The organism is Microbispora bryophytorum (assembly GCF_006874465.1).
In the GTDB taxonomy this organism is placed as follows: Bacteria; Actinomycetota; Actinomycetes; order Streptosporangiales; family Streptosporangiaceae; genus Microbispora; species Microbispora bryophytorum.
This window is the reverse complement of record NZ_VIRL01000028.1, coordinates 1-55,859: the sequence shown is the minus strand read 5'-3', so window position 1 is coordinate 55,859 and position 55,859 is coordinate 1. Positions and strand designations below refer to the sequence as shown.

At 71.2% G+C, this 55,859-nt stretch carries 52 protein-coding genes and 2 riboswitches (1 of these 54 running past the window's edge); of the genes, 35 read left to right on the top strand and 17 right to left on the bottom strand.

The features are described 5' to 3' along the window. Nucleotides 1-209: the start of an iron chaperone gene (locus tag FLX07_RS33100; protein ID WP_142575620.1), read on the bottom strand. Its footprint begins 253 nt before the window's first position; 209 of the gene's 462 nt are visible here — the first part of the coding sequence; the start codon lies at nucleotides 207-209; its stop codon lies beyond the left edge, outside the window. A gap of 101 nt (nucleotides 210-310) precedes the next feature. Next, nucleotides 311-766: a carboxymuconolactone decarboxylase family protein gene (locus FLX07_RS33095; RefSeq protein WP_142575619.1), complete on the bottom strand. Its 456-nt coding sequence runs from the start codon at nucleotides 764-766 to the stop codon at nucleotides 311-313. A gap of 164 nt (nucleotides 767-930) precedes the next feature. Here FLX07_RS33095 and FLX07_RS33090 point away from each other — a divergent pair, with 164 nt between their 5' ends. The 4 genes from FLX07_RS33090 (at nucleotide 931) to FLX07_RS33075 (ending at nucleotide 6,060) form a co-directional block, all read left to right on the top strand. Beyond that, nucleotides 931-3,204 (top strand): ATP-binding protein, encoded by a 2,274-nt coding sequence (locus FLX07_RS33090; RefSeq protein ID WP_208762521.1) that lies wholly within the window; start codon nucleotides 931-933, stop codon nucleotides 3,202-3,204. After that, on the top strand, nucleotides 3,185-3,583 hold the full coding sequence (locus tag FLX07_RS33085; RefSeq protein WP_142575617.1) for a hypothetical protein: 399 nt from the start codon (nucleotides 3,185-3,187) through the stop codon (nucleotides 3,581-3,583). Before FLX07_RS33090 ends, FLX07_RS33085 begins: the two co-directional genes overlap by 20 nt. 163 nt (nucleotides 3,584-3,746) lie before the next feature. Beyond that, the gene (locus FLX07_RS33080; protein WP_208762520.1) at nucleotides 3,747-5,318 is read left to right on the top strand and encodes a DUF7507 domain-containing protein; all 1,572 of its coding nucleotides are present in this window, start codon (nucleotides 3,747-3,749) and stop codon (nucleotides 5,316-5,318) included. 166 nt (nucleotides 5,319-5,484) lie between these two features. Continuing rightward, nucleotides 5,485-6,060 carry a permease-like cell division protein FtsX gene (locus FLX07_RS33075; RefSeq protein ID WP_142575616.1) on the top strand — a complete coding sequence of 192 codons (576 nt, stop codon included), beginning with the start codon at nucleotides 5,485-5,487 and terminating at the stop codon, nucleotides 6,058-6,060. A gap of 88 nt (nucleotides 6,061-6,148) precedes the next feature. Here the strand turns inward: FLX07_RS33075 and FLX07_RS33070 are convergent, their stop codons facing one another. Together FLX07_RS33070 and FLX07_RS33065 are read right to left on the bottom strand one after the other, a co-directional pair. Next, nucleotides 6,149-7,213, bottom strand: coding sequence for a hypothetical protein (locus FLX07_RS33070; protein ID WP_142575615.1), 1,065 nt, complete (start codon nucleotides 7,211-7,213; stop codon nucleotides 6,149-6,151). A gap of 256 nt (nucleotides 7,214-7,469) precedes the next feature. Next, the gene (locus FLX07_RS33065; protein WP_208762519.1) at nucleotides 7,470-8,126 is read right to left on the bottom strand and encodes a class I SAM-dependent methyltransferase; all 657 of its coding nucleotides are present in this window, start codon (nucleotides 8,124-8,126) and stop codon (nucleotides 7,470-7,472) included. A 499-nt stretch (nucleotides 8,127-8,625) separates the two neighbouring features. On the opposite strand from FLX07_RS33065, the gene FLX07_RS33060 reads away from it, so the two are divergent. Then, a complete protein-coding gene (locus FLX07_RS33060) occupies nucleotides 8,626-9,420 on the top strand; it encodes a GNAT family N-acetyltransferase (protein ID WP_208762518.1) in 795 nt (264 codons plus the stop codon). On the opposite strand, the gene FLX07_RS33055 is transcribed toward FLX07_RS33060, so the two are convergent. The 3 genes from FLX07_RS33055 to FLX07_RS33045 are packed head-to-tail and all read right to left on the bottom strand — an operon-like array spanning nucleotide 9,398 to nucleotide 13,037. Then, a complete protein-coding gene (locus FLX07_RS33055; RefSeq protein WP_142575614.1) occupies nucleotides 9,398-10,522 on the bottom strand; it encodes an alpha/beta hydrolase family protein in 1,125 nt (374 codons plus the stop codon). The two genes, FLX07_RS33060 and FLX07_RS33055, sit on opposite strands and share 23 nt — an antisense overlap. A gap of 50 nt (nucleotides 10,523-10,572) precedes the next feature. Beyond that, the gene (locus FLX07_RS33050) at nucleotides 10,573-11,943 is read right to left on the bottom strand and encodes an aldehyde dehydrogenase family protein (RefSeq protein ID WP_142575613.1); all 1,371 of its coding nucleotides are present in this window, start codon (nucleotides 11,941-11,943) and stop codon (nucleotides 10,573-10,575) included. Further along, nucleotides 11,943-13,037 carry a phenylacetate--CoA ligase family protein gene (locus FLX07_RS33045; protein WP_142575612.1) on the bottom strand — a complete coding sequence of 365 codons (1,095 nt, stop codon included), beginning with the start codon at nucleotides 13,035-13,037 and terminating at the stop codon, nucleotides 11,943-11,945. Before FLX07_RS33045 ends, FLX07_RS33050 begins: the two co-directional genes overlap by 1 nt. A 302-nt stretch (nucleotides 13,038-13,339) precedes the next feature. Between FLX07_RS33045 and FLX07_RS33040 the strand changes: the two genes are divergently transcribed. Then, nucleotides 13,340-14,950, top strand: coding sequence for an ABC-F family ATP-binding cassette domain-containing protein (locus tag FLX07_RS33040; RefSeq protein ID WP_142575611.1), 1,611 nt, complete (start codon nucleotides 13,340-13,342; stop codon nucleotides 14,948-14,950). Between the two features lie 30 nt (nucleotides 14,951-14,980). On the opposite strand, the gene FLX07_RS33035 is transcribed toward FLX07_RS33040, so the two are convergent. The 3 genes from FLX07_RS33035 to FLX07_RS33025 form a co-directional block, all read right to left on the bottom strand. Then, nucleotides 14,981-15,877 carry an SDR family NAD(P)-dependent oxidoreductase gene (locus FLX07_RS33035; RefSeq protein WP_142575610.1) on the bottom strand — a complete coding sequence of 299 codons (897 nt, stop codon included), beginning with the start codon at nucleotides 15,875-15,877 and terminating at the stop codon, nucleotides 14,981-14,983. Between the two features lie 44 nt (nucleotides 15,878-15,921). After that, nucleotides 15,922-16,932 (bottom strand): alcohol dehydrogenase catalytic domain-containing protein, encoded by a 1,011-nt coding sequence (locus tag FLX07_RS33030; protein ID WP_142575609.1) that lies wholly within the window; start codon nucleotides 16,930-16,932, stop codon nucleotides 15,922-15,924. An 83-nt stretch (nucleotides 16,933-17,015) separates the two neighbouring features. Continuing rightward, on the bottom strand, nucleotides 17,016-17,885 hold the full coding sequence (locus FLX07_RS33025; RefSeq protein WP_208762517.1) for a helix-turn-helix transcriptional regulator: 870 nt from the start codon (nucleotides 17,883-17,885) through the stop codon (nucleotides 17,016-17,018). A 233-nt stretch (nucleotides 17,886-18,118) separates the two neighbouring features. Here FLX07_RS33025 and FLX07_RS33020 point away from each other — a divergent pair, with 233 nt between their 5' ends. The 4 genes from FLX07_RS33020 (at nucleotide 18,119) to FLX07_RS33005 (ending at nucleotide 23,548) form a co-directional block, all read left to right on the top strand. Further along, on the top strand, nucleotides 18,119-18,892 hold the full coding sequence (locus FLX07_RS33020) for an FxLYD domain-containing protein (RefSeq protein WP_223854264.1): 774 nt from the start codon (nucleotides 18,119-18,121) through the stop codon (nucleotides 18,890-18,892). 47 nt (nucleotides 18,893-18,939) lie between these two features. Next, nucleotides 18,940-20,037, top strand: coding sequence for an NAD(P)H-binding protein (locus FLX07_RS33015; RefSeq protein ID WP_208762516.1), 1,098 nt, complete (start codon nucleotides 18,940-18,942; stop codon nucleotides 20,035-20,037). A 201-nt stretch (nucleotides 20,038-20,238) separates the two neighbouring features. Further along, a complete protein-coding gene (locus FLX07_RS33010; protein ID WP_142575607.1) occupies nucleotides 20,239-22,311 on the top strand; it encodes an RNA polymerase sigma factor in 2,073 nt (690 codons plus the stop codon). A gap of 82 nt (nucleotides 22,312-22,393) precedes the next feature. Continuing rightward, complete coding sequence (locus FLX07_RS33005; protein ID WP_142575606.1) at nucleotides 22,394-23,548, top strand: C40 family peptidase; 1,155 nt, start codon at nucleotides 22,394-22,396, stop codon at nucleotides 23,546-23,548. Between the two features lies 1 nt (nucleotide 23,549). Here FLX07_RS33005 and FLX07_RS33000 read toward each other — a convergent pair whose 3' ends face one another. Then, nucleotides 23,550-24,053 (bottom strand): inorganic diphosphatase, encoded by a 504-nt coding sequence (locus tag FLX07_RS33000; protein ID WP_142575605.1) that lies wholly within the window; start codon nucleotides 24,051-24,053, stop codon nucleotides 23,550-23,552. An 86-nt stretch (nucleotides 24,054-24,139) separates the two neighbouring features. On the opposite strand from FLX07_RS33000, the gene dacB reads away from it, so the two are divergent. The 11 genes from dacB (at nucleotide 24,140) to FLX07_RS32945 (ending at nucleotide 34,095) form a co-directional block, all read left to right on the top strand. Then, nucleotides 24,140-25,525, top strand: coding sequence for a D-alanyl-D-alanine carboxypeptidase/D-alanyl-D-alanine endopeptidase (gene dacB / locus FLX07_RS32995; protein WP_229689967.1), 1,386 nt, complete (start codon nucleotides 24,140-24,142; stop codon nucleotides 25,523-25,525). A 131-nt stretch (nucleotides 25,526-25,656) separates the two neighbouring features. Continuing rightward, nucleotides 25,657-26,706: a zinc-dependent metalloprotease gene (locus FLX07_RS32990; RefSeq protein WP_189105095.1), complete on the top strand. Its 1,050-nt coding sequence runs from the start codon at nucleotides 25,657-25,659 to the stop codon at nucleotides 26,704-26,706. Nucleotides 26,707-26,894: 188 nt separating this feature from the next. After that, nucleotides 26,895-27,905 (top strand): tRNA lysidine(34) synthetase TilS, encoded by a 1,011-nt coding sequence (gene tilS / locus FLX07_RS37265; protein ID WP_142575604.1) that lies wholly within the window; start codon nucleotides 26,895-26,897, stop codon nucleotides 27,903-27,905. A 12-nt stretch (nucleotides 27,906-27,917) separates the two neighbouring features. Next, nucleotides 27,918-28,475 carry a hypoxanthine phosphoribosyltransferase gene (gene hpt, locus FLX07_RS37260; RefSeq protein ID WP_229689968.1) on the top strand — a complete coding sequence of 186 codons (558 nt, stop codon included), beginning with the start codon at nucleotides 27,918-27,920 and terminating at the stop codon, nucleotides 28,473-28,475. Between the two features lie 269 nt (nucleotides 28,476-28,744). Next, nucleotides 28,745-30,751, top strand: a complete 2,007-nt coding sequence (ftsH, locus tag FLX07_RS32975; RefSeq protein ID WP_142575603.1) for an ATP-dependent zinc metalloprotease FtsH — start codon at nucleotides 28,745-28,747, stop codon at nucleotides 30,749-30,751. After that, nucleotides 30,748-31,350, top strand: coding sequence for a GTP cyclohydrolase I FolE (gene folE / locus FLX07_RS32970; RefSeq protein ID WP_263407710.1), 603 nt, complete (start codon nucleotides 30,748-30,750; stop codon nucleotides 31,348-31,350). Before ftsH ends, folE begins: the two co-directional genes overlap by 4 nt. 74 nt (nucleotides 31,351-31,424) lie before the next feature. Next, nucleotides 31,425-32,297 (top strand): dihydropteroate synthase, encoded by an 873-nt coding sequence (gene folP, locus FLX07_RS32965; protein WP_142575602.1) that lies wholly within the window; start codon nucleotides 31,425-31,427, stop codon nucleotides 32,295-32,297. A gap of 4 nt (nucleotides 32,298-32,301) precedes the next feature. After that, nucleotides 32,302-32,751, top strand: coding sequence for a nuclear transport factor 2 family protein (locus FLX07_RS32960; protein ID WP_223854263.1), 450 nt, complete (start codon nucleotides 32,302-32,304; stop codon nucleotides 32,749-32,751). Further along, nucleotides 32,748-33,131, top strand: coding sequence for a dihydroneopterin aldolase (gene folB / locus FLX07_RS32955; protein WP_142575601.1), 384 nt, complete (start codon nucleotides 32,748-32,750; stop codon nucleotides 33,129-33,131). The genes FLX07_RS32960 and folB overlap by 4 nt, the downstream gene beginning before the upstream one ends. Further along, complete coding sequence (gene folK / locus FLX07_RS32950; RefSeq protein WP_142575600.1) at nucleotides 33,128-33,628, top strand: 2-amino-4-hydroxy-6-hydroxymethyldihydropteridine diphosphokinase; 501 nt, start codon at nucleotides 33,128-33,130, stop codon at nucleotides 33,626-33,628. The genes folB and folK overlap by 4 nt, the downstream gene beginning before the upstream one ends. Before the next feature lie 17 nt (nucleotides 33,629-33,645). After that, a complete protein-coding gene (locus FLX07_RS32945; RefSeq protein WP_142575599.1) occupies nucleotides 33,646-34,095 on the top strand; it encodes a DUF3180 domain-containing protein in 450 nt (149 codons plus the stop codon). A gap of 15 nt (nucleotides 34,096-34,110) precedes the next feature. Here FLX07_RS32945 and FLX07_RS32940 read toward each other — a convergent pair whose 3' ends face one another. After that, the gene (locus FLX07_RS32940) at nucleotides 34,111-35,295 is read right to left on the bottom strand and encodes an NADH-quinone oxidoreductase subunit D (RefSeq protein ID WP_142575598.1); all 1,185 of its coding nucleotides are present in this window, start codon (nucleotides 35,293-35,295) and stop codon (nucleotides 34,111-34,113) included. 135 nt (nucleotides 35,296-35,430) lie between these two features. Here FLX07_RS32940 and FLX07_RS32935 point away from each other — a divergent pair, with 135 nt between their 5' ends. Together FLX07_RS32935 and FLX07_RS32930 are read left to right on the top strand one after the other, a co-directional pair. Continuing rightward, the gene (locus FLX07_RS32935; protein WP_142575597.1) at nucleotides 35,431-35,793 is read left to right on the top strand and encodes a type II toxin-antitoxin system RelE/ParE family toxin; all 363 of its coding nucleotides are present in this window, start codon (nucleotides 35,431-35,433) and stop codon (nucleotides 35,791-35,793) included. 2 nt (nucleotides 35,794-35,795) lie between these two features. Next, nucleotides 35,796-36,143: a helix-turn-helix domain-containing protein gene (locus FLX07_RS32930; RefSeq protein WP_142575596.1), complete on the top strand. Its 348-nt coding sequence runs from the start codon at nucleotides 35,796-35,798 to the stop codon at nucleotides 36,141-36,143. A gap of 43 nt (nucleotides 36,144-36,186) precedes the next feature. Here FLX07_RS32930 and FLX07_RS32925 read toward each other — a convergent pair whose 3' ends face one another. After that, nucleotides 36,187-37,431 carry an aminotransferase class V-fold PLP-dependent enzyme gene (locus tag FLX07_RS32925; RefSeq protein WP_229689971.1) on the bottom strand — a complete coding sequence of 415 codons (1,245 nt, stop codon included), beginning with the start codon at nucleotides 37,429-37,431 and terminating at the stop codon, nucleotides 36,187-36,189. A gap of 88 nt (nucleotides 37,432-37,519) precedes the next feature. After that, nucleotides 37,520-37,635, bottom strand: a riboswitch (SAM riboswitch). Nucleotides 37,636-37,695: 60 nt separating this feature from the next. Next, on the bottom strand, nucleotides 37,696-38,373 hold the full coding sequence (locus FLX07_RS32920; protein WP_142575594.1) for a pentapeptide repeat-containing protein: 678 nt from the start codon (nucleotides 38,371-38,373) through the stop codon (nucleotides 37,696-37,698). 76 nt (nucleotides 38,374-38,449) lie between these two features. On the opposite strand from FLX07_RS32920, the gene FLX07_RS32915 reads away from it, so the two are divergent. Continuing rightward, complete coding sequence (locus FLX07_RS32915) at nucleotides 38,450-39,649, top strand: cytochrome P450 (protein ID WP_229689970.1); 1,200 nt, start codon at nucleotides 38,450-38,452, stop codon at nucleotides 39,647-39,649. On the opposite strand, the gene FLX07_RS32910 is transcribed toward FLX07_RS32915, so the two are convergent. Then, complete coding sequence (locus FLX07_RS32910; protein ID WP_142575592.1) at nucleotides 39,639-40,607, bottom strand: SAM-dependent methyltransferase; 969 nt, start codon at nucleotides 40,605-40,607, stop codon at nucleotides 39,639-39,641. The genes FLX07_RS32915 and FLX07_RS32910 overlap by 11 nt on opposite strands. Before the next feature lie 160 nt (nucleotides 40,608-40,767). On the opposite strand from FLX07_RS32910, the gene FLX07_RS32905 reads away from it, so the two are divergent. After that, nucleotides 40,768-41,658: a Rossmann-like and DUF2520 domain-containing protein gene (locus FLX07_RS32905; protein WP_142575591.1), complete on the top strand. Its 891-nt coding sequence runs from the start codon at nucleotides 40,768-40,770 to the stop codon at nucleotides 41,656-41,658. Further along, entirely contained in the window at nucleotides 41,649-42,503 is an 855-nt protein-coding gene (gene panC, locus FLX07_RS32900; protein WP_142575590.1) for a pantoate--beta-alanine ligase, read from the top strand. The genes FLX07_RS32905 and panC overlap by 10 nt, the downstream gene beginning before the upstream one ends. A 13-nt stretch (nucleotides 42,504-42,516) precedes the next feature. On the opposite strand, the gene FLX07_RS32895 is transcribed toward panC, so the two are convergent. Further along, nucleotides 42,517-43,188: a class I SAM-dependent methyltransferase gene (locus FLX07_RS32895; protein ID WP_142575589.1), complete on the bottom strand. Its 672-nt coding sequence runs from the start codon at nucleotides 43,186-43,188 to the stop codon at nucleotides 42,517-42,519. Between the two features lie 62 nt (nucleotides 43,189-43,250). On the opposite strand from FLX07_RS32895, the gene FLX07_RS32890 reads away from it, so the two are divergent. The 5 genes from FLX07_RS32890 (at nucleotide 43,251) to FLX07_RS32870 (ending at nucleotide 49,701) form a co-directional block, all read left to right on the top strand. Further along, nucleotides 43,251-43,970: a TetR/AcrR family transcriptional regulator gene (locus tag FLX07_RS32890; RefSeq protein ID WP_142575588.1), complete on the top strand. Its 720-nt coding sequence runs from the start codon at nucleotides 43,251-43,253 to the stop codon at nucleotides 43,968-43,970. 69 nt (nucleotides 43,971-44,039) lie between these two features. After that, a complete protein-coding gene (locus tag FLX07_RS32885; RefSeq protein WP_142575587.1) occupies nucleotides 44,040-46,556 on the top strand; it encodes an L-aspartate oxidase in 2,517 nt (838 codons plus the stop codon). Between the two features lie 7 nt (nucleotides 46,557-46,563). Further along, on the top strand, nucleotides 46,564-47,346 hold the full coding sequence (locus tag FLX07_RS32880; protein ID WP_142575586.1) for a type III pantothenate kinase: 783 nt from the start codon (nucleotides 46,564-46,566) through the stop codon (nucleotides 47,344-47,346). Nucleotides 47,347-47,405: 59 nt separating this feature from the next. Continuing rightward, nucleotides 47,406-49,091, top strand: coding sequence for a lysine--tRNA ligase (lysS, locus tag FLX07_RS32875; RefSeq protein ID WP_142575585.1), 1,686 nt, complete (start codon nucleotides 47,406-47,408; stop codon nucleotides 49,089-49,091). A gap of 361 nt (nucleotides 49,092-49,452) precedes the next feature. Continuing rightward, complete coding sequence (locus tag FLX07_RS32870) at nucleotides 49,453-49,701, top strand: helix-turn-helix domain-containing protein (protein WP_142575584.1); 249 nt, start codon at nucleotides 49,453-49,455, stop codon at nucleotides 49,699-49,701. Nucleotides 49,702-49,733: 32 nt separating this feature from the next. Here FLX07_RS32870 and FLX07_RS32865 read toward each other — a convergent pair whose 3' ends face one another. Further along, nucleotides 49,734-50,783, bottom strand: a complete 1,050-nt coding sequence (locus FLX07_RS32865; protein WP_223854261.1) for a C40 family peptidase — start codon at nucleotides 50,781-50,783, stop codon at nucleotides 49,734-49,736. Between the two features lie 59 nt (nucleotides 50,784-50,842). After that, nucleotides 50,843-51,011, bottom strand: a riboswitch (cyclic di-AMP (ydaO/yuaA leader). A 376-nt stretch (nucleotides 51,012-51,387) separates the two neighbouring features. On the opposite strand from FLX07_RS32865, the gene FLX07_RS32860 reads away from it, so the two are divergent. The 4 genes from FLX07_RS32860 to FLX07_RS38955 form a co-directional block, all read left to right on the top strand. Beyond that, nucleotides 51,388-51,939 carry an amino-acid N-acetyltransferase gene (locus tag FLX07_RS32860; protein WP_142575583.1) on the top strand — a complete coding sequence of 184 codons (552 nt, stop codon included), beginning with the start codon at nucleotides 51,388-51,390 and terminating at the stop codon, nucleotides 51,937-51,939. A 146-nt stretch (nucleotides 51,940-52,085) separates the two neighbouring features. Continuing rightward, nucleotides 52,086-53,615 (top strand): RDD family protein, encoded by a 1,530-nt coding sequence (locus FLX07_RS32855; RefSeq protein WP_142575582.1) that lies wholly within the window; start codon nucleotides 52,086-52,088, stop codon nucleotides 53,613-53,615. Nucleotides 53,616-54,908: 1,293 nt separating this feature from the next. Then, complete coding sequence (locus FLX07_RS32850) at nucleotides 54,909-55,256, top strand: histone-like nucleoid-structuring protein Lsr2 (RefSeq protein WP_142575581.1); 348 nt, start codon at nucleotides 54,909-54,911, stop codon at nucleotides 55,254-55,256. Nucleotides 55,257-55,734: 478 nt separating this feature from the next. After that, nucleotides 55,735-55,859 (top strand): Clp protease N-terminal domain-containing protein (locus tag FLX07_RS38955; protein ID WP_139578418.1); only part of this gene is annotated, 125 nt, incomplete at its 3' end.

Sequence of the window (55,859 nt, the reverse complement as noted above, 5' to 3'; positions counted from 1 at the left end):
GCGTGCAACCGCTCGGCGATCACCCGGTCGGGCTCAGCCATTTCGGCGATCTTCGCGAGGACCTCGCTCTCCGTGTCGCCCTTGGCGGCGCCGCGCCGAGTGCTCGCCTTCAGCTCCTTGGCGCGCTCCTTCATCGCGTCGCGCTCTTCCCCGGTGAACCCGTCGTACTTCTGGCCCTTGGCGGTGGTGGGCTTCGTGGTGGTCGACATGACGACTTCCTCTCTCTGTGACGTGCGGCTCTGGGACGTGCGGCCCTGTGACGTGGGGTTCTGGGATGTGAGGCTTGGACTGGTGCCGGGCGGGAGCAGCGTCACCACTGGCCCGCCTGCCGGCGGGTCGCCACGTTGAGCCGGTTGAAGGCGTTGGCGATCGCGATGTTGAGCAGCAGCGCGGCCAGCTCCTTGTGGTCGAAGTGCGTGGCGGCCATGTCCCACACCTGGTCCGGCACCGGGTCCGGCCGGTCGGCGAGCCGGGTCACGGCCTCGGTCAGGGCCAGCGCCGCGCGCTCCTCGTCGCTGAACCAGGGCGTCTCCCGCCACGCGACGACGGCGTGCACCTGGTCCGCGGTCACGCCGTGCCGCTGTGCCTGGTGGACGCCACCGGCCACACACGGAGCGCAGCCGTTGATCTGGCCGGCCCGCAGGTGGCTCAGCGCCAGCAGCCTGCCGTCCACTCCGGCCCCCGCGATGGCGCTGGTGACCGCCGTCAGGGCCTCCATCGCCCCGGGGATCAGAGCCGCCGGGTTCGGCATGCGCTCGGTCGACATCGCTTCTCCTTCGCCGCGGGTGTTTCCGACAGGAACCATGTGACCAGCGGCGTGCCGGTGCCCGCATGGTCCGTGGGACACCGTGGGACACGTAGAACCCGGCTGAGCAGCGCGAACGCGTCGCCGATCCGTCCGCGCGGGCCGGGACGGGTACGGTGTTGCACGTGTCCAGCCCCCAGGAGCGACTGGTGGCTCAGCTCGCCCGGATCAAGGAGCTGAGCGGGCTCAGCCTGCGCGCCCTCGCCCGCCAGACGGGTCTGAGCAGCTCGTCGTTGTCGCGGTATCTGACCGGCCGGCTGGTGCCGCCGTGGGAGGCCGTCGTGGCGCTGTGCCGCGCGGTGGGACGCGATCCCCGGCCACTGCGCGCGCTGTGGGCCGAGGCGGCCGAAGCCGGCGCGGCGCCCGCCCGGCGCCGCAACGATCTGCCGGCCGACCTGTTCGACTTCACCGGCAGGAAAGCGGAGTCTGCGCTGGTCGAAGAGCTGCTGCGCGCCACCGGCGCGGCCGCGATCGACGGCATGGCGGGCGTGGGCAAGACCAGCCTGGCCGTGCATGTGGCCCATCGGCTCGTCCCCGCCTATCCGGACGGCGGGCTCTACCTCGACCTGCAGGGCTTCACCCCTGGTCAGGAGCCGCTGGAGCCGCACGCCGCGCTGGGCCGGCTGCTGGGCGCGCTGGACGTCACGCACCCCCCGGCCGGCACCGTCGAACGCGCGGCGCTGTGGCGGTCGGAGCTGTCCCGCCTGCGGATTCTCGTCGTGCTCGACAACGCGGTCGACGCGGAGCAGGTGCGTCCGCTGCTCCCCGGCGCGGGGAAGTCCGGGGTCCTGGTCACCAGCCGGCACCGGCTGGTCAGCCTGGACGCGGTGCCGCCGGTGTCCCTGGAGCCGCTGGCCGACGACGACGCGGCGCACCTGTTCGGCCGGGCGGCCGGGCTCTCGCTCACCGAGGAGGAATCGGTCGGCCAGGTGCTGCGGCAGTGCGGCGGGCTTCCGCTGGCGCTGCGGATGGCGGGCGCGCGGCTTCGCCACCGCCCGGGCTGGACGGTGGCCGTGCTGGCCGAGCGGCTGCGCGCCACCCCCAGCCGATTCGACGCCGCCTTCGGCATGTCGCTGCAGCAGCTCGACGCGGTCCAGCGCCGCATGTTCCGGCTGCTTGGCCTGCTGCCGGGCGCCGACTTCGACGCGGCGGTGGCGGGCGCGCTCACCGGCATGCCGCCCGACCGGGCCGGTGCGGCGCTGGAGGAGCTGGTCGACGCCCACCTGATCCAGGAGCCCTCGCCCGGGCGATACCGGATGCACGATCTGATCCGGCAGTACGCGGCGGACCTCGCCGCCGACGAGGAGCCGCGGGCCGAGGCCGCCCTGCGCCGGGTTTTGACCCACTACCTGACGCAGGCCGTCGCCCACGAGCGGACCCTGCCCTCGCCGCACCGCAAGGACCCCTCCCCGGGAGATCCGGCGAAGGCCATGGCCTGGTTCGACCTCGAGTACGTCAACCTGGTGGCCTGCTTCGACGCCGCCGTACGGCTCGGCGTGGACGAGGTGGTGGCCGAGCTGCCGCAGGCCATGCGGGTCTGGTTCTTCCGGCACCGCGGCACCGACGACCAGGCACGCCTGCTCGAAGCCGCCGCGGCCGCCGCGGCGCGTCTCGGCCGCGACCGGCAGCGGGCTTCGCTGCTCGCGGACCTCGGCTTCGCCCGTGCCGCCGCCGGACGCCTCACCGAGGCGCTCTCCGCGTACGAACTGGCCGAGCAGTCGGGGCCGGACGACGACACCGCGGCCGCCCTCGCGCTACGCATCGGCTTCGTACGCCGTGATCTCGGTGACCTCGAAGCGGCGCAGGCGCACTTTCGGCGGGCACGCGAGCTGTTCGAGAAGCTCGGGCGTCACGCGGGACAGTCGCAGGCGCTGGCCTTCGACGGATGGGTGACCCTTCACCTCGGGCGGCGCGGCGAAGCCGTCGAACTCGCGCGGGCGTCCGTCGCCCTGGCGGACGGGCCCGCGCGGATCACCGGGCTGGTCACCCTCGGTCTCGCACTGGCACCGGACGACCCGGCGGAGTCGTTGCGCACGCTGCACGACGCGTTGGAGCTGTCCGAGCAGCACAATCTCCAGCACAACCAGGCGTGGTGCCACAACCATCTCGGTGTCGCGCTGCGGATCACGGGTTCACCCGAGAAGGCCCTCGAACACCACCGGCGGGCCTTCGAACTGCTGGAACCGCTGGCCGAGGTGCAGTTGGAGATGGACTTCCTGCACGCCTACGCCGAGACGTGCCGCGTGGCGGGCCGCTACGAAGAGGCGCTGGCGCTGCTCGACCGGACCATCGAGCTCGCGCGTGAGCTGGACCGGCCGTACGACGAGAAGCTCGCCCGCGCGGCGGTCGTGCGCATCCGTCGCACCACCGGCGATCCTCATGCGCCTGATCTCCCGTAGCGACTGCGAGGTCGACGTCCACGACGGGGTGTTCTTCATCGTCGATGTGTCGTTGTCCTGGGACCCCTTCGAGCCGTCCGACCACGGCGGCCTCAGCCTCTCGGCCGAGGACGACCTCGTGAGTCTCGCGCTCGAAGTGTGGGACGACGAGCCGGAGGATCAGCGCGAGACGTGGGCGGATGTGGTCACCCGCGTCCTCCACTCGGAGACCGGGGAGATCTGCGCGGCGGAGCTGTACACGGGCGTGCAGGACGGTTTCCTGCTCCTGGGCGGGCCGGAGCGGCTGTGGAACGTACGGGTGTGCACGCGGGCCGATGACGAAGTGGATCCGCGGGAGCGGTTCTTGGTTCAGTTCTGGCCGCGGGGGTCCTCGACCTAGATCTGGATCTTCTTTGCGCAGGGTCGGGAGAGAACAAGATCCGGCCAACTGTTGGCACGGCCGCACGTGTCGTGCCGCTCTTGCCGTCCCCGTCGGCGAATCTTCCCTGCGGTGCCAGCGCCGCCCGTACGGCCTGGTGAATCGCCACGACGAGAGGACGTTCATGATGAGGCACATCCCCAGGATGTGTTATCCCGTCGCCGCCCTGTTGGCGGCGGCTGTCCCCCTGACGCTGTCCGGAGCGGTCCCCGCCGACGCCGCGCCCGCCCGCAGCGAGGTCGCGGCCACGGCGGCCACGGTGTCCACGGCGGCGCAGCGGCTCGCGGCGCCGGACCCCGCGTCATGTCCTGAGCAGGTGGCGCTGGTCAACGGCGGTTTCGAGAAGCCCCTCGTCACCGGGACGTGGGCTTCGCTCCCCGACGCCTCGCAGAGCAACCCGAACGCGATGCCGGGCTGGCGGACGACGGCCACCGATCACATGATCGAGGTCTGGAGCCCCCGGATGAACGTTCCGGCGGTCGAGGGCGCGCAGTTCGCGGAGCTGAACGCCAACCAGGTCTCGACCCTCTACCAGGACCGTCCGACCACACCGGGCCAGAAGCTGTACTGGCGGCTGTCCCACCGCGGGCGTCTCGGCACCGACCAGATGGCGCTGGACATCGGCGCTCCCTCGGGCCCCGCCCAGCAGGGGACCATGTCCGACGGCGCCGGTAAGTGGGGCGCCTACCACGGCAGCTACACCGTGCCCGCCGGGCAGACGACCACCAGGTTCGCCTTCCGTTCCATTTCCGCCGCCGGGGGCAACGCGTCGGTCGGCAACTTCCTCGACGACGTCTTCTTCGGCACCCCGCCGTGCGTCGTCGTCACCAAGTCCGCGAGCCCGCAGGGGCCGGTGGACGTCGGCGCCGAGATCACCTACCGGCTGACCGCCGTCAACAAGGGCGGCGACGTCGCGCAGAACGTCCGGCTCACCGACAAGGTCCCGACGGGGACCACCTACGTGCCCGGCTCGCTCCGCGTCGTGGGCGGCCCGGGCAGCGGCGCCCTGACCGACCAGGCCGGCGACGACCAGGCCGAGTTCGACGCGGCCACCGGCGCGATCTCCTTCAGGCTGGGAGACGGCGCCACGGACACGGCGGGGGGCCGGCTGGCCAACGACACCACTCTGCCGGACGGCACCACCGTGGAGTTCCGCGTCAAGGCCGGCCGGTCGGTCGCGGGCAAGCAGGTCGTCAACAGCGGCGCGGTCGCCTACGAGAACCGGCTCGGCCCCGAGCCCGAGCCGTTGGCCTCCACCAGCGGTGACGCCGTCACCAAGGTCAACCCGGCGGTCGACCTGAGCGTGGTCAAGTCCGCGGACAAGACCGAGGTCACCGTGGGGGAGACCGTCACCTACCGCGTCACGATCGCCAACGCCGGGCCCAACGACGCCACCGGCGTCACCGTCAAGGACGTCCTGCCGTCCAACCTCGCCTTCCTGTCGTCCACAGGCTCGGCCGGCACGTACGCCGGTGGAACCTGGACCGTGGGAACGGTGGCCGGCGGCGCGACGGCCACGCTGGTCGTCCGGGCCAAGGCCACCGCGATCGGGGAGACGGTCAACACCGCCACCGTCGGCGGCAAGGAGCTCGACCTCGACCCGGCCAACGACAGCGACGCGGTCAAGGTCTGCGTCCAGCGCGAGCCGTTCTGCCCGTACTGCACGCCCGGGAGCAAGCAGGACACCGGAAAGTGACCCGCTTCGCCCACGCCGGTGAGGCGTGACGCGAAATTTCGATGTCGCGAGGCCCCTCCGGACCGACCCGGAGGGGCCTTCGCACGTGCCGGGCCGGAAACACCCGAGCGGCGGATCGCCGCAAAGACGCGAGCAGCGGATCGGCGGCGGTGCGCGTTCACACTGCATGGATCGTGAATCCCTACGGCTGACGGCGCTCGCGCCGCCCGCACCGCCTCCCCGGGCCGATCTGGCGGAGCTGTACCGCGAGCACCGGGTCGGCCTGGTGCGGCTCGCGGAGCCGTCGGAGAACCGCCAGGACGTCGGCGTCGCCGCGGCGTCGCCGAGCGGCGACGCGGCCTCATCCGGCATGGTCGGCGTCTCGGTGTTCCTCTGCACAGATGTCTCTCCCCTCAAGAGCTGCAGGGGCGGCGAGGTCACCGCCTGGGAGAAGGAGAACATCAGCCGAGCGCTCCGGGCCCGCCGCGACGTGAGGACCGTGACGTTCGAGGACCGGCGGACGGCGTTCGAGAACTTCCGCAGAAGCGAGACGAACCCCAGGGGGCTGAAGGAGGCGACCAGGGCGGAGGACATGGCGGAGTCCTTCCGCCTGAAGCTCGTCCCCGGCGCCGACCCCCTGGCCGTGGCCAGGGCGGCGAGCGACCTGCCCGGAGTGTCCAACGTCGTCGACGAAGGGTGCCTCAGGGACAACCAGGACCGGCCGGAGGAGGTCCAGCGACAGTGCGACTTCCTCGACAGGTGACCCTGAGCGCGCCTGACACGCGGAAGGGGCACGGGCGGCGCCCGTGCCCCTCATGGCCCTACTGGCTGTCAGGACCTCGTTTTCCGGCTCACTGGTCGCAGTCCTCGCTGCTGGAGGAGTGCATCATGGGCCGGCTGTAGCTGCTGATCTGTCGTGACTCGGTGACGTACCGCGTCTCGGTGACGGGACGCTGGTAGGTCATCATGCGCGTGTAGCTGACCGGACGGCTCTCGGAGACGAAGCGCGTGGACTGCACCTCCTGAGACTCCGGCACCATCCGCGTGTAGCTGACCGGACGGCTTTCCGTGACGAAGCGTGTCTCGGTGACCGGACGCTTGAAGGTCTCCTGGCGGGTCACCGGACGTGACTCGGTGACGTACCGCGTCTCGGTGATGGGCCGCTGGAAGGTCTCCTGGTGGGTGACCGGACGGCTCTCGGTGACGTAGCGCACCACGGGACGCCTGTAGGTGACGTACTGCGTCACCGGACGCGACTCGGTGACGTACCGGGTCTGGGTGACCGGGCGCTGGAAGGTCTCCTGGTGGGTGACCGGACGGCTCTCGGTGACCATGCGCGTGTAGGTCACGGGGCGCTGGTAGGACACCTGGCGCGTTTCGGTCACCGGACGCATCCGGGTGACCATCCGCGTCTCGGTGACCGGGCGCTGGTAGGTGACCTGCCGGGTGAACGTGACCGGACGGCTCTCGGTCACCATGCGCGTCTGCGTGACCGGGCGCTGATAGGTGATCGTCCGCGTGTAGCTCATCGGACGGCTGTACGACGACTCCTGGCGGAGCTGCGGACTGCTGCTCTGCAGCGACGACTCGCGCAGCGATGCCCGCGAGCGCTGGTAGGCGAGGTTGCTTCCGGACTGGCCGCTCGACTCCTCGCTCGACTCTTCGCTCGACGAACCTTCCTGGGCGCTCTCCCGCCCGTACCCGCTCTCCTCCTGGTACGCGCGTCCGCTCTGCTGGGCCGCCTCCTCCGACTGTTCGCCGAGGCTGGTGCCCGGCTCTTCGGCCTGCGGCGCGCTGAGCGCGGCGGCGAGGCCGGACGGGTGGGCGGCGGTGGAGGCCGATGCGATGGCGGGCCAGAGCGTAACCGCGGACAGGACTGCCGGACCCAGCAGTAATGAGAATCGAGTGCCGTGCATAGAGATACTCCTCTCCGATCAGCGATCGGGTCGTATCTCAATCGTTGACACACGCCGCTGCGGCCCGTCCAGGCGAGTTGACTCCTCCCGGGCCGTTCGCTGTGGCATTCCATGTCTGCCCATGGGCGTGACCTTCGACGACGACACGGTCGACCGGCCTCCGCTTTGCCTCCGCATTTCGCCGGGAATGCGCTTCGACTAATTGCCGAGACGTTTACGGATTCGCCATTGTGCGTTTTCCGCGAAACAACACAGCTCAGCGGTGGGCGATGACGGCGTACCGTTCGTCGTGGATGGGCTTGCCCCACAGCACGGGGTCGGTCAGCGGCTCCACCCGAACGTTCGCGGCGTACGGTCGCAGCACCTCGACGAGGGGCTCGGCGCTCACCCCGCCGAGCCAGGGCAGGCAGCCCGCGCCCGGCACGTACGGCGGGCCGTCCCCGGAGGCCTGCCAGTTGCCCTCGATGAGGATCAGCCGGCCGTGCGGGCGCAGCAGACTCATCCAGGTGCGCAACGCGCGCTCCGGTGCGGGCAGGGTCCACAGCAGATGCCGGGCCAGGACGACGTCGAAGGAGGTTCCGGCGGCGGCTGGCGGGTCGCTCGCGTCGCCGGTGAGGACGGGCGCGGTGAAGCCCGCCGCGGCGAGCTTGTCCCGGGCCGTCTCGGCCATCCTGGGGGACAGGTCCACGCCCACCGGCCGGTGTCCCTGCTCGGCCAGCAGCAGCGTCAGCGACCCGGTGCCGCACCCCAGGTCGAGGACGTCGGTGGGAGGCCCCGGCATCCAGGACCGCAGCCGTCCCGCCCAGGCCGCGTGCACCCGGAGGTCGCGAAGCCCGTGGTCGGCTTCGTCGTCGAAGGTCTCCGCCTCCGCGTCCCAGTAGGAGGCGATCGACTGGGGATCCAGATCAGGCACGGACGCATCTTGTCACCCGTCTCCGACAAAAGTGGACGCAAAGGGTAAGACAGGTGATGTCCGCAGGGGTGGGCCGGCCTGCGGGGTGAACGGTTCACCCAGGAAAGACGCCGAGACCCCGGCAGGAGGATCTCCTGCCGGGGTCTCGCACGTGTGGTGCCGGTGCCGGGTCGCCTCTCGGCGAAAGGCACAACGCGGCTCCAGCCGAACGGTAGTCCGCGAAGGCAAATTAGGTGAGGCCCGGGGACACCTGCACACCGGCCACGCTTCATCCAACCACGTGCCCGCACTTGTTGTTCCCGGGCCACGCCATCTTTTTCCGAGTCGATCCCGGCGCCCGCCGTCCGCAGCACACGTACGGCGCGGCCCGTCACAAAGGGCCGTCACAGGGGCCCGTCACAGAGCAAGGGCCGCGGCCGCCGTTTTCCCCGGTCGATCCGGCTGCGCGGGGCGGAAAACGTGTTGCCCGCCCTCGTCGTGCTCGGGGAGCCTCCCACCTGTGGAACGAGTGATTCTGGCCGGGGCGGACGGCGCCCCTGCCTTCAGTTATGTCGAGGACGAGCGGTATGGGCTGCCGTGCGCCGACCTGGTCGAGGTCATGGGCCCGGAGGCGGCCGACGCGATCACGGCGAAGCTGCCGGGCTGGGCGGTGGCGGGGCCGCTGGACCTGGGCGAGGCGCTGGTCGCACGTGGCGCGCGTGTGATGCGGCACGCCCACGAGATGACCTGTGAGCTGCGTACGGCGCCGCCCGCCGAGACCGGCGCCCCCGACGGGTTCCGGTTCATGCCCTGTGACCGGTCACCGGAGGAGGTGTTCGCGGCGTGGCGGGCGGCCTATCCGGCGGGTCACCCCGACCACCGGAACATGGACGACGCCGCCGCGCTGCGCGACGTCCTCGCCCCGTTGCTGGAGGGGAAGGTGACCGGCGAGATCCTGCCCTGCAGCGTGCTCGCCGTGGACCGGGACGACGCCGTGGACCGGGACGACGTGGTGGTCGGCGACGCGGTGGGCGGCGGCGTGGTGGTCGGCGGCGTGGTGGTCGGCGGCGCGGTGGTCACCCTCTTCCACGACCGGCCCTGGGTGGTCGAGGTCTTCCGCCACCCCGCCCGCACGCCCTCCGGCCTCGGCGCGCGCATGCTGGCCGCCGTACGGGACAGGGCGGCGGCCGACGGGTGGGAGCGGCTGGGCCTGGTCGTGTCCGAGGGCAACCCGGCCAGAGGCGTGTACGAACGGCTCGGTTTCACCCTGGTCGGCAGCTCGATGACCGTCGTCATCCCGAGCCGGTCGACGTGACGAACTCCTTCACCTCCCGCTCGTAACGTCCGGGGTCCGCGTTCCAGGAGCCTGTGTGCCCGCCTCCGCTCGTCCGTACGAGCCTGACGATGTCGGGGCGGGCCTCGGCGAACCGCAGCGCCGGGCCGGTCGGCACGGTCGCGTCGTCGTCGTCCACGAAGACCAGGGTGGGGATTTTGAACTCGCGGGCGTGCCGCAGGTGGTCGATGTCGTCGAAGGACACGCCGGTGCGCCGCTCGATGACCCATTCGCCCACCGACACGAGGAAGCCGGGCACGCCCATCTGCTCGGCCCCGAGGGCGATCGGCGCCCGCCAGTCGATGACCGGGCTGTCGAGGATCATGGCCGTGATCGGCTCGCCGGGCAGGTTGCGTACGGCCATCGGCACGATGCCCCCGCCCATCGACCAGCCGTACAGGACGATCCCGGTCGCGCCCCGGCTCTTGGCGTACGTGATGGCCGCCGCCACGTCCTGCCACTCGGTGGCGCCGAGGTGGAACCTGCCGTCCGAGCTCGCCGGGGCGCCCTCGTCGTTGCGGTAGGTGATGCCCAGCACCGGCATCCCCAGGCTGTGGAAAACCGGCAGCACGCGCAGGGCCTCGGCCGGGCCGCCGTTGCGGCCGTGTACGGCGATCACCCAGGTCGTCGAGGTGCCCTCGGTCCGCCAGCCGGGGAAGTCGCCGAGCGGCGAGGGGATTTTCACGTCCGTGTACGGCACGCCGGCGGCGGCCGGGGTCGCGTGGCCCCACAGCCAGCGGTCGAGGTAGGCGTGCACTCCAGGCCGCAGCTCGCCGTGGACGACCTCGGTGACCTTCCTGGTCACCGTGCCGGCCCCGGTCGCGATCACCTGGCCCACCAGTGCGTTGCCGTCCGCCCAGGTCAGGCCGTACGTGCCGGGGGCCGCCGTGTCGGCGCCGCCCTTGATCGTGACCTGGTCGCCGCTGACGGCCGTCACCTCCAGGGGATAGCCGGAGGTGTGGACGGGGTCGATGACCAGGCCGGAGTAGTACCAGCCCGCGCCACCGACGGCGGCGACCGCGAGCACCACGACGACGGCGAGCGTCCACAACAGGCGGCGCCGCCATCGTGTCGTCCTGCGCATGGCCCAGAATCTACTGGGCCTTTTGCGGTCGTTTAAGTGCGGGCGGTGGGTTAAGTGCGGATGACGCCTTTCGTACGCATGAGGAACTCACCGAGGTAGGCGTCGTGCGGAACCCACGGCGGCATCAGATACGTGGGGGTGTCCCCCAGGTAGACGTTCCTGATCGACGGGTCCTCCACCAGCCGGTCGACCAGCCCGGCGTCCTGCGTGATCGCGGTCAGCACGAGCGTGTTGCGCAGCGGCTCGATGCCGTCGGCCCGGCTCCAGGGCGCGAACCACACACAGGGGAACGACAGCTCGATGCCCGTCTGGGGCGCGTCCGGCCGGTCCACCAGGAAGACGGCCGGCCGCAGGACCCCGCTGCCGTCGCCCAGGTCGTCCACCACGCCGTCGCCGCCGAGCACCGGCGTCGCGCCGTTCACGTGGTCGAGCAGGTACTTCTCGATCGCGTGCGCGTCCGCGACCGGCTGCACGGGCAGCACCGCGCCGTCGTCCTCCGGCGGCAGGCTCGGGATCGCCGAGAGCCGCTCCGCCACGGCCTCGGCCACCGGTGCGGGATCGCCCTCCACGAAGACGGCGGTGGCGTTCACGCAGGCCGTCCCGCCGAAGGCGCTGACCGACTCCACGATCATGCCCAGGTGGGTCTCCCAGTCGTGCCCGGTGAGCAGGATCTTGGACCGTCCCGGGCCCTGCGGCAGCACCCTGACATCGTTGCCGTACTTGTTCACGACCTCCTCGCCGCCGTACACCATGGCGAGGTCGGCGTCGCGGATGATGTCGTCGGCCACCGTGTAGTCGGTCGGCAGGAGCACCACCTGGTCGTCGCCGAACCCCGACTCCCGCAGCGCCGTGATCAGGCGGTGCGGAGTGAACGGCTCACGCCGCGAGGGGCGCACCGCGACCCGGTATCCGAGCGCCAGCGCCTCCAGCCACAGCGTGTGCACGCCCGGATGGTTGCCCGCGGCGTGTACGGCGAACACGTCGCCGCGCCGCGTCCAGACCGCCTGGCCGTTGCGGGTGAGCGGATCGCGCCAGTCGTCCACCGCGCCCTCGGGACGGGCGTACCGGGTGGTGCGGTACGCCTCCGCGGCGCGTCGTCCGATGCCCGAGGTCGCGGAGCGGACCACGGTGATCGGCATCCCCGAGACGCGGCTGACGATGTGCTGGTACTTCTCCGCCGCGATGCCGTCCACCACGCCGGTCGCGAAGAGCCGTCCCGCGCGGGTGAGGGCCGCCACCCGATCGTGGGCCGGCAGGGTCCGCGCCTCGTGCAGGGCCGCCATTGACCGCTGGACGAACAGGCGCGGCACCAGGCTCAGCTCGGCGACCGGCGTCCCGGTCAGCTCCGTGATCGTCTGCCGGCTGCGGCTGTGGTAGGGCCCGCCGGCGCCGAGCGCGTCGAGCCGGATCAGCTCGTCCATCAGTACACCCCCTCGATGACCGTCTCGTTCTCGAAGGTGGCGAGCGGGCCGACGTCCGCGACGGAGTCGCCCATCTGCCCCGGTGGCGGCGCCACCCGGGTCGCCAGGTCGCGTTCGAGGTTGTTGGGCAGCAGGAAGCTCTTGCTGATGTGGTGCATCACCACCTGGCCGCGGTCGCCGTACCGGACGACCTCCCCGGTCTCCGGGTCCACCACCGAGAACGTGATGTAGGGCGAGAACGTGTCGAAGACGATGAGGTCCTCCTCCGGCGCCGTGACGCGCTCGGCCAGCCCGCCGAGGATCATCGTGCTGCCGTACGAGCCGTACAGCTTCACGTTCGGGAAGACCTCGGTGCGGAGCAGGTAGCGGGTGTCGGGGTCCATGTGCGCGCCGCCCCAGCTGATCGCGGCGACCTTCGCGTTGATCAGGTCGACGAGCGCTTTCCTGCGGGCCAGCCGGGTCAGCAGCGGCGGCGTGGTCGCCAGGACCCGCACGTTCTGGGTCTCCAGGATGTGGGCGCTCTGGTCGATGAGGTGCTCGGCGTAGCGCTCGGCCTCGTCGGCGCGGCCCTCGGCGATGCACCTCTTCACCCACCGGGGGTCCATGTCGACGGTGAACGGGATGCCGCCCCGCCGCGCGGCCTGCCGGCGGATCAGCTCCCCGATGAGGTGCGGCCCGGTCGGCCCGAGCGACAGCCAGTGGCCGCTTTCGGGATAGCCCCTCGCCTGCAGACTCTGCTGGGTCCGGTGCATCAGCCGTTCCAGCCAGTCGCGCAGCAACACCACGCGCTTGGGCGGCCCGGTCGTGCCGCCGCTCTCGTACACGCCGATCACGTCCGCGTCCGCGCCGTACCCCCGGGGGATCAGGTCCTCCACCCGGACCTCGCGCAGCTCGTTGGCCACGTTGGGGAACCGGCGCAGGTCCTCGAAGGTGCGCACGTCCTCACGCGGGTCGAAGCCGAGCGTCTTCGCCCGGTCCAGCCAGTACGGCGAGCCGGTCTCGGGGCTGAAGTGCCACCGCATGGCGGCCGCGATGAACGCGGGGCCCTCCGGGACCTGGTCGAGCGGGCAGTCGAGGATCGGATCTGTGGACATCTCCGGCCCCTTTGACTCGGAAATCCCTAAAACGCCAGGCTATTTCCAGGCGATTCGCCACCAGGTCAAAAGATTCCGGGACTGTGGAAAACATCGGACACCAGATCACAGGGCCCGATCTCCCGCCGCACCTCGTCGGCCGCCCCGCCCGACCCGGGGAACGCTTCGGGCCGGTCGGTCCTCGATCGCTCCGCCTGAAAGAGTCTCGACGGCGCGGCCGGCGGAAAACGAGATGCCACGTGCAGAAGTGGTGAGTAGCCTGCGCGGGTAGCGCACGAACATATCCGAGCAGGAGATTCACGGTGGGGCATGTCGAGATCGGGCACCTGACGCATGTGCTGCCGGACGGCAGGATGCTCCTGAACGACGTCTCGTTCCGGGTGGGGGAGGGCGTCAAGGCGGCCCTGGTCGGACCGAACGGCGCGGGCAAGACGACCCTGCTCCGGATGATCGCGGGCGATCTCCAGCCGGTCGAGGGCACGGTGGCCCATTCGGGCGGTCTCGGCGTGATGCGGCAGTTCGTCGGCAACATCCGCGACGGCCGTACGGTCCAGGACCTGCTGCTCAGCGTCGCGCCGGAACGGGTCAGGACGGCGGCCGAACGGCTGGACGCCGCCGAGCTGGCGATGATGGAGCGCGAGGACGAGAAGACCCAGATGCGGTACGCCCAGGCGATCACCGACTACACCGACGCCGGGGGCTACGACATCGAGGTGCTCTGGGACGCCTGCACGATGGCGGCCCTCGGCGCGCCGTACGACAGGGTGAAGTATCGCGAGGTCGCCACGCTGTCCGGCGGCGAGCAGAAGCGGCTGGTGCTGGAGGCCCTGCTGCGCGGGCCCGACCAGGTGCTGCTGCTCGACGAGCCCGACAACTACCTCGACGTGCCGGGCAAGGTGTGGCTGGAGACGGCGCTGCGCGAGACGCCCAAGACCGTGCTGCTGGTCTCCCACGACCGCCAGTTGCTCGCCAACGCCGCCGACCGGATCGTGACGGTCGAGTCCGGCAACATCTGGATCCACGGTGGCGGCTTCACGACGTACCCCGAGGCGCGGCGGGAGCGCAACGAGCGGCTCGACGAGCTGCGCAGGCGCTGGGACGAGGAGCACGTCAAGCTCAGGCGCCTGGTGGTCATGCTCAGGCAGAAGGCCACCTACAACGACGGCATGTCCTCCGCGTACCACGCGGCCCAGACCCGGCTGCGCCGGTTCGAGGAGGCCGGGCCGCCGGAGGTCGCGCCCAAGGACCAGCTCATCAGCATGCGCCTGCGCGGCGGCCGTACCGGCAAGCGGGCGGTGATGTGCGAGGCCCTGGAGCTGACCGGCCTCATGAAGCCCTTCGACATGGAGGTCTGGTACGGCGAGCGGGTGGCCGTCCTCGGCTCGAACGGCTCGGGCAAGTCGCACTTCCTGCGGCTGCTCGCCGGGGAGGGCGTGCGGCACACCGGGACCTTCAGGCTCGGCGCGCGGGTGGTCCCCGGGCACTTCGCGCAGACCCACGCCCGGCCCGAACTGGCCGGCCGTACGCCCTGCGAGATCGTCATGACCGAGCACGCCCGGCTGAAGAACGAGGCGATGAAGGCCCTGGCCCGCTACGAACTCGCCGGCCGGGTCGCCGAGCAGCGGTTCGAGACGCTGTCGGGCGGCCAGCAGGCCCGCCTGCAGATCCTGCTGCTTGAAATGTCGGGCGCCACGCTGCTGCTGCTCGACGAGCCGACCGACAACCTCGATCTGGCCAGCGCCGAGGCCCTGCAGCAGGGCCTGGACGCCTTCGCGGGCACCGTGCTGGCGGTGACGCACGACCGCTGGTTCGCGGCCGACTTCGACCGCTACCTGGTCTTCGGCTCCGACGGGCGGGTGTACGAGTCGCCCGAGCCGGTCTGGGACGAGACACGCGTGGTCCGCCCGCGATAGCCACGTTCTTCCGGCGAGTCAGACGGCGGTTCAGGCGGCGGGGTGCGGGCCGAGCAGGTCGGCCAGGCCGATGCGGGTGAGGAAGCGGGCGCGGATGCGGTCGGCGACCTCGCTCACCTCCGCCGACCCGTCGTCGAGCGGATCCACGTGCACCCGGAAGGGCCGCGTGCCGTGCGGGGTGTCGACGACCTGGACGACGGCGTCGGCGACCAGGGACACGTCGGCGCCGGGCGGCTGCAGCGCCGCCAGCCGTTCGCCCACCTGGTCCATCAGCGCGCCGTACCGCTCGTCGTAGGCCGCGATCACCGCCTGCTCGGCCGGGTGACCGGCGTTGGCGAAGTGGTTGGTGCCCGAGGTGAACGCGCCGGGGACGACGATGGTGGTCTCGATGTCGAAGCGGGCCAGCTCGGCGGCGTACGACACCGCCAGGGCGTCGGCCGCCGCCTTGGCGGCGAAATAGGGCGCGAGGTAGGGCGGGGTGCCGCCCCTGGTGGAGCTGGAGCCGATCCACAGCAGCAGGCCGTGCCGCCGCTCGCGCAGGTGCGGCAGGACCGCCCGGTTGAGCCGCTGGCTGCCGAGCACGTTCGTGTCGTAGACGGCGGCGAGCTCCTCGGGGGTGAACGCCTCGGCGGGGCCGAGCACCATGTGGCCGGCGTTGTGCACGACCACGTCGATGCCGCCCGTCTCGGCCAGGACGGTCGCGACCGCGGCGTCCGCCGACTCCTGTGAGAGCACGTCCAGCTCGACGGTGCGCAGGTCCACGCCGTGTTCCCTGGCGTAGCCGGCCGCCTCGGCCACGCGAGGGGCGTTGCGGCCGGTGGTGGCGCGCATGGCCGCGTACACGGTGTGCCCGGCGCGGGCCAGGGCGCGCGCGGACAGCGCGCCGAATCCGGAGCTCGCACCGGTGATCAGGATGGTCTTGCTCATCGGTATTCCTTACGAGTCATGCGAAACGAGTCATGCGAAACGAGTCAGGCGAACGTGATGACGCGGCGGCCGCCGCCGGACCCGCCGCCCATGGCTTCGAGAGCCGCCGGTGCCTCGTCGAGGTCGATCGGCGTGACCTTGGGCAGGATGCGGTGCTGGGCCGAGAACGCCAGCGTGTCGCGCAGATCGTGGGGCGATCCGGACGGGGAGGCCATGACGTGCAGCCGGTTCAGCACCATCGGCTGGGCGCTGAGGGTGAGCGGGGTGTTGTCGTAGCCGCAGAGCACCATCGTGCCGTCGGGGGCGAGCCCGGTGAGGACGGCGGAGGCGGCCTCGTTGGAGGGGGCGGCGTTCAGGATGACGTCGGCGCCGCCACCCCACGCCCTGAGGGCGGCTGCGGGGTCGGTGTCGCGGCTGGCCACGTACATCTCCGCGCCGAGTTCCCTGGCGGCCCCCTCGCCCGCGGCCGACCGGCCGATCACGGCGACCCGGGCGCCCATGGCGACGGCGTACTGGACGGCGAGGGCGCCGATGCCGCCGGCGCCGATGATCGCCACCCGGGAGCTCGCGGTGGCTCCGGCCCGGCGCAGGCCGTTGAACGCGGTCAGGCCCGCGCACATGAGCGGCGCCGCGGCCACCGGGTCGAGCCCGGCCGGGAGCGGGGTCACGTATCCGCCCTTGAACAGGCCGTACTCGGCGTAGCCGCCGTCGGCCGTGATGCCGGTGATGCGCTTGGCCGGGCAGAGGATCTGGTCGCCGGACACGCAGTAGTCGCAGTGGCGACAGGAGTCGTACAGGAACTGCGCCCCGACCGCGTCACCCACGGACAGGCCGGCGACGCCGTCGCCGAGCGCCGCGACCGTGCCGGTGATCTCGTGGCCGGGGATGATCGGGAAGCGGGCGAACGGGAAGTGCCCGCGGAGCAGGTTGAGATCCGTGAAGCACAGGCCGCAGGCGGTGATCTTCACCAGAACCTCGCCCGGGCCCGGCTCGGGGATCTCACGGTCGATCAGGGACAGCGGGGTGTCGACCCCGGTGGCGAGTGCCGCACGCATAGGTTTCCTCCGTCGGCCACGGGTGACGCCCCCGCAGCACGCTCACCAGCGTGCTCCGCATGCTCCGGCGCAGCCAGGGGTGCTCAACCCCAGCTTCCGGCCAGCCCGAACGCCGGCCCGGGCGTGTCGCGCCAGACGTCAGCCGGATTGAGCGCGTGCATCCTCGGCACGACGTCGGCGTCGTCGGGGACGAACCAGAGCAGCCGCTGGGCGGCGTCCGCGGTGACGATGCTGTTGCAGGTGACCTTGAGGGTGCCGAGCACCGGGTTGACGACTCGCTTGTACTCCTCGTGGCGGACCCTGACCTCGTGCGCCCGCCACAGCCCGGCGAACTCGTCGCTCGTGTCCAGCAGATGGCCGACGAGCTCGCGGCAGACGGCGTCCGTTGGGCCACGACGCGCGACCGCGGCGCGCAGATCGGAGACGAGCAGCCGGGAGTGGTAGTCGTGGTCCTCCGGCGGATAGAGGTCGCGGGTGGCCGGGACGGTGAACCAGTGGTAGAGGAAACTCGCCCGGATCCCGGTCAGCCCTGCCTGCGGCCCGACCAGGACCTGCGCGGTGTGGTTCTGCACGACCACCTCGTGCATGTCGGTGATCACCATGGCGGGGGTGTCCTCGAGCCGTGTCATGAGCTGCTGCAGCGCCGACTGCATCCGCACGGGCTCCGTCCCGGGCGGCGCCGGACACCCCGCCAGGTGGAACAGGTGGGCGGTCTCGTCCGGGCACAGGCGCAGCGCGCGGGCCAAGGCGTGCAGGACCGGCTTCGACGGGGTCTGGCCGCGTCCCTGCTCCAGCTCCGTGTAGTAGTCGGAGGACAGGCTCGCCTGCTCCGCCACCTCGTCCCTGCGCAGGCCGGGCACCCTTCGCCGGCCGCCGTGCGGCAGGCCGGCGGCCTCCGGGCTCAGCCGGTCTCTGCGCGACCGCAGGAACGCCCCCAGTTCCGAGAGATCCACCGTGTCCTCCCCGCTGCTCCTCGGCCGCCTTTCCGCTCGTCCCCGCCTCCATCCTCGCGCACCGCACGTCAGCGGGCTCCTCGGGGGGAAGGAGTGGCGGGGCAGGCCGGGGACGAGCCATGCGGGGTCCGCCCGCGATAGACGGCCGGTAAAGATACCGGCGGGAGCGCGCGTGTCCCGGAGGCGGCGCCCCATTCAGCGGTTATGACGGCTAAGTGACGCGACGTTGCCACTTGACCGTCGCACTCGCCCTCGCCGCGCTGGCGATGGCGTCGTGCGCGAGGGAAGACAAGCAGGAGGGCCCGCAACCGCTGGCCCTCAAGGAACACATGTCCTCGATCGTGCGCTCGGGGGCCGGGTACGCCGTGACCTGGGCGGGGGTGCTGAGCAACCCCAACCGCTGGCAGTTCGGCGAGAACGCCGTCGCCGTGATCACGGCCGTGGACGCCGCCGGCAAGGAGGTCGTCCACCAGGAGCAGCCGCTGGACGCGGTGCCGCCCGGCCGTCCGCTGGCCTTCAGCGGCCGGGTCACGAGCCCCGCCCAGCCGGTGCGCGTGAAGATCGACTACCGGCCCGCCACGTGGCGGCCCATCCCGCGCGTTCCGTCGGCGTTCCTCAAGTTCCCGATCTCGGACGTCCGCACCGACAAGCTGACGAACGGGTCCTACCTGGTCACCGGCTACGTGCTCGACCCGTTCCGCAAGCCCGCCGGCGGGCTCGCCGTCACGGCCCTGCTGCGCGATGCGGCGGGCAAGCTCGTCGGCGGGGCCACGTCATATGTGGACGACGTACGGCCGGGAGCCAGGCGCAGGTTCGTCATCACCGTCGAGGGCGTGCGCGGGCAGGTCGGCGCGACCGACGTGCACGCCACGACCTGGGGCTCGACCGCCAAGACGTACGAGGACCTGGCCCAGGCGGGAGCCGTTCCGCTGCACACTGTCGCGCCGACGACGGAGCCGTTCGTCAAGGACCGCGGATATCCGCCGCCCAACGACCGGCGTCAGTGAGCGGCCCTCTGCCGATCTTGACAGGCCAGGAGGGTTACCGTAGCGGGATGGCCATCCCCAGGATCGTGCTGTTCGGAGCCACCGGCTTCACCGGCAGGCTCACCGCCGAGGCGCTCGTCGCACGTGGGGCCCGGCCGCTGCTGGCCGGGCGGGACCAGACGCGGCTCACCGCCCTGGCCGACGCGCTGGGCGGCGGCCTGCCCATCGCGGTCGCCGACGTCTGCCGCCCGGAGTCCGTACGCAGGATCGTCGCGCCGGGCGACGTGCTGATCTCGACCGTCGGCCCGTTCGTCCGATGGGGAGAGGCCGCGATCGCCGCCGCGACCGAGGCGGGCGCGGTCTACTTCGACACCACCGGCGAGCCCACGTTCGTCAAGCGGATCTTCCAGCGGCACGGCCCCGCCGCGGCGGCCCGGGGCGCGGCCCTGGTCACCGCCTTCGGATACGACTACGTGCCCGGCAACCTCGCCGCGGCCCTGGCTCTGCGCAAGGCCGGGCCGGGGGCCGTCCGGGTGGACGTCGGCTACTTCGTGGAGGGCGGCACGGCGCGTCGCGCGAGCGCCGGGACCCGTGCCTCGGCGCTGGGAATGGTCCTCGAACCGATGTACGGCTTCCGCGAGGGCCGCATCGTCCCCGAGCACGGCCGCACCCGGAAGTTCCTCGTCGACGGCCGCGTGCGGCACGGCCTGTCCATCGGGGCGTCCGAGCACTTCACGCTGCCGCCCGCGCATCACGGCCTGCGCGAGGTGAACGTCTACCTCGGCTGGCTGGGCGGGCTGACCAGGGTCGCGGGCGTGCTGGCGAAGGCGACCCCCGTCATCGCCGCGCTGCCGGGGGTCCGGCGGGCGACCGAGGCGCTGGCCGACCGGGTGCTCCGTACGGGCGGGGCCGGCGCGCCGGCCGGGGCGGACATGTCGTCGAGCGTCGTCGCCGAGGCGTACGACGCGGGAGGCCGCCGCCTGGCCGTCGTCCACCTGACCGGAGGCGACCCGTACGAGTTCACGGCCGGTGTGCTGGCCTGGGCGGCGACGACGGCACTGGCCGAGGGCGTGCGCGGCACCGGTGCCCTGGGACCCGTGGACGCCTTCGGCCTCGATGCGCTCACGCGGGGCTGCGCCGAGGCGGGAATGACCGTCAGGGGATGACCGTCAGGGGGTGACAGACGCCTGTACGGCGTCGTGCACGGCGTCTTCCCAGCGGGCCGGATCATTCGCAATAAATCGCCTAATAGAGCGCCGAACTCCGGCAATTTAACTGGATGGCAGAGGTAAAAGCCGACGACGCGGGCACGTGACTTCCCCTGAATGGGTGGAGCGGGGAGTTACTGAGCATTTACTCTCAGTTATATGAATGATGGCGTCCTGGTCGAGGCGTTGCGGGCCCGGGATCCGGGAGCGCTGGCCGCCCTTTATGACACATATGCGGGCAATCTCTACAGGTACTGCCGCACATTGCTGGCCGGTCCCGACGCCGCCCAGGTCGCGCTGCGCGACACGTTGATCGCCGCGGAGGCCCTCGTCGGCTCACTGGCCGACCCGGACAGGTTCCGTCCCTGGCTGTACGCCCTGGCCCGCGGCGAGTGCATGCGCCGCCGCACGCCGGAGGAGACCGGGCCGGACGCCGGGCCGGACACCGGGCCGATCCCCCTCGCGACCGTGCCCTTCCCCGGCGTCGCGGCCGAAGGCGCCGAGGCCGACCTGCGCCTCGTCGCGAGCAGCGCCGTGGGGACGCTGTCGGTCGAGGACCGGGAGGTGCTCGAACTGGCGGCCCGGCACGGGATGAGCGGCCAGGACCTGGCCGCGGTGCTCGGCGCGGGCGAGCGGTATGCCGAGGCGCTCCTCGACGCGGCCACGGAACGCCTGCGTGAGACGGTGACCGTCGAGATCCTCGCGAGGCGTGCCACCCACGACTGCGCGCGGGCGTCCGCCATCCTCGCGGAGTTCACGGGGGAGCTCACCCCGCAGGCGCGGGCCCAGCTCAGCCGGCACCTCGCGCGGTGCGAGACCTGCGCGCACCAGCGCGTCAGGCAGATCTCCCCGGCAAAGGTGTTCGGCCTGCTCCCCCAGATCGCCCTGCCGGAGACGCTGCGGGTGCGGGTGCTCAGCAGCTTCATCGACCCCGAACTCGTCCCCTATCGGCGGTACGTCGCCAAGCGCATCGGCGGGCTCAACGCCGCGGGCTTCCCGAGGGCCGGTCGCCGCGAGGGGAGGCTGGCGCAGGCGGTGGCGGGCGCCGTGGCCGCCCTGGCGGCGGTGGCGACGATCGCGCTCGTGTTCGCCCAGTTCGCCGGGGACCTGCGCGAGCGGGCCGCCGACACGATCGCCCCGCTCCGGCTCCCCACGGCGGAGGCGTCGGCCGGCGTGTCCGGCGGCGCCGCGTCTCCCGAGGGGTCGTCGGACGAGGCCGCCGGGGCCGACGAGGCCGGCGGGCGCTCGCCCGCGCCTCCGGTATCCCGGGAGCTGGCCGAGCCGGTCGTGCCCGTGGTTCCCGCGAGGCCGGTCCCCGTGCCGCGCCCGGCGCCCCTGCCCGCACCCGTGCCCCCCGCCGATCGGCCGCACCGCCCCGTGTCGCACGGGAAGCCCCCGGGGCACCCCGCAGGGGGGTCGTCCTCGCAGGGGCCCGGCGCCTCGCCGTCCGGCCCGACGCCCACGCCCGTCACCACCTCCACACCCCCCGGCGGCTCCGGCACCCCGAGCACCCCCGGCGGCTCCGGCACCCCCGGCTGGCCGGGTTCCGGCGGCCCCGGGTCGGGCGGGCCGGGCTCCGGTTGGCCGGGCTCCGGTGGACATGGTCCAGGCGGGCCCGGCTCCGGTGGACATGGTCCCGGCGGCCCCGGCCCGGGCTGGTCGCCCCGGGGCGGACCACCTCCGGCGCACTGGCCGGGTCACCGTCCGCCCTGGCGTGACCACCAGCACCATTCCCGTCTCCACCGGGAGTGGCCGCCGACTCCCGCGTCCTTCCACAAGCCCTCGGGCGGACACGGCGGCCACGGCGGGCCCACGGCCCTACCGCCAGGGCGCGGCGGACACGGCGGCAGGCACGAGGCGCAAAGCGCCGGAGGCGGCGAGAGGACACCCAGCGCCGGAGGTAGCGGGAGGGCACCGAGCACCCGGGACGGCGGGAGGACACCGAGCGCCGGAGGTAGCGGGGGGACACGAAGCACCGGGGACGGCGAGAGGGCGCGAAGAGCCGGGGACGGCTCGGGTCCCGGCCGCTCCGGCCGGGACGGCTCACTGCCGGGCGTGCCCGGTGGGATCCGGGGCGGCGGCTCCGAACGCGGAACGGAGCGTCGCGGCACTTCCGGCGGCCCTGCGACCGGCCCCGTGACCGAAGGCTCTGCGACCAGAGGCTCTGCGACCGGCGGCTCCGGAAGGCCTGGAGGCGCTTTCCCTGGCCAAACGGGACGATCTACCACATAGGCCGATTACAGGGCGTAGCTTAGATGTGTACGGAGAGTAGTCGCCGGGAAGTGAGGGGAGTGGAGCAGGGAAGGGGAAGGAATTGCCACTCCTCAGAGCGTCGGGGCTGGTCGCCGGGCTCGGGTCAAGTCTCGTCCTGACCTTCGGGGCCCCGGCGGGAGCCGATCCGAAACCGTCCGTGAAGGACGTCGCCAAGGCGCGCCAGCAGGTGCAGGAGCGCACACGCGAGCTGGGCAGAGCCGAGGCCGACCTCGCGCTCGCGCAGGCCCGCCGAGAGGCGCTGAACACCGAGGCCGAGCGGCTCGTGGAGTCGTACAACGGGCAACTCGTCCAGCTTGAGCAGGCGCGTGCCGCGTACGAGCAGTCGGCGCGGCGGGTCCGCCTGGCGTCCGGCCAGGTCACCCAGTTGCGCGGCGAGGTGGCGGCGCGGGTGGCCGAGGGGTACGGCGGGGTGCGGTTGTCACCGTCCGCCGCGGCCATGCTCGGCGGCATCGGCGACGTGCACGGCTTCCTGCGAAGAGCGAGCATGCTGACGCAGCTCGGCGACGAACAGGCCGCCTCGTTGCAACGGCTGAAAGACGCGCAACAGGTCTTCGAGATCCTCCGAGAACAGGCGGCCCGTGCCTACTCCGAGCAGTCGCACAGCGCCGACGAGGTGCGACAGGCGAAGGACGCGGCACAGCGGGCCGTCGAGGAGCAGCTCGAACAGACCCAACAGATCGAGCGGGAGAAAACGGAGATCTCCAAACGGCTGGAGGCCGCCCGCGACCGCGTCGACAAGCTGAAACAGGCGAGGAGCAAGGCCAGGCGCGCGGCGCTTCCCGCGCGCAGGAGCCTGGCGGTGCCGGCCTGGACCGGGCGGTTCGGGTCGGGCCCCGGTGAGATGGCCGCCCAGTGGGCGCTCAAACAGATCGGCAAGCCGTACGTGTGGGCCGCCGCAGGCCCGTCGGGGTTCGACTGCTCGGGGTTGACGATGCGGGCCTGGCAGCGGGCCGGGGTGTCACTCGATCACTGGACCGGCACGCAGTGGACGTCGGGACAGCATGTCCCGCTCAAGGAACTGCGCACCGGCGACCTCATCTTCTACGGCCGGTTGAGCCGGAACCCCGGCGACATCCATCATGTGGGCATCTACATCGGGCGGGGCATGATGGTCCACGCCCCCCAGACGGGGGACGTGGTGCGCATCTCGCCCATCTGGCGCCACGATCTGGTCGGCGCCACCCGGCCCGACTGATTCAGTGCTCCTCGTCGTGGTGCCCTGTCTCCTGGAAGCGCTCGATGCTGGCGACGATCTCGGCCTCGGCCTCGACACGGCCGACCCAGTTGGCGCCCTCGACCGACTTACCGGGCTCCAGGTCCTTGTAGACCTCGAAGAAGTGCTGGATCTCCAGCCGGTCGAACTCGGCGACGTGGTGGATGTCGCGGATGTGCTCCATCCGCGGATCGGTCGCCGGAACGCACAGGACCTTGTCGTCGCCGCCCTTCTCGTCGGTCATCCGGAACATTCCGACGGCTCGGCAGCGGATCAGGCAACCGGGAAAGGTCGGCTCCTGGAGCAGGACGAGCGCGTCGAGCGGGTCCCCGTCCTCACCGAGAGTGTTCTCGATGAACCCGTAGTCGGCGGGGTACTGAGTAGACGTGAAAAGCAGGCGGTCCAGACGTATGCGGCCGGTCTTGTGGTCAACCTCGTACTTGTTCCGTTGTCCCTTGGGGATCTCAACGACAACGTCGAACTCCACTCGTTCCTCCGCATGAGTCCCCGGTTTCCCGGGCTGGCGTTAATGTCTCGTAGGCGTGGTCAAAGTCGGCGCGAAATGAGGGCGTAGTGGTGCGACGTGAGCGGTGGATGGTGGTGGCCACCCTCGCCCTGCTGCAGATCTTCGTCGTCCTCGCGGGCACTTATCTGATCACCCATGACGCCGACAGGACCCCGGCTCCGGTCGCGTCCCCGAAGCCGGCCCCGATCCCCCTGGTGACCGCGGGTCCGGTTCTGGCCGCGGTGGGGGGCGGGGCTCTCCCCGCCAAGGGTACTTTGACCACCCGGCTCACCGCTGCGATGGGTGACCCCGCCCTCGGCGGCAGTGTGGCCGGGATCGTGCTCGACGTCGCGACGGGGACGCCGGTCTACGACGGCCGCTCGGGCACCGCCATCACCCCGGCCTCGACCACCAAGCTCGTCACCGCGCTGACGGTGCTGGGCACGGTGGGGCCGGACGCCCGCCTGGCCACGCGGGTCGTGCGGGGGGCCTCCGCCGGATCGATCGTCCTGGTCGGCGGCGGCGACCCGACCCTGGCCGGCCCGAGCACGAGCGCCCGCGAGCAGGAGGAGACCTACCCCCGGCCGGCGTCGCTCGCCCGGCTCGCCTCGAACACCGCCAAGGCGCTCAAGACGGCGAAGCTCACCTCGGTGGACCTGTCGTACGACAGCTCTCTGTTCACCGGGCCGCGGACGGCGCCGGGATGGAAGCCGACGTACATCCCGGAGGGCAGTGTCGCCCCGGTGGCCGCGCTCATGATGGACGAGGGCCGGGCGGCCAACGGCGCCCGCTTCCCTGATCCGGCGCAGGCCACCGCCGACGCGTTCGCCACGCTGCTCAGGAAGAACGGCATCAAGGTGGGCAAGGGGGTCGGCTCGGCGAAGGCGGCGCCCACCGCGCAGGAGCTGGCCCGGGTGGAGTCCGGTCCGATCTACGCGCTCGTGGAGCGGATGCTCACCCACAGTGACAACGACCTCGCCGAGGCGCTCGCCCGCCAGTCCGCCATCAAGGAGGGCCTGCCGCACACCTTCCAGGGCGTGCCCACGGCGGTCGGGCGCGTGCTCACCCGTCTCGGAGTCTCCGACGGGGTGGAGGTCCACGACGGCAGCGGCCTGTCCATCAAGAACAGAATCGCGCCGACGGCCCTCGCCCACATCCTGGCCGTGGCGGCGTCTCCCGCCCACCCGGAGCTCCACTCGCTGATCAGCGGCCTGCCAATCGCGCATTTCACCGGAACTCTGCACAATCGATATGAGAAGTCTGATTCCAAGGCCGGGGCCGGATTGGTACGCGCGAAGACGGGCACCTTGAACGGGGTGAACACCCTGGCGGGCATCGCGTACACATCCGAGGGCCGGTTGCTGACCTTCGCGTTCATGGCCGACCAAGTGGCCAATCCGCCGGAGGCGATCACCGCCCTCGACAAGATGGCCACGATCGTCTCCCAGAGCTGAGCCGCGGTGAAGTGCGCTCACTCGCGTGCTCGCTCGTTCCTCGCTGCGCGCGCGCATCGGTCCATAACACGGCCGCGCTCCTCACCGAGCTCTATGCGCGGCGAGAAGCCGGAGAACGTACGGTGGTGGGTATGCAGGTGATCGACTGGGATCTGGCCGTCGCGACCGGGGTGCGCCTTGTGCGGCCCGGTCCTCAGGTGAGTCGCGAGGAGGCCAGGCAGGCGGTCCTCGAACTGCGGCGCCTGTCCCGGGACGCCGAGGGGCACGTGCGTGAGTTCACCCGCATCGACTCGGCGACGCCCGAGGCGGCGACCGTGGTCGACCGTCCGGGGTGGATCCGCGCCAACGTGGAGGGCTTCCGCGTGGTGCTTGAGCCGCTCACGCAGAAGATGTCGAACATGCCGGCGGTCGTCGGCGCGGTCGGCTCGCGCATCACCGGGCTCGAGGTCGGCGCGGTGCTGGCCTTCCTCGCCTCCCGGGTGCTCGGGCAGTACGAGCTGTTCCTCCCGCCCGACCCCTCGGGTGAGGCCCCGACCGGCCGCCTGACCCTGGTGGCCCCCAACATCGTGCACGCCGAGCGTGAGCTGGGCGTCGATCCCCGCGACTTCCGCCTGTGGGTGTGCCTGCACGAGGAGACCCACCGGGTGCAGTTCACCGGCGTCCCCTGGCTGAGGGAGTACGTCCGCGGCCAGATGACCGAGTTCCTCCTCGCGTCCGAGATGGACCTGACGACCCTGCTGGAGCGCCTGCGCGCCGCCTCCGACGCCGTGGCCGACGCCTTCAGGGGCGGCGAGGGAAACCTCATCGAGGCCATCCAGACGCCCGAGCAGAAGGCCGTGCTCGACCGTGTGACGGCCGTGATGACGTTGGTGGAGGGACACGGCGACTACGTCATGGACGCGGTGGGCCCGTCCGTCGTGCCGTCGGTCGCCGAGATCCGCGCCAAGTTCCAGCGCCGCCGCGAGGGTGGCTCGCGCATGGACCAGCTCGTCCGCCGGCTGCTCGGCATCGAGCTGAAGATGAAGCAGTACGCCGAGGGCTCCCACTTCGTCCGCACGGTCGTGGACGAGGCCGGCATGGAGTCGTTCAACAAGGTCTGGACCTCGCCGGAGACCCTGCCCGACCGCGCGGAGATCGCCGATCCACACGCCTGGATGTCCCGCGTCCTGGCCTCCGCCTAACCCCCCACTCCACCGCCGTGATCTTGTAGTTTGTCGCAGGGATCCCCTCTGACCTGCGGCGCATCCCTCCGTGATCATGCGATAAGCCGGCCACCTCCGGGCTGACCTGGGCCGGCGTCTGTCGTGATCATGCAGTCGCCGGGCCGGGAAGTTGCCCGGCCCACGGGCGGCACCGCCAGAATGGCCGCATGGGCCCGCATCCCGCCGTCGCCGACGTCCGCCGCGCCGTACGGCTGTCGCTCGCGGACCTCGCCGCCTCTCGGGACGCGGGGGAGTCGTCCGGCGCGCTCGTCCTCGTGGCCTGCAGCGGCGGCGCCGACTCGCTGGCGCTGGCGGCGGCCACCGGCTTCGCGGCCCCGCGCCTCGGTCTGCGCGCCGGGCTGCTCACCGTGGATCACGGGCTGCAGGAGGGCTCGGCAGGCCGGGCCCACGACGTCGTACGGCTCGCGCCCACGCTCGGTCTCGACCCGGCCGAGGCGCTGACCGTCACGGTCGGCACGGCAGGGGGCCCCGAGGCCGCGGCGCGCGAGGCCCGCTACGCCGCGCTGTCCGCCGCAGCCGACCGGCTGGGCGCCGCCGCCGTCCTGCTCGGCCACACGCGCGACGACCAGGCGGAGACCGTGCTGCTGCGCCTGGCCCGCGGCAGCGGCACGCGGTCCCTGTCCGGCATGGCGGAGGTCACGGGGCTCTACCGCAGGCCCCTGCTGGGGCTCGGCCGGGCGCGGACCAGGCAGGCGTGCGACGCCCTCGGCCTGAGCCCCTGGGACGACCCGCACAACGACGATCCGGCGTACGCCAGGGTCAGGGTGCGGCGCGACGCCCTCCCGGCGCTGGAGGCCGCGCTGGGCCCGGGTGTCGCCGAGGCGCTGGCCCGTACGGCGCGGTTGTGCCGGGACGACGCCGACGCCCTGGACGCGTGGGCGGACGCCGTCCACGCGAAGTCGCGCGGCCCCGGCGGGGAGCTGAACGTGGCCGTGCTGGCGGACGTGCCGGGGGCGGTGCGGCGGCGGGTCATCCGCCGGGCGGCCGTGGAGGCCGGGGCGCACGCCGCCGCGCTCGCGGCGGTGCACATCGAGGCGGTCGAGCGGCTGGTGACCGGCTGGCACGGGCAGAAGGGGGTGGACCTACCCGGGGGGGTGGGGGTGGTGAGGCGCTGTGGCACCCTTGTCTTCGCCGTGGACAATCTCTCGCTCGCGTAAGGAAAACCCCAGGTGGACGCAGCCGACATGGGTAAGGATCTCTCCAAAGTCCTCATCTCCGAACAGGAGCTTCAGGAGAAGATCAGAGAACTGGCGGACCGGATCGACACCGACTACGCCGGCCGGGAAGTGTTGATCGTCGGCGTGCTCAAGGGAGCGGTCATGGTCATGGCCGACCTCGCCCGCGCGCTGCACGTGCCCGTGCAGATGGACTGGATGGCCGTTTCCTCCTACGGCGCGGGGACCATATCGTCCGGCGTCGTGCGGGTGCTGAAGGACCTCGACACCGACATCGCCGGCCGGCATGTGCTCGTGGTCGAGGACATCATCGATTCCGGGCTGACCCTCTCGTGGTTGATGAACAACCTGAAGTCGCGTCACCCGGCCTCCGTGGAGATCTGCACGCTGCTGCGCAAGCCGGACGCGGTGAAGGTCGAGTTGGACGTCCGCTACGTCGGTTTTGACATCCCCAACGAGTTCGTCATCGGGTACGGGCTCGATTACGCGGAGCGGTATCGCAACCTCCCGTTCATCGGGACTCTTGCGCCGCATGTGTACGGAGGGGAGTAAGCCCTTAGCGAAGTGACCCTCGAATCAGGCGTTATTGGGCGCCAGGTCGGGGAACACGGGGTTGGCTGACGTACGTTGGAAAGGCAAAGCCGGAGCCGCTCGGGCAGTTACCCGACGCGGCTGCCGGGTGTACCTTCGGATATCCGTGGAGGGGGCCGGTCGGCCGCCCCGCGGTAGCCAGAAGGAGCGGTAAGGGATGCCGCGACCCCGGGTTCTCCCGGGGCAGGCCTTGGTCAGGAAGGGACGGGCCCGCCGGGGTTCCGCAACGGATGGATCTCAAGCGATTTACACGTGGCCCACTGCTGTGGATCCTGGGCATCGTATTGCTTCTCCTGCTCGTCACCACGATGTTCGGCGGCGGCGGCAACTACACCACCGCCGACACCTCGACGGTCGTCCAGCAGATCCAGCAGGGCAATGTCAAGAGCGCGACCGTGGTCGACAAGGACCAGCGCGTCGAGCTGACACTTAACCGGCCCGTCGAGGTCGGGGGCAAGTCGACCGACCGCATCCAGGCCCTGTGGGTCGAGGGTCAGGGCGTCCAGCTCACGCAGGCGCTCGAACAGGCCAAGCCCGCCCAGGGCTGGACGGTGGACGTGGCGAAGGAGAACTTCCTCGTCAGCCTGCTGATCAGCTTCCTGCCGATCATTCTCATCGTCCTGATCTTCCTGTTCATCATGAACCAGATGCAGGGCGGCGGCTCCCGGGTCATGAACTTCGGCAAGTCGCGGGCGAAACTGATCACCAAGGACACCCCGAAGACGACCTTCGCCGACGTCGCGGGGGCCGACGAGGCCATCGAGGAGCTCCAGGAGATCAAGGAGTTCCTGCAGGCCCCGGCCAAGTTCCAGGCCATCGGCGCCAAGATCCCCAAGGGCGTGCTGCTGTACGGCCCGCCCGGCACCGGCAAGACCCTGCTCGCCCGCGCCGTCGCGGGTGAGGCCGGCGTGCCGTTCTACTCGATCTCCGGTTCCGACTTCGTCGAGATGTTCGTCGGCGTCGGCGCCTCCCGCGTCCGCGACCTGTTCGAGCAGGCCAAGGCGAACGCCCCGGCGATCATCTTCATCGACGAGATCGACGCCGTCGGCCGGCACCGCGGCGCGGGCCTCGGCGGCGGCCATGACGAGCGCGAGCAGACCCTGAACCAGCTCCTCGTCGAGATGGACGGCTTCGACGTCAAGGGCGGCGTGATCCTCATCGCCGCGACCAACCGCCCCGACATCCTCGACCCCGCGCTGCTGCGCCCCGGCCGCTTCGACCGCCAGGTCGTCATCGACCGGCCCGACCTGGAGGGCCGCAAGGGCATCCTGCGCGTCCACGGTCGCGGCAAGCCGTTCGCGCAGGACGTCGACCTCGACGTGATCGCCCGCAGGACTCCCGGCTTCACCGGCGCCGACCTCGCGAACGTGATCAACGAGGCGGCCCTGCTGACCGCCCGGCAGGACCAGAAGCTCATCACGATGAACACTCTCGAAGAGTCGATCGACCGAGTGATGGCCGGTCCCGAGCGCAAGTCCCGGGTCATGTCGGACCAGGAGAAGAAGATCATCGCCTACCACGAGGGCGGTCACGCCCTGGTGGCCCACGCGTTGCCCAACTCCGACCCGGTCCACAAGATCACGATTCTGTCCCGCGGCCGCGCTCTCGGTTACACGATGACGCTGCCGATGGAGGACAAGTTCCTCGCGACCCGGTCCGAGATGCTGGACCAGCTCGCCATGCTGCTCGGCGGCCGCACCGCGGAGGAGCTCGTCTTCCACGAGCCCACCACCGGCGCGTCCAACGACATCGAGAAGGCGACGTCGATCGCCCGCCGCATGGTCACCGAGTACGGCATGAGCGAGCGGCTCGGCGCCCGCAAGTTCGGCAGCGGCAACGGCGAGGTCTTCCTCGGCCGTGAGATGGGCCACGAGCGCGACTACTCCGAGCAGATCGCCTCGGCGATCGACGAGGAGGTCCGCCGCTACATCGAGAGCGCGCACGACCAGGCGTGGGAGATCCTCGTCCAGTACCGCGACGTGCTCGACAACCTCGTGCTCGAACTGATGGAGAAGGAGACGCTCTCCCGGGAGCAGGTCCTTGAGATCTTCTCGCCCATCGTGCGCAGGGAGAAGCGTCCCTCCTACGCCGGCTACGGCAAGCGTCTGCCGTCCGACCGTCCTCCGGTCATCACGCCCAAGGAGCGGGCCAACGGCAACGGCTCGGCGCTGCCCGCCGGCGGCTCCGGCTCCACCCCGTGGGTCAACGATCAGTCAACGCAGCGGGACGAGGCCTGACCGTGGCCGCACCCACGGTGGGGCCGCCCCCCGGATTCGACCACGACCGGATCCAGAAAGCGGTCCGGGAGATCCTGTTCGCGATCGGTGAGGACCCCGATCGCGACGGGCTCCGGGACACCCCGTCCCGGGTGGCCCGCGCGTTCGCGGAGCAGTTCGCCGGCCTGGGCCAGCGGCCCGAGGACGCGCTGACCACCATGTTCGACGCGGACCACGACGAGATGGTGCTCGTCAAGGACATCGAGGTGATGTCCACCTGTGAGCACCATCTGCTCCCGTTCCACGGCGTGGCCCACATCGGCTACACCCCGAACGACAAGGGACGCATCACCGGCCTGTCCAAGCTGGCCAGGCTGGTGGACGTCTACGCCCGCAGGCCACAGGTCCAGGAGCGGATGACCTCCCAGATCGCCGACGGCCTGATGCAGGTGCTGGAGCCGCGCGGGGTGATCGTGGTGATCGAGGCCGAGCACATGTGCATGACCATGCGCGGCGTGCGCAAGCCCGGCGCCAAGACGATCACGTCGGCCGTCCGGGGCGACTTCCGTTCCAGCGAGGCGACCAGGGCCGAGGCCATGTCGCTGATCCTGCGCGGCTGAGCGCGGACGACGGCCGATTGGGACGCCGCTCCTGCCCGACGGGCATTGAGGCTCGTGGCACTAGTCTTGACCCCATGACCGCAGCGAGTGTGCCCGGTATGCCCCAGTCTGGGCGTTGCCTGGTCATGGGCGTGGTCAACGTGACCCCCGACTCCTTCTCCGACGGCGGGCAGTGGTTCGACGCCGACGTCGCGATCAGGCACGGACTCGACCTGGTGGCCGAGGGCGCCGACATCGTCGACGTGGGCGGCGAGTCCACCCGCCCCGGCGCGGCCCGGGTGTCCCTGGAGGAGGAGCTGCGCCGCGTCGAGCCGGTGATCCGCACGCTCACCGAGGAGGGCGTGACGGTCAGCGTCGACACCATGCGCGCGGAGGTGGCCGAGGCTGCCGTCGCGGCAGGGGCGAAGCTCGTCAACGACGTGAGCGGCGGGCTGGCCGACCCGGTGATGCCGCGGGTGGTGGCCGCGACCGGCGTGCCGTACGTCGTGATGCACTGGCGGGGGCACAGCCGCGACATGGACAGCCGGGCCATCTACGGCGACGTCGTGACGGAGGTGGCGGAGGAGCTGCGCAAGCGGGTCGACTCCGTGCTGGCCGAGGGCGTGCGGGAGGAGCAGATCGTGCTCGACCCCGGCCTCGGATTCTCCAAGAACGCCGAGCACAACTGGGCCCTGCTGGCCGGGATCGGCGAGCTCGGCCGCCTCGGCCGCCCGTTGCTTATCGGGGCGTCGAGGAAACGCTTCCTCGGCCGCCTGCTGCCGGGGCCGGACGGCGAGCCCCGGCCGTTCGACGGCAGCGACGCCGCCACACTCGCCGTCACCGCGCTCGCCGCGCGGGCCGGCGCGTGGTGCGTGCGGGTGCACCGGGTGCGGGCGAACGCGGACGCGGTGCGGGTGGCCGCCGCGTGGAGGGCAGCAGCCGTACGACACGCTGACGAGGGCCGGTGACGACATGCCGACAGGGACGCCGATGAAGGACATCGAGGAGCTCAACCAGGCGTTCTACAACGCCATCGAGAGCGGCGACCTCGACAAGATGTCGGAGATCTGGACGGAGGACGTCCCAGGACGTCCTGCCATGTGCGTCCACCCCGGCTGGCCCATGCTGACCGGCCGGTCGGAGGTGCTGCGCTCCTGGGCGCTCATCATGGCCAACACGACGTACATCCAGTTCGTGCTGACCGACGTGCAGACGACCGTGATCGGCGACGTCGCCGTGGTCACCTGCGCGGAGAACATCCTCACGGCCGCCGACACCGACGAGCCGGGCTTCGCGGCCGGCCGGGTCGTCGCCTCCAGCACCTATGTGCGGTCCGGGACCGGGTGGCGGCTGTGGCTCTACCACGGCTCACCGGTCCTGCAGAGCGACGACGACGACGATGAGGAGGAGCAGGAGCATTGACGGTGCGGCCGACGACGAGTCGTGACACGGTGCGGTTGACGGGCCTGCGGGCCCGCGGCAGGCACGGCTGCCTGCCCGCCGAGCGCGAGCTGGGCCAGGAGTTCGTGATCGACGTGGCCCTGAGGTTCGACACCGCCCCGGCGGCGGCGGCCGACGACCTGACGCTCACCGTGGACTACGGGGCGCTGGCTGCGGAGCTCGTCCACATCGTGGAAGGCGAGCCGGTCAACCTCATCGAGACCCTCGCCGAGCGGCTTGCGGCGGCCTGCCTGGCCCACGAGCTGGTCGAGGAGGCGGAGGTCAGCGTGCACAAACCGGCCGCGCCGATCCCGCTGCCGTTCGGCGACGTGGTGGTGACGATCAGAAGGGGTCGCGGATGAGGGTCGTGATCGCGCTCGGCAGCAACCTCGGCCGCCGCCTGGAGAACTTGCAGGGAGCCGTCGACGAGCTCTTCGACGCTCCGGGGCTCACGTTCGTGGCGGTGTCGCCGGTCTACGAGACCGACCCGGTCGGCGGCCCCGAGCAGGGGCCCTACCTGAACGCGGTCGTGGTCGCCGAGAGCATGCTCGACCCCCGCACGCTGCTCGACCGCGCGCAGAGCGTCGAGAGCGCGTTCGGCCGCGAGCGCAGGGAGCGGTGGGGCCCGCGCACGCTCGACGTCGACCTCATCACGGTCGGGAGTCTCATGTCGGACGACCCCGAGCTCACACTCCCGCACCCCCGGGCGCACGAGCGGGCGTTCGTACTGGTCCCGTGGACGCAGGCGGATCCCGCGGCGGTGCTGCCGGGGCGCGGGCCGGCGGCGGCCCTGCTGGCCGACCTGGACCAGAGCGGGGTGCGGCTGCGGCCCGACCTCGTGCTCGAACCCCCGGCCTGATCGACGAGGAGCCCCGTGTGAAGCCCAGCAATCCCGGCGTGCTCGTCGGCCTCGTGGTCGTGTTCGGCCTGCTCACCTGGGGGCTGCTCCGGCAGTTCTACTCCACGGTGCCGACCCTGCCGTGGACCGCGATCCCCACCACGCTGCTGCTTGCCGTCGGCGAGGCGTACACGGGCTGGCTGACCCGGGCGAGGATCCTGCGCCGCCCGGACACCAAGCCCGTCGACCCGCTGGCCGTGGCCCGCCTGGCGGCGCTGGCGAAGGCCACGGCGTACGTCGCGGCGGCGTTCGGCGGCATTTTCGCCGGGTTCGTGGTGCACGTGCTCGAACTGCTCGACCTGGACAAGCCCCGCCAGGACGCGTTCGTCGGAGGCGGGTCGTTCGTGGCCTGCGTGATCCTGATCTGCGCGGCGCTGTTCCTGGAACACTGCTGCCGGGTGCCCGGCAAGCCTTCCGGGGAGACGTGACCGCGACGCGCCGATCTACTTGTCGATGTCGCCCACCACGAAGAACATCGAGCCGAGGATCGCGATCATGTCGGCGACCAGGTTGCCCGGCAGCATCTCCCGCAGCACCTGGATGTTGTTGTAGGAGGCGCTGCGCAGCTTGAGCCGCCACGGCGTCTTCTCGCCCCGCGACACCAGGTAGTAGCCGTTCAGGCCGAGCGGGTTCTCCGTCCAGGCGTACGTGTGGCCCTCGGGCGCCTTCAGCACCTTCGGCAGCCGCTGGTTGATCGGCCCCGGCGGCAGGTGCCGCAGGCGCTCGACGCAGGCGTCGGCCAGGTCGAGGGAGACCTTGACCTGTTCGAGCAGCACCTGGAACCGGGCCTGGCAGTCCCCGGCCGACCGGGTCGCGACCTTCACCGGCAGCTCGCCGTACGCCAGGTAGGGCTCGTCGCGCCGCAGGTCGAAGTCGACGCCCGAGGCCCGCGCGACGGGGCCGCTCACGCCGTACTGCATGATCGTCTCGCGGTCGAGCACGCCGACGCCGCGGGTTCGGGCCAGGAAGATCTCGTTGCCGGCGATCAGTTCCTCGATGTCGGGCAGTCGCCGCCGCACGGCCGCGACGGCCGCCGTGACGCGGTCGAGCCAGCCCAGGGGCAGCTCCTCCTTCAGCCCGCCCACCCGGTTGAACATGTAGTGCATGCGGCCGCCGGAGATCTCCTCCATGACGTGCTGCAGGGTCTCCCGCTCGCGGAAGGCGTAGAAGACCGGCGTGATCGCGCCGAGCTCCAGGGGATAGCTGCCGAGGAACATCAGGTGGCTGAGCACGCGGTTGAGCTCGGCCAGCAGCGTCCTGGCCCACACCGCCCTGGCCGGGGGCTGCATGCCCAGCATGCGCTCGACCGCGAGCACGACGCCCAGCTCGTTGGCGAACGCCGACAGCCAGTCGTGCCGGTTGGCGAGCACGATGATCTGCCGGTAGTCGCGGACCTCGAACAGCTTCTCCGCGCCGCGGTGCATGTAGCCGACGATCGGCTCGGCGGCCGTGATGCGCTCGCCGTCGAGGACGAGCCGCAGCCGCAGCACGCCGTGGGTGGAGGGGTGCTGCGGGCCGATGTTGAGGATCATGTCCTCGGTGGCCAGCTCCCTCGCCTGCACGGCGTCGGCTCCGGCGCCGAGCCCCACGATGCGTTCGGTGCGCCCGCCCTCCTGCTCGGTCGTCATACCGTCCATGCTTTCACGCCCATCACGGGGGAGCGAAGACGGCGAAGGCATCAGACGAACTCGACCACCGTCTCAGGTCAACGGCAGTAGCCTACTGCCCGACTTAAGGATAGCCTTGATTTCGGGAGGGCACTCTTGGCGTGGACGGTGAAGGTCACAGATGAGTATGCCGCCTGGTTCAGGACGCTCCTCAAGGAGGATCTCGACTCGGCGATTCAGGTCGCTCAGGCCGTCGCCGCTCTCCGGGAGGAGGGGCCAACGCTGGGCAGGCCCCTCGTCGACCGGCTCAAGGAAAGCTCCCTGCATCATCTCAAGGAACTGCGCCCAGGATCGCGCGGGCGATCGGAGATCAGGATCATCTTCGCCTTCGACCCTACGCGGGCGGCGCTGCTGTTGCTTGGCGGTGACAAAGCCGGGAACTGGAACCGGTGGTACAAGGAGAACATCCCCCTGGCCATACAGCTTTATGTCGACTACACCAGCGACGACGAGGAGTGAACATGCCTAAGAGAGTGCCGGGGGACTGGGCCGACCTCGAGCGGGAACTGCACGAGGCCAGCGTCTCCCCTTCGGTGATCGAGCAGGGCGCCAGAAAGCTTCTCGCCGAGGCGCGCGGTCATCAGCTCGCCGAGGCGCGAAAGCAACTTGGGTTCGGCCAGAGGGACGTCGCGGCTGTCATGGGTCTGAGCGTCGCCCGGGTCTCACAGATCGAGCATGGAGAGGTCACCTCTCTCGACGTTATCGCTCGCTATGTAGAGGCGCTCGGGGCCCGCTTGGACCTGGTCGTCGACTTCGGTGATCGGACGCTGCGCCTGCCGGTCAGCGAGAAGTCGACGAACGCCGCTTGATCGGGGACCTCTTGAGCGAGACCCCCGACCTCACCTTCCGTCGTCAGGCGGTGGCGATCTCGCGCAGGGCCTCGACGAGGCGGTCGACGTGTTCGGTGGTCGTGCCGATGCCGACCGAGGCGCGCACGGCGCTGAACGTGCCGTCCGCGCAGCCGCCGTCCTCCCCGCCGCCGAGGAGGTGGCGGACGAACGGGTGGGCGCAGAACTTGCCGTCCCTGACGCCGATGCCCCAATCGGCCGACAGCGCCTCGGCGACCTCGCGGGCCGTACGGCCCTCGACGGTGAACGACACGATGCCGACGCGCGGGTGGTCCTGGCCCCACAGCGACAGCTCGCGTACGCCGGGGATCGCGGCGAGCCCGGCGCGCAGGCGGGCGAGCAGCCGCTCCTCGTCCCGCACCAGCGCGGTCCAGCCGGTCGCGGTCAGCGCGTCGCAGGCGGCGGCGAGCGCGATCGCGCCGAGCACGTTGGGGGTGCCCGCCTCGTGCCGCGTCTCGGGGTCGTCGCTCCAGTCCACCGTCTCGCCCACGGACCGTACGGCTCCGCCACCGCGCAGGTACGGGTCGGCGCAGGCGAGCCAGTCGGGGCGGCCCACGAGCACCCCGGCGCCGAACGGGGCGTAGAGCTTGTGCCCGGAGAAGGCCACGTAGTCGAGGTCGAGCGCGGCCAGGTTCAGCTCGCGGTGGGGCACGAGCTGGGCGGCGTCCACGGCGATTCGCGCGCCGTGCCGGTGGGCGATGTGGGCCAGTCCGGCGATCGGCCACAGCTCGCCGGTGACGTTGGAGGCCGCGGTCACGACGAGCAGGGCCGGGCCGTCGATGGCGGCCAGCGCCTCGTCGGCCGCCCGGATCGCCTCGCCGGGGAAGGCGGGCGGCGCGAGCCGTACGGCCTTCTGCCAGGGCAGCAGCGAGGCGTGGTGCTCGGTCTCGAACACGACGGCGGTGGTGCCCTCGGGGAGGCTGCGGGCCAGCAGGTTCATGGCGTCGGTCGTGTTGCGCACGAAGATGAGCGCGTCGTCGGGGCGGGCGCCGACGAAGGCCCGCACGGTGTGCCTGGCCTGCTCATACCTGGCCGTCGTGAGCTGCGAGGCGTAGCCCGCACCCCGGTGGACGCTGGAGTAGGCCGGCAGCGCCGCCGCGACGGCGGCGTTCACCGGCTCCAGACAGGGCGCGCTCGCCGCATAGTCGAGGTTGGCGTACTGCACCAGCCTGCCGCCCCTGACGGGCACCTCCAGGTCGGCGCCCACGACAGCCGGTAGGCACACGGGGGCGAGATCGTGCTCGGAGATGCGGGTGACGGCCTGCTGGACGAAGGTGAGTGCGGACAACGCCATGCTCCTCGGGTCGGGGACCCCGGCCATGGCATCGGAGAGGCGGAGCCCGCGCTTGCCCGGCACACCTCGTGCCGGACCCGGTCCTCACCCGGGGCACCCCGCCGCGAGCGCGAGGGTTGCCGGCCAGCAAGCCGGGGCTTGACGCTGGCACTCATGACCTGGACGGCACTATAACCCGACACCGCCCTCCGGCCGCAAGTCCGGGCGGCCCAGGCGAAGTCAGCCATCGTCGACCGTGACACCCAGGATGTGGGCGAACATCGGCGCGAGTTCCATCAGCTGGACGCCGCTGATGGTCGCGCCGCGCAGCGCGTCGTAGCCGTCGGAGATGCCCAGGGACACGGCGCCGCGCAGGTCGACCCGGGACATGCGCGCCTTGTCGAACCGCACCCGTTCCAGCGTCGAGCCGGGGAAGGTGACGCCGGTCAGCGCGGCGCCCGCGAAGTCCACGTCGCGCAGCGTGCACTCGACGAACGAGACCTCCCGCAGGTCGGCGGCGCGGAAGTTGATCGAGTCGAGCTTGCACCGGTGGAAGAGCACGTGGTTCATCTCGGCGCCGGGCAGCGCAGTGCCGGCCGGGGCGCTCATGACGATCTCCGCGTCCGCCCAGACGGACTCGGTGAGGTCGCCGCCCACCCAGCGCACGCCGTTCAGCCACACGTCCGAGAACCGGGCGCGCCGGTATCGGCCGCCGGCGAACGTCACCGAGGCGAACGCCGACTCGATGAACCGGGCGCCGGACGCGTCGGCGTCCTCGAACTCGCCCCCGTCGAACAGGACCGTGTCGTAGTCGCCGCCCTGCGCGAGCCGCCCCTTGAACGGCTCAAGGTGATCGGCATAGGGCAGTTCGCCGAGTTCGCGGGGCTCCCTGCGAGGCTGTTCGCGGCGCTTCGGCATCGGCCCAACCTACGCCATGACGGACCCGCACGCCCGTACTCCCAGGCGAGGTCTTTCATCCGTATTGTTGTCCATTGTGAAGTTTGATCCCTGGAATGCCGAGTTCATCGCGTACCCCTACGACGCCTACCGCGACCTGCGCGACAACGATCCGGTCAGCTTCTTCGAGCCGACGGGGCAGTGGCTGATCGCCCGCCACGCGGATGTGAACGCGCTGCTGCGCGACCGACGTCTCGGCCGGTCCTACCTGCACGTGGCGACGCACGAGGCGTTCGGCCGCGAGCCCGAGCCGGAGTTCCAGGAACCGTTCTGGCGGGTGATCCGGGCCGGGATGCTCGACGTCGAGCCGCCGGTCCACACGCGGCTGCGCCGCCTGGTGTCCAAGGCGTTCACGCCCCGCATGGTCGAGTCGCTGCGTCCCCGCGTACGGAAGATCGCGACCGAGCTGACCGCGGGACTGGTCGAGCGCGGCGGCGGCGACCTGCTGGCCGAGGTGGCCGAGCCGCTGCCGGTCACCGTGATCGCCGAGATGCTCGGTGTGCCCGAGGCCGACCGCCACCTGCTGCGCCCCTGGTCGGCCGACATCTGCGGGATGTACGAGCTGAACCCCTCGCCGGAGGTCCAGCACACGGCCGTGCGCGCGGCGGCGGAGTTCGCCGGCTACCTGCGCGAGCTGGCCAGGGCCCGCAGGGATCGGCCGGGCGACGACATGATCTCGGCGCTGGCCCAGGTGGTCGACGACGGCGACCGGCTGACCGAGGACGAGCTGATCGGCACCTGCGTGCTGCTGCTCAACGCCGGGCACGAGGCCACGGTCAACGCCACCGGCAGCGGGTGGTGGGCGCTGTTCCGCAACCCGGGTGAGCTGGAGCGGCTGCGCGCCGACCCCGGCCTGATGCCGACGGCGGTCGAGGAGCTGCTGCGCTACGACACCCCGGCGCAGATGTTCGAGCGGTGGGTGCTGGAGGACGTGGAGGTCGGCGGGGTGACGATCCCCAGGGGCACGGAGATCGCGCTGCTGTTCGGCTCGGCCAACCGCGACCCCGAGGTCTTCGCCGATCCCGACCGTCTCGACCTCGGCCGGGCGGACAACCCGCACATCTCGTTCGGCGCCGGCATCCACTTCTGCCTCGGCGCACCGCTCGCGCGGGTCGAGATGGCGGAGTCGTTCGGCGCCCTGCTGGGGCTGGCGCCCAGGCTGGAGCTCGCCGAGGAGCCTGCCTGGAAGCCCAGCTACATCATGCGCGGCCTGGAGTCCCTCAAGGTCACCGTCTGACGACCTGGCTGAGCCAGCCGAAGCCGCCGAGACCGGCCGGGTCGATCAGCTCCGCCTCCTGGGAGGCCCGGCCCAGCGCGCGTACGTAGGCGGCCGGATCGGCGGACGCCAGCGCGAGCGGCGGGCGGGCGCCGGTGACTCCCAGGTCCCGCAGCGCCTCCCGCTGCGTGGTGAGCGTGGACGCCTGCGCCCCCGCGCGCTCGCCGGCCGCCGCGCAGGCGTCCAGCGCGACGTGGGCGGTGATGTCGCACGACCCGTCCGGTGTCGGCGGCACCACCGAGCCGTCGCGATATCCGGCGACCGTGCCGAGCGGTGGCCGCCGTCCGGCCGGATGGGCGTAGTCCACGGCGACCGCCGTGCCGCACGCCAGCCGCGTGATCAACGAGGCCCAGGCCTCGTCGCGGGGACGGCCGATCTCGGCGCGTTCTCCCGGTGAGCGCAGCGGCCACCAGCGCTCCAGCCAGGCCAGGTCCTCCGGGCCGGGAGCGGGCCCGGGCCGTTGTTCGCCGGTCGAGGTGTCCACGAGCACCAGGCGAGGGCCGTCCGGCGTCATCTCGGCGATGTCGAGCGGCACGTTGTCCAGCCACTCGTTGGCGATCACCAGGCCGCCCGCGCCGTACGGCGCCTCCGGCTCCCAGGCGACGCGCGGATCGAGATCGCCGGGCCGGGGGGACAGGTCGACGGCGGTGACCCGCAGCCGCTTCGAGAGGTCCGGCGGCGCGGCGGCCCGCACCCGGGCGGCCAGCAGGCCGTTGCCGCTGCCCATGTCCACGAGATCGACCGGGTCGGGCCGCCCGAGCGCGGCGTCGACCCGCAGGAGCAGGCGCAGCACGGCCTCGGCGAAGACCGGCGAGGCCTGCACCGACGTGCGGAAATGCCGGTCGGGGCGCTCCCGCAGGTAGAAGCCCTCCGCGCCGTAGAGCGCCCGCCGCATGGCCTCCCGCCAGGTGACCTCCACGGGGCCCAAGGTTACCGACACGCCGAGGCCGTAACGAAAAGTAGTCACTTTCGTACTTGTGGCTCAACATAGGCCCGGGAGAAATGGGACAAAATCCGACCGTTGGGCCACGCCCGGGCGGGCGGGAGCGCCGCCGCTACGCTGAACCGAGGGAGGCGTCATGGAGACAAGTGACCGCCCGGCGCGGCTCGCCGTAGGAGTGCTGGGCGCGGGACGCGTCGGTTCCGTGCTCGGAGCCGCGCTCATGCTCGCGGGTCATCGGGTGGTGGCGGCAAGCGGCGTGTCCGACGCGTCGGCGCGGCGGGCCGCCGACCGTCTCGGCCTGGCGCTCAGCAGGCCGGACGAGGTGATCGCCCGGTCCGATCTCGTGCTGTTGACCGTGCCGGACGACGTGCTCCCCGGTCTCGTCTCCGGTCTCGCCGCCACCGGCGCCGACCTGCGCGGCAAGCTGCTCGTGCACGCCAGCGGCGCGTACGGCCTGGGCGTGCTCGACCCCGCGGCCGAGGCGGGGGCGCTGCCGCTCGCGCTGCACCCCGTGATGACGTTCACCGGCAGGAGCGACGACCTGACCCGGCTCAACGGCTGCTCGTTCGGCGTCACGGCGCCCGACCTGCTGCGGCCGGTGGCCGAGGCGCTGGTGATCGAGATGGGCGGCGAGCCGGTGTGGATCGCCGACCGGGACCGGCCGCTCTACCACGCCGCCCTGGCCGGCGCCGCGAACCACATGGTGACGCTCGTCGCCGAGTCGCAGGAACTGCTCGCGAAGATCGGCGTGGAGCATCCGGGCCGGATGCTCGGCCCCCTGCTGAGCGCGGCACTCGACAACGTGCTGCGTCTCGGCATCAGCGGGCTCACCGGGCCCGTGGTCCGCGGCGACGCGGGCACCGTGCGCAAGCACGTCGACGCGCTCATCCTGGCCGCCCCCGAGGCCGCGGACGCGTACGTCGCCCTCGCGCGGCTCACCGCCGACCGGGCGCTCGCGGCGGGCCTGCTCAAGCCGGAGGCGGCCGAACGCCTTCTGGACGCCCTGGGAGGGAACATATGGACCTGACCGTCGCCGCCGACCGCGCCGCCCTCGACAAGGCGAGGGACGAGCTCGGCCCCGGGAGGATCGCCCTGGTCCCCACGATGGGGGCGCTCCACGAGGGCCACCGGTCGCTGATGCGGCTGGCACGCGAACACGCCGACCACGTGGTGGTGAGCGTGTTCGTCAACCCCCTGCAGTTCGGCCCCGACGAGGACTTCTCCCGCTATCCCCGTACGTTCGAGGCCGACCTCCGGGTGTGCGAGGAGGAGGGTGTGCGCGTGGTCTTCACGCCCTCGGCCGACGACATGTACCTGCCGGACCGCCAGGTGGAGGTCTCGGCCGGCGGCATGGGCGGGGTGGTCGAGGGAGCCTTCCGGCCCGGCCACTTCGACGGTGTGCTGACCGTGGTGCTCAAGCTGTTCAACCTCGTACGGCCGGACGTCGCGGTCTTCGGGCAGAAGGACGCCCAGCAGCTCGCGCTGATCCGGCGGATGGTGGCCGACCTCGACGTCCCGGTGTCGATCGTTGGCGCCCCGACCGTGCGGGAGCCGGACGGCCTCGCGCTGTCGAGCCGCAACAGGTACCTGTCCGAGGCCGACCGCCGCACCGCGCTCGCCCTGTCGCGGGCGCTGCGGGCCGGCGCGGCGCGGGGCCAGACCGCCGGGCCGGCCGGGATCCTCGACGCCGCGCGGGCCGTGCTGGAGGAAGCCGCCCGCTTCGACCCGCCGCTGCTGCTCGACTACCTGATCCTGGCCGACCCGGCGACGTTCGCGCCGGCCGGCGACGACCACCGCGGCGAGGCGATCCTGGCCGTGGCCGCCAAGGTGGGCACCACCCGCCTCATCGACAACGTGGTCCTGACCCTGTAGAGGTCGCGGCGGCTCAGGCTCCCCCGTACCGCAGCGTGAACCAGAAGGTGGGGAACGGGTTCGTCCCCGGTGTGATGTCGGCCAGCTCCCAGCCGGCGAACCTGGCGCGCAGCTCGTCGGCGGTGACCCCGGAGAACTTGTCGTCGAGCACTCCGGGGCCGTACCCGAACATCAGCAGCCGTGCGCCGGGAGCGGCACGGCTGGTGAGCCCGGCGGCGTAGGCGTCGCGGCGGTGCGGCGGGATGCCGCAGAAGCAGCTCAGGTCGAAGAACAGGTCGTAGGGGCCGGACGCGTCCAGCTCGTCGAGCCGGGTGGCGTCTCCGTGCAGGAGCCGTACGGCCACTCCTGCCGCGTCGGCCTTCTCCCGGGCCTGCTCGATCGCGCGGCCGACCAGGTCGACGGCCACGACCTCCCAGCCGTGCCGGGCCAGATAAATGGCGTTGGTTCCGGTGCCGCAGCCGAGCTCCAGAGCGCGGCCGGGCGGCAGCGCGCCGTCCCCCTCCCCGCGCCTCTCCCCGCGTCCCTCTATCAGGGCGACCAGCTCGGGCGGTGTCACGCCCGAATCCCACGGCGGCTTGCCGGTTCGGTAGTACTCCTCCAGTTCCCGCAGTACGGCCTCCTCCTGGTCCGGTCCGCTGCCGATCCGGTCTACGTCCGTGCTCCGGGCGGTGTTCGGCGTGTCCATGGCCTCGCTCCACTTCTTTAGAGTCAAACTCTAGTGACGAACTCTAGAGATATACTCGCATCATGGACATCGTCAAGCGGCCGGACAAACGGGCCGAGCGCTCGCGCCGCACCCGGGAGAAGGTCATCCAGGCGGCGCGGGAGCTGTTCGTCGCGCAGGGCTACGGGGCGACGAGCCTGCAGGAGGTCGCCGACCGGGCGGGCGTGGCCGTTCAGACGGTCTACTTCGCCTTCGGCAACAAGCGCACGCTGTTCAAGGACGTCGTCGACACGTCCATCGCCGGCGACATCGAGCCGGTGGCCATCATGGACCGTGAGTGGTTCCGCGCCGCGTGCGCCGAGCCTGCCGCGGTCGACCAGCTGCGGGCGCACGTCCGCGGCACGAGTGAGATCCTCGGCCGGGTCGCCCCGCTCATGCCGATGATCGAGTCCGCCGGGGCCGCCGACCCGCAGATTGCCGCGGGATGGCCCGACGGCCCCGACCCGCGCTATGTCGTGCAGCACGCCGCGGCCCAGGCGCTCGTGGGCAAACCCGGCGCCCGGCCGGACGTCTCCGTCGCGATGGCGGCGGATCTGCTGTTCTGCCTGCTCAGCCCGCAGCTGTACCTGCTCTTCGTCCAGGACCGCGGCTGGTCGCAGGACCAGTGGGAGGAATGGGCCCGCACCACTCTGACCGCCCAGCTCTGCACCGGCCCCGCGACAGGCGCCGCCCCCGCAGCAGGCACCACCCCTGCGGCAGGCGCCGGCCCCGCGACAGGCGCCGGCCCTGCGGCGTGCCCCTAGGAGGAGGGGGCGGGGCGTCACCATCGCCAGGGGGGCGTTATCGTCATTATGACGAAAGGGGATCCCCTGATGGTGGCGCTCGCACGCAGACTCACCGCCCCCGCACCCGGCTGGACCGTCGAGGCCGACGCCGTCGTGATCGGGTCCGGCATCGCCGGCCTCACCGTGGCGCTGCGCCACGTCGAACTCGACCCCCGCGCACGAGTGCTCGTGGTCACCAAGGACGTGCTGTCGGCCGGGTCCACCCGGTGGGCCCAGGGCGGCATCGCCGCCGTCCTCGACCCCGAGGACACCCCCGACGAGCACCTGAGGGACACGCTCGTCGCCGGGGTCGGCCTGTGTGACGAGGAGGCCGTCCGCGTCCTGGTCACCGAGGGCCCCGACGCGCTGAAGCGGCTGATGAGCCACGGCGCCGAGTTCGACCGCGACACCGACGGCGAGCTCCAGCTCACCCGCGAGGGCGGCCACCACCGCAACCGGATCGTGCACGCCGGCGGCGACGCGACCGGCGCCGAGGTGCAGCGGGCCCTGGCCGAGGCGGTGCTGGCCGAGCCCCGCATCGAGGTCATCGAGCACGCCCTCGCCCTCGACCTCCTCCTCGACGCCGAGGGCCGCGCCTGCGGGGTCACGCTCCACGTCATGGGGGAGGGCGCCCGCGACGGCGTCGGCGCCGTACGGGCCGGGGCCGTGGTGCTGGCCAGCGGCGGCATGGGCCAGGTCTACGCGGCCACCACCAACCCCGTGGTGTCCACCGGAGACGGCGTGGCGCTGGCGCTGCGGGCCGGCGCGGTGGTCAGGGACATCGAGTTCGTGCAGTTCCACCCCACGGTCCTGTGGCTGGGGGAGGGCTCGACCGGCCAGCAGCCCCTCGTCTCCGAGGCCGTGCGCGGCGAGGGCGCGGTGCTGATCGACTCGAGCGGCGAGCGCTTCATGCGGGGGGTGCACGAGCTGGCCGACCTCGCGCCCCGCGACGTGGTCGCCAAGGCGATCATGCGTCAGATGGCGCAGACCGGCGCCGACCACGTCTACCTCGACGCCACCCACTTCGGCGAGGACAAGTGGCGGTCCAGGTTCCCCACCATCCTCGCCGTCTGCCGCGAGCACGGCATCGACCCCGTCACCGAGCCCATCCCCGTCGCCCCCGCCGCCCACTACGCGAGCGGCGGCGTGCGCACCGACCTGTACGGCAAGACCAGCGTGCCCGGCCTGTACGCCTGCGGAGAGGCGGCCTGCACGGGCGTGCACGGCGCCAACCGGCTGGCCTCCAACTCCCTGCTGGAAGGGCTCGTCTACGGCGAGCGCATCGCCGCCGATCTGGCGGCCGGAAACCTGACCCGCGACCGCGCGACGCACGAGCCCGTCCCGGCCGACGACCGGCCCGAGGGCCTGGTAGACCCGCGTACACGGCCGAGGATCCAGAGCCACATGAGCGGGGGCGCCGGGGTGCTGCGCAGCGACCGGAGCCTCGCGCAGGTCGCCCGTGCGCTCTCCGACGCCCGCTGGACGCCGGTCGCGGTCGAGCCCTGCACCGAGTCGTGGGAGGCGACCAACCTCCTCACGGTGGCCTCCGCGCTGGTCGCCGCGGCGGCTGTGCGCGAGGAGACCCGCGGCTCGCACTGGCGGGAGGACCACCCCGACCGCGACGACGCCCACTGGCGCGCGCACATCGACATCGCCCTGACGGCGGAGGGACTGACCTTGACGTACACGCCTCACGAGGAACTGCGGAACGAGCTGGACAAGACCGGCCTCGACCCGGACGCCGTGCTCGGGCTCGTCCGCGCCGCGCTGGAGGAGGACCTGGCCGGGGGACAGGACGTGACCTCGGTCGCCACCATTCCCGCGGACCAGCGGGCCGTCGCCGACGTGGTGGCCCGCAAGGAGGGCGTGGTGGCCGGGCTGGCCGTGGCCGAGACCGTCTTCCGCCAGGCCGACGGGCCGGTCGAGGTCGAGCGGCACGCCGCCGACGGCGACCGCGTGCGCCCCGGCGACGTGGTGATGTCCGTGCGGGGCGCCACCAGGGACCTGCTCACGCTGGAGCGGACCGCGCTCAACTTCCTCACCCACCTGTCCGGGATCGCCACCGAGACCCGCCGCTGGGTGGACGCGGTGGAGGGCACCGGCGCCCGGATCCGTGACACCCGCAAGACCCTGCCCGGGTTGCGCGCGCTCGCGAAGTACGCCGTACGGGCCGGCGGCGGGGTCAACCACCGGATGGGCCTGCACGACGCCGCCCTGATCAAGGACAACCACGTCGTGGCCGCCGGAGGCGTCGCCGAGGCGTTCCGCGCCGTACGGCAGGCCTTCCCCGGCCTGCCGATCGAGGTCGAGGTGGACAGGATCGACCAGATCGAGCCGGTCCTGGCCGAGGGCGCCGAGGAGATCCTGCTCGACAACTTCACCGTGGACCAGCTCGCCGAGGCCGTACGGCTGGTGGCCGGGCGGGCGCGGCTGGAGTCGAGCGGCGGGCTGACCCTGGAGGTGGCCCGCGCCGTCGCCGCGACCGGGGTCGACTACCTGGCGGTCGGTGCGCTCACGCACTCGGCCCCGGCACTCGACCTTGGTCTAGATCTTCGTGATGCATAATCGGGGAATGCTGCTCACCATCGACGTCAGCAATACCCACACGGTGCTGGGCCTGTTCGAGGGTGAAGAGGTGATCGAGCACTGGCGGATCGCCACCGACCCCCGCCGTACGGCGGACGAGATCGCGGTGGTGCTCCAGGGTCTCCTCGGGCAGTCGCCGCTGCTCAAGGACGCCGACATCAGCGGCATCGCGATCTGCTCCACGGTCCCGTCGGTGCTCAACGAGATGCGGGAGATGTCCCGGCGCTACTACGGCGACGTCACGGCGGTGGTGGTCGAGCCGGGCGTCCGCACCGGCGTCCCGGTCCGGATGGACAACCCGAAGGAGGTCGGCAGCGACCGCATCGTGAACGCGCTCGCCGCCGCCGCCCTGTACGGCGGGCCGTGCGTGATCGTGGACTTCGGCACGGCCACCTCGTTCGACGCCGTCTCGGCCCGGGGGGAGTACGTCGGCGCGGTGACCGCGCCCGGTCTGGAGATCTCGGTGGACGCGCTGGCCACGGCCGGGGCCCAGCTCCACAAGGTCGAGCTGGTCCGGCCCCGCTCGGTCATTGCCAAGAACACCGTGGAGGCGCTCCAGTCGGGCATCATCTACGGCTTCGCGGGCCTGGTCGACGGCATCGTGGACCGGATGACGGCCGAGCTGGCCGCCGACCCCGACGACGTCACCGTGGTGGCCACGGGCACCGGTGCGCCGCTCGTCATCGGCGAGGCCCGTACGATCGACGTACACGAGCCCTGGCTCACGCTGATCGGCCTGCGGCTGGTCTACGCCCGGAACGCGTCCTGACGACTCCCTCGCGTACGGGACCATAGAGGCCAGGATCCCGTTCAGAGAGGACTGACGTGATGGACGCCGACTGGGTGGCGCGTTTCGCCGATGAGGTCATCGCCGAGGCTGAACGGCGCGCACCGGGCAAACCCGTCGTCTGCGCGTCCGGCCTCAGCCCGTCCGGCCCGATCCATCTGGGCAACCTGCGTGAGGTGATGACCCCGCACCTGGTCGCCGACGAGATCAGGCGGCGCGGCCACGAGTGCGTGCACATCATCTCGTGGGACGACTTCGACCGCTTCCGCAAGGTTCCCGTGGGTGTCGACCCCGCCTGGAACGAGCACATCGGCAAGCCGCTGACCTCCGTCCCGGCCCCGCCCGGCAGCGAGCACCCGAACTGGGCCGAGCACTTCAAGGCGCCGATGATCGCCGCGCTGGCGGAGCTGGGCGTGGAGTTCCACGGCATCAGCCAGACGCAGATGTACGGCTCCGGGGCCTACCGGGAGCAGGTGCTGCTCGCCATGCGCGAGCGGCGGCGGATCGACGCGATCCTCGACCAGTACCGCACCAAGAAGGCCAAGGCCAAGGAGGTCGCGGACGCCGACGAGGCCGCAGCTCTGGAGGGCTCGGGGGCCGCGAACGAGGACGACGGCTCCGGCGCGGGCGGCTACTACCCCTACAAGCCCTACTGCTCGGTCTGCGACCGCGACATGACCACGGTCACGTCGTACGACGACGAGACCACCGCGATGTCGTACACCTGCGTGTGCGGCCACAGCGAGACCGTCCTGCTGTCCGAGCACACCCGCGGCAAGCTGGTGTGGAAGGTCGACTGGCCGATGCGCTGGGCCTACGAGGGCGTGGTCTTCGAGCCGTCGGGTGTGGACCACAGCTCGCCGGGCTCGTCGTTCGTCGTCGGCGGCCAGATCGTCCGGGAGGTGTTCGGCGCCCCGCAGCCGATCGGGCCGATGTACGCCTTCGTCGGCATCAGCGGCATGGCCAAGATGAGCAGCTCCAAGGGCGGCGTGCCGACCCCGGCCGACGCTTTGTCGATCATGGAGCCCGCGCTGCTGCGCTGGCTGTACGCCCGCCGCCGTCCCAACCAGTCGTTCAAGGTCTCCTTCGACCAGGAGATCCAGCGGATGTACGACGAGTGGGACACGCTGACCAGGAAGGTGCAGGACGGCACGGCGCTGCCGGCCGACCAGTCGGCCTACCGCCGCGCGTCGAGCACGGCCTCCCGGGTCCTGCCGGAGACGCCGCGGCGGCTGCCCTACCGGACGCTCGCCTCGGTCGTGGACATCGCCACCGGGCACGAGGAGCAGACGCTGCGCATCCTGCGCGCGTTCGACCCGGAGATCGGCGGGCTGGACGAGTTGCGGCCGCGGCTCGACCGCGCCCAGCACTGGGTGAACACGTACGTGCCCGCGGAGGAGCGCACGCAGGTGCGCGAGACGCCCGACAAGGAACTGCTCGACACGCTCGGCGCGCAGGACCGCGAGTCGCTGCGCCTGCTGGCGGAGGGCCTCGGCGAGCACTGGTCGCTCGACGGGCTGACCACGCTCGTGTACGGCGTGCCGAAGGTGCAGGCCGGGCTCGACATGGACGCCAAGGCGGCGACGCCGGAGCTGAAGGCCGCGCAGCGCGCCTTCTTCGCCCTGCTCTACCGGCTGCTCGTCGGCAGCGACACCGGCCCGCGGCTGCCCACGCTGCTGCTGGCCGTGGGCCGCGACCGGGTGCGCGAGCTGATCGGTCACGCCTGATCGGTTACGCCTGATCGGTCGTTCCCGAACTGAGTGTCCGATCTCCTGCGTCCGATCTCTGGCGTCCGATCTTCTGCTAACGGGCCGGACGGCATCGCCGTCCGGCCTCAGCCGGCTTCGCCACGTCCCGGAGCCGGGCCCGTCGGCGCCCGCCACGCCCCAGCCGAGCGCGTACGTCTCCAGGTGCGGCATGGGCCCGCTGGCGCGGCGCCGGGCCGAATTCCACGTGGAGGATTGTCGAGGCGGCCCGGGAGGTGTGCGACCGGTGCTCTCACTCCGAACCTTGACGACCTTCAGTGGAGGCGTTTACCTTCCCTGAAGGGTGGGCCGACGAAAGCATCGTCGTGGGGGAGGGCGGACGATGAGTATTCCCGAGGTCGTTTACCGAGGTGACAGTCGCGCCTCGGACCTTGAGCGTGCCGGTCTCACCGAAGAGGATCTGCTTCTCCTCGCGGAGCTGGCCAAGGGTGTGACCGCCGACCGGGTGGGCCGCAGTCTCGACGTCAGCGGGCGCACCGTCCGACGCCGGCTGCGGTGCATCTGCGACCGGATCGGCGTCGCGACCGCGATCGAGGCCGTCGCCTGGGCGGCACGCCGCCGCCTCATCTGACCCCCCCTCGACGGCAGGCCGCCGAGGGGGGGTCAGTCGGCGACGCGCACCGCTCCCGCGAACGGCCGTCCGGCGATCTTCGCGATGTGGACGACGTCTCCCGTGCGCGGCGCGTGGATCATGTAGCCGTTGCCGATGTAGATGCCGACGTGGTGCAGGTCGGAGTAGAAGAACACCAGGTCGCCGGGGCGGAGTTGGTCACGGGGGATGTGCGTGCCGGCCGTCCACTGATTGCCGGTGTAGTGGGGCAGGCTGATGCCGACGGACTGGTAGGCCGCCATGACCAGGCCGGAGCAGTCGAAGGAGCCGGGGCCCTCGGCGCCCCACACGTACGGCTTGAGCTGCTGCCCGAGGGCCCAGCGCGCCGCCTGGGCGGCCTTGCCGTCGCCGATGATGGGGAACGCCGTCCTGCTGCGCGTCTCGCTGCCGATCGTCTGGGAGACCTGCCGGTAGAGGCTGCTCTCGGTCTTCTTGATCAGCTTGGTGATCTTGTCGCGCCGCGAGTCCAGCCCGCTGAGGAGCTTCTTGACCTCGGCCTGCCGGGCGGAGGCGCTCTCCCTGGCCCGTGCGGCGGCGTCCATGGCCTTGGTGACCTCGGCGACCTCCTGGCTCTCCCGCAGCTCCAGCGCGTACGTCGTGGAGGCCTGGTCCAGGTATCGCCGGGGGTCGGCGTCGCTGTCGATGAGCACCAGCGCGTTGCCGAGCCCGTTGGTCATGTAGGAGTGCTGCGCGAGGGCGCTCGCCTTCTGCCGGCGGACCGCGAGCTCGGCCTCGCTCTTGGCGAGGTTCTTCTTGGCGAGGTCGGCGGACCGCTCGGCCGTCTTCAGGCGCACGCGCTCGCCGTTGTACTGCTCGCTGAGGGTCTCGATCTCGGTGTAGAGATCCTCGACCTGGGCCGTGAGTTCCTTGAGGCTCGGCTTGGGGTCGGCGGTGGCGCTGACCACCGGCGCGCCGAACGTGATCGCGCTGATCGCGACGCCGACGAACGCCAGACGGCGGATGGCACCCGGACCGGCCGTGCCGGATCCGGACTGTCGGCCGCGAGCGTGCCTGCCCGCCTGCCGTCCTCCACGCGTGCGCAACCGAGCTCCTCTCCCACGTGTGCCCCGCGGCGGGCCCGTCGTCGCGACGGGCCGTACGGCGGGGCACTGCTGAGCGCCTACCGGGTTAGCTGACGGGTTCGGGCCGGAGTAGCCCTACCTTGTGGATTCACCCCTTGACGATCCGGGATCGAACCGATCCTGATCCTGCAGTTGGGTCCCCGGCTCCCCTTCGCACTGAGTGCTTCGAGGATTCGGCGTCCGGTCGCCATGAACGCTCACGAAGACCGGCATCGTCGCTGGACGATAGTGCACCGCGAGTTCTTGCTCAACCAGAACTCCGAAACTCGTCTACGTTTGACAACCAAATGATCACGGTCGGGTCACGGGCTCGGTAGTGATACGTCCCTGTTCACCTGCGTTTCGAGTGATCTGCGAGTTTCGATGGGCGGCCTGGGCTGGTGGAAAAACTGGGACTAACCCGGATGGCCACCTCGGGCGGCGGTCGTGCATCCGTCCGTATCGTGGCGGCTACGGACAGTCAAACCTCATGTCGGGTATGGCGTTTGGGAATGACCGTTATTCGTTCGGGATGCTCCGTGCCGACCGCGTGGGATCGGCCGCGCTCCGGCTAGGCTGGCCGGTCATGGAGCAGGTCGCCGCGCAGACATCCAGTGGATCGAGTGCCACGGCCGTGACGGTGCGCCGAGCCAGGACGCCGGACGTCCGGGCGATCAGGCGCCTCGTCGACGCGTACTCGGGTGTGGGTTCCCGCCTGCTCAAGAAGAGCACGGTCACGCTGTACGAGGACGTCCAGGAGTTCTGGGTGGCCGAGAGGGGCGGGCAGGTCGTCGGCTGCGGCGCGCTGCACGTGCTGTGGGAGGACCTGGCCGAGATCAGGACCGTCGCGGTGGACCCCGCGGCGCGCGGCGGGGGCATCGGCCATCGGATCGTCGGCGCGCTCATCGAGACCGCCAGGGACCTCGGCGTGCGGCGGGTCTTCTGCCTCACGTTCGCGGTGGAGTTCTTCGCCAGGCACGGCTTCAGGCCCATCCAGGGCACCCCCGTCTCCCCGGAGGTGTACGCGGAACTGCTCGCGTCGTACGACGAGGGCGTCGCCGAGTTTCTCGACCTGGAGCACGTCAAGCCGAACACGCTGGGGAACACCCGGATGTTGCTGCACATCGACCGTCATTGACCCCTTTGTCGATCATTGATCGCTGATCTTGACGATGGTTGTCGGCTGCTGCAAAGGTGACTGTTGATACACCTGTCGCTACTTTTGGCAATATCAGCGTGTGCTAGGGACGTGCGGCGCATGCGTCTTCGAAACGAGGTGACACGGTGAGCACCGGACAGCCGCCGTACCCCCAGGACGAGTCGGACGGAACGCCACCGCCCTCATCGAACGCCGGGTACGGCACGGACAGACAGCCCCAGGACTATGACCCCGACGTCACGGTCGTGAGCAATCGCCACTCGGGACAGCACACGGGTCCCCAGCAGCCGCCCGGCTACGACCCCGCCCAGGGCGGCTACGGCCAGCAGGGTTACGCCCAGCAGGGCCAGCAGCAGTACGGCCAGCAGGGGTACGGTCAGCCCGCCCCGCAGCAGGGATACGGCCAGGAGGCCGCCCCGCAGCAGGGCTACGGCGCCCAGCAGGGCCAGCAGCAGTACGGCCAGCAGGGCTATGGCGCCCAGCAGGGCCAGCAGGGTCAGCAGGGCTATGGCCAGACCGCCCCGCAGCAGGGGTACGGCCAGCAGGGCTACGGCGCTCAGCAGGGCTACGGCGCCCAGCAGGCCCAGCAGCAGTACGGCCAGCAGACCGGTCCTCAGGACTACGGCCAGCAGCAGGGCTACGGGCAGCAGGGGTATGGCCAGACCGGCCCGCAGCAGGGCTATGGCGCCCAGCAGGGCCAGCAGGGTCAGCAGCAGGGCTACGGCCAGCAGCCCGGTTACGGGCAGCAGGCCGCCCCTCAGGACTACGGCCAGCAGCAGGCCTATGGGCAGCAGGGGTATGGCCAGACCGGCCCGCAGCAGGGTTACGGCGCCCAGCAGGGCCAGCAGCAGGGTTACGGCGCCCAGCAGGGCCAGCAGGGTCAGCAGCAGGGCTACGGCCAGCAGCCCGGTTACGGGCAGCAGGCCGCCCCTCAGGACTACGGCCAGCAGCAGGCCTATGGGCAGCAGGGGTACGGCCAGACCGGCCCGCAGCAGGGTTACGGCGTTCAGCAGGGTCAGCAGCAGTACGGCCAGCAGCCCGGTTACGGGCAGCAGCAGTACGGCCAGCCGGGCTATGGCCAGCCGGGCTATGGCCAGCCCGGCTTCGGCCAGCCGTACCCGGCCGCGGGACCGATTCCGCCCGGCGCCCCGGCGCCGCTCGCGGAGTGGTGGCAGCGTCTCGTCGCCCGCATCATCGACGGTGTGATCGTCGGCATTCCTCTCGCGATCATCACGTTGGTGATCACGGGAATCGTCGTCACCGACGCGAGCATCGACATCGCGAGCGGGGTTTACAACCCCGGAAGCGGTTACTTCCTGGCGACGCTGCTCACGGCGATCCTGGGCGGTCTGGTCATGGTCGTCTACGAATTCCTCATGCTGCGGGCGCAGGGGCAGACGCTCGGCAAGAAAGCCATGGGCATCAAGGTCGTTCCGGTCGGCGGCACTCTCGACGCGGGCGGGCTTCCGCAGGACGCCGCGCTCAAGCGCGCCGGCGTGTTCTACGCTTTCGAGTTCCTGCAGTGGATTCCCGTTATCAGCTACCTCGCGTACGTCGGCTCTCTTCTGAACGTGCTGTGGCTGTTGTGGGACAAGCCGCTGCATCAGGCGCTGCATGACAAGGTCGCCAACACCGTGGTGGTGAAGGTCAAGTAACGACGACGGACGGGGTCGATGGAACGGACCATCGGCCCCGTTTTTCTATGGATCGCTATGGCTGCGTCCGCACAGTCCGCTCACCCGGCTGTGACGGAAAATCCTTGCGGGGCCTCCCGGGCATGCCATGCTTGGGTTCACCGTCCCGAGAGGTGCCCAATGACCGCGAGACCGCCCCCGGCGCCAATCCTTAACACTCGCCCAGTCGTCCCCGGGCCATATCCGTCCACGGGCGGCTTAAGGAACCGTCAGGGGCGCTTATGGGGCAGTATGGAGCCGCACAGGGCCTTATGGCGCTCGGGGAAGGCCGCCCGCTACAGCCTGCGGCAGGCGGCGTCCGGGGAATGCGGGGATCGTTTGGCCGTGGGAAACTCTGACGCCACGGCCGTCCGGGCCGTCCACGCGATTGTGGCCCGCTCCTTTTTTCGATCTTCAGACCGCCCGCCCGTTGATCTTGAAGGAACCGGCCGGTCCTCTCTTTTTACGAGGCTTCGGGGTGGTGGCGATCTGCTTGCGCGTATATCGCGCGAGGCGCGCGCGCCGTACGAGAAGGCTGCCGGGACCCTTGTGAAGATCCGGCCGTCGCGCCGGCTCGTCGTTTCAGCCGAGCTCTTCAACGGCCGTACGTCCCCGGTCCGCCCTTTTCCGCACGAGGCGTTTGCCGCTTCACACTTGTCCGCCCCGTGCCTGTCCGTCCTGGTCGGCAAGCCCCTCACCTGCGGCGACGGCAGGCGCCCGGCGAAACAGGGGGCGCGCGGCCCGGCGGCCCGCTGTCGCCCGGGAAGCGCGCAAGCGGTTGAAACGGCCGGACGGCCCAGGATCGGTGACCGCGGGGGTCGGCCTTTTGGGTACGATTTCGAGTGCATCCGGTAAGGCCGCTGGAGAGACGAGGATTACCCCGGCCCCCCAGGGGCACCCCGGAAGACGCGCCCGGTCCCTCCCAGCGCTATGGTCGTATCGGGGCGCCGGGCCCGGTCAGAAGGCCGGTGGCCTGGCCGCGTCCTCGGAATTCCCTCGGGGTGCACCTAATGACACCCCCGGCACGAGCGAGGCAGAATGACAGAGGTATTGTCCGCCTTGATACCTTCCGTGGCCGTCGCCGGCGTGGTCGTCTACGGCATCGTAAAGTTGGTACGTTCCGACGCGGCGGGCCTCCGTACGGCACGGGAGCCACGCGAGAAGTCACCGGACTCAGAGGTTCCTGAGAATCCGCAACCTTGAATTGTCAGCCAGGGGAAACCGGGTATATGTTTGGCTGACGAATCAAACTATGGGCTGCGAAAGGATTGCCGGATGGCCAAGCACACGCAGGTGATTCTCATCGACGATCTCGATGGCGGCGAGGCCAATGAGACGGTCACCTTCGCGATTGACGGCACGTCATATGAGATTGACCTGAGCGACGGCAACGCGAAGAGGCTTCGCGAGGCTCTGTCGCCTTTCGTCGGCAGCGCGCGGCGCGCGGACAGCGGGCAGGCCCGCGGGCGCCGTCGTGGTGGTGCGGGCGGTGGGGGCCAGCGAGCCATGACCCGCGAGAAGAGCGCCGAGATCCGCGCCTGGGCGAAGTCTCACGGGCACCCCGTGAGCGAGCGCGGCCGCATTGCCGCCTCGATCGTCCAAGCGTACGAGGACGCGCACTAGGCCGTGGGCCTCAGATCTCCCGCCTACTGCGGTTGTCCGGGCGGCGCCTGGCTGCGTTGTCGCCCTGCCCGCGAAGATTTCTCGCAGGCAGGGAATCCCCGCAGGGCCCGGAGCCGGCGCCTATAGCTCTGCTATTGGCGCCGTCTCCACCTTGCGGTGGCATCCGCCTGGACGATCCCCGCTACGGCAAGATCTGCGGAGCACTTCCTAACTCGAACCCTGATCGCGCGGTTATGGCAGTCGTCGGAGGACCTGACGATCGCATAACCGCGCGATTGTGTTTGCGCTCCCTTAAAACCTCGTTCGCTTGCGGCGTATCGGGAACACGTCACCCCCAGCAGGGGGTTGGATAGAGCATGAACGCCCTGCGCTTGGGGAACCCTTCTGTCAAGGAGTGGGTCGCCGGGCCAGGGCTACCATGCGGAACGACGGGCCGGATCTCCCGTGCTCGCCTGACCGCTTCGTGAGGAGCGACGAGATGTTCGAGAGGTTCACCGACCGTGCGCGGCGGGTTGTCGTCCTGGCCCAGGAAGAGGCTCGGATGCTCAACCACAACTACATCGGTACTGAGCACATTCTTCTTGGCTTGATCCATGAGGGTGA

What these genes read in the sequence shown, in the direction of transcription:
- FLX07_RS33095 (WP_142575619.1), bottom strand. Translation starts at nt 766, where the DNA reads ATGTCGACCGAGCGCATGCCGAACCCGGCGGCTCTGATCCCCGGGGCG.
- FLX07_RS33085 (WP_142575617.1), top strand. Translation starts at nt 3,185, where the DNA reads ATGCGCCTGATCTCCCGTAGCGACTGCGAGGTCGACGTCCACGACGGG.
- FLX07_RS33080 (WP_208762520.1), top strand. Translation starts at nt 3,747, where the DNA reads ATGATGAGGCACATCCCCAGGATGTGTTATCCCGTCGCCGCCCTGTTG.
- FLX07_RS33075 (WP_142575616.1), top strand. Translation starts at nt 5,485, where the DNA reads ATGGATCGTGAATCCCTACGGCTGACGGCGCTCGCGCCGCCCGCACCG.
- FLX07_RS33070 (WP_142575615.1), bottom strand. Translation starts at nt 7,213, where the DNA reads ATGCACGGCACTCGATTCTCATTACTGCTGGGTCCGGCAGTCCTGTCC.
- FLX07_RS33055 (WP_142575614.1), bottom strand. Translation starts at nt 10,522, where the DNA reads ATGCGCAGGACGACACGATGGCGGCGCCGCCTGTTGTGGACGCTCGCC.
- FLX07_RS33050 (WP_142575613.1), bottom strand. Translation starts at nt 11,943, where the DNA reads ATGGACGAGCTGATCCGGCTCGACGCGCTCGGCGCCGGCGGGCCCTAC.
- FLX07_RS33045 (WP_142575612.1), bottom strand. Translation starts at nt 13,037, where the DNA reads ATGTCCACAGATCCGATCCTCGACTGCCCGCTCGACCAGGTCCCGGAG.
- FLX07_RS33035 (WP_142575610.1), bottom strand. Translation starts at nt 15,877, where the DNA reads ATGAGCAAGACCATCCTGATCACCGGTGCGAGCTCCGGATTCGGCGCG.
- FLX07_RS33030 (WP_142575609.1), bottom strand. Translation starts at nt 16,932, where the DNA reads ATGCGTGCGGCACTCGCCACCGGGGTCGACACCCCGCTGTCCCTGATC.
- FLX07_RS33015 (WP_208762516.1), top strand. Translation starts at nt 18,940, where the DNA reads ATGGCCATCCCCAGGATCGTGCTGTTCGGAGCCACCGGCTTCACCGGC.
- FLX07_RS33010 (WP_142575607.1), top strand. Translation starts at nt 20,239, where the DNA reads ATGAATGATGGCGTCCTGGTCGAGGCGTTGCGGGCCCGGGATCCGGGA.
- FLX07_RS32990 (WP_189105095.1), top strand. Translation starts at nt 25,657, where the DNA reads ATGCAGGTGATCGACTGGGATCTGGCCGTCGCGACCGGGGTGCGCCTT.
- tilS (WP_142575604.1), top strand. Translation starts at nt 26,895, where the DNA reads ATGGGCCCGCATCCCGCCGTCGCCGACGTCCGCCGCGCCGTACGGCTG.
- ftsH (WP_142575603.1), top strand. Translation starts at nt 28,745, where the DNA reads ATGGATCTCAAGCGATTTACACGTGGCCCACTGCTGTGGATCCTGGGC.
- folP (WP_142575602.1), top strand. Translation starts at nt 31,425, where the DNA reads ATGACCGCAGCGAGTGTGCCCGGTATGCCCCAGTCTGGGCGTTGCCTG.
- FLX07_RS32960 (WP_223854263.1), top strand. Translation starts at nt 32,302, where the DNA reads ATGCCGACAGGGACGCCGATGAAGGACATCGAGGAGCTCAACCAGGCG.
- folK (WP_142575600.1), top strand. Translation starts at nt 33,128, where the DNA reads ATGAGGGTCGTGATCGCGCTCGGCAGCAACCTCGGCCGCCGCCTGGAG.
- FLX07_RS32940 (WP_142575598.1), bottom strand. Translation starts at nt 35,295, where the DNA reads ATGACGACCGAGCAGGAGGGCGGGCGCACCGAACGCATCGTGGGGCTC.
- FLX07_RS32930 (WP_142575596.1), top strand. Translation starts at nt 35,796, where the DNA reads ATGCCTAAGAGAGTGCCGGGGGACTGGGCCGACCTCGAGCGGGAACTG.
- FLX07_RS32920 (WP_142575594.1), bottom strand. Translation starts at nt 38,373, where the DNA reads ATGCCGAAGCGCCGCGAACAGCCTCGCAGGGAGCCCCGCGAACTCGGC.
- FLX07_RS32905 (WP_142575591.1), top strand. Translation starts at nt 40,768, where the DNA reads ATGGAGACAAGTGACCGCCCGGCGCGGCTCGCCGTAGGAGTGCTGGGC.
- panC (WP_142575590.1), top strand. Translation starts at nt 41,649, where the DNA reads ATGGACCTGACCGTCGCCGCCGACCGCGCCGCCCTCGACAAGGCGAGG.
- FLX07_RS32895 (WP_142575589.1), bottom strand. Translation starts at nt 43,188, where the DNA reads ATGGACACGCCGAACACCGCCCGGAGCACGGACGTAGACCGGATCGGC.
- FLX07_RS32890 (WP_142575588.1), top strand. Translation starts at nt 43,251, where the DNA reads ATGGACATCGTCAAGCGGCCGGACAAACGGGCCGAGCGCTCGCGCCGC.
- FLX07_RS32885 (WP_142575587.1), top strand. Translation starts at nt 44,040, where the DNA reads ATGGTGGCGCTCGCACGCAGACTCACCGCCCCCGCACCCGGCTGGACC.
- FLX07_RS32880 (WP_142575586.1), top strand. Translation starts at nt 46,564, where the DNA reads ATGCTGCTCACCATCGACGTCAGCAATACCCACACGGTGCTGGGCCTG.
- lysS (WP_142575585.1), top strand. Translation starts at nt 47,406, where the DNA reads ATGGACGCCGACTGGGTGGCGCGTTTCGCCGATGAGGTCATCGCCGAG.
- FLX07_RS32870 (WP_142575584.1), top strand. Translation starts at nt 49,453, where the DNA reads ATGAGTATTCCCGAGGTCGTTTACCGAGGTGACAGTCGCGCCTCGGAC.
- FLX07_RS32860 (WP_142575583.1), top strand. Translation starts at nt 51,388, where the DNA reads ATGGAGCAGGTCGCCGCGCAGACATCCAGTGGATCGAGTGCCACGGCC.
- FLX07_RS32850 (WP_142575581.1), top strand. Translation starts at nt 54,909, where the DNA reads ATGGCCAAGCACACGCAGGTGATTCTCATCGACGATCTCGATGGCGGC.